General features: G+C 64.1%; 41 protein-coding genes and 1 pseudogene (2 of these 42 only partly in view). 8 read left to right on the top strand and 34 right to left on the bottom strand.

Annotated features, from left to right (window positions below):
• The 3 genes from ACDH77_RS05570 to ACDH77_RS05560 all read right to left on the bottom strand — a co-directional run.
• Positions 1-1,054: the 5' portion of a glycoside hydrolase family 30 beta sandwich domain-containing protein gene (locus ACDH77_RS05570; protein ID WP_372353889.1), read on the bottom strand. 425 nt of this gene lie to the left of the window's left edge; the window shows 1,054 of its 1,479 coding nt (coding positions 1-1,054); the start codon lies at positions 1,052-1,054; its stop codon lies beyond the left edge, outside the window.
• A gap of 322 nt (positions 1,055-1,376) precedes the next feature.
• Positions 1,377-2,246 carry an NAD(P)H-hydrate dehydratase gene (locus ACDH77_RS05565; RefSeq protein WP_122272187.1) on the bottom strand — a complete coding sequence of 290 codons (870 nt, stop codon included), beginning with the start codon at positions 2,244-2,246 and terminating at the stop codon, positions 1,377-1,379.
• Positions 2,246-3,034: a histidine phosphatase family protein gene (locus ACDH77_RS05560; RefSeq protein WP_372353758.1), complete on the bottom strand. Its 789-nt coding sequence runs from the start codon at positions 3,032-3,034 to the stop codon at positions 2,246-2,248. Before ACDH77_RS05560 ends, ACDH77_RS05565 begins: the two co-directional genes overlap by 1 nt.
• Positions 3,035-3,241: 207 nt before the next feature.
• Here ACDH77_RS05560 and ACDH77_RS05555 point away from each other — a divergent pair, with 207 nt between their 5' ends.
• Positions 3,242-3,871, top strand: coding sequence for a TetR/AcrR family transcriptional regulator (locus ACDH77_RS05555; RefSeq protein WP_008574141.1), 630 nt, complete (start codon positions 3,242-3,244; stop codon positions 3,869-3,871).
• Positions 3,872-3,934: 63 nt separating this feature from the next.
• Here ACDH77_RS05555 and xopAV read toward each other — a convergent pair whose 3' ends face one another.
• Positions 3,935-4,711, bottom strand: coding sequence for a type III secretion system effector XopAV (xopAV, locus tag ACDH77_RS05550; protein ID WP_031421504.1), 777 nt, complete (start codon positions 4,709-4,711; stop codon positions 3,935-3,937).
• A gap of 399 nt (positions 4,712-5,110) precedes the next feature.
• Between xopAV and xopAU the strand changes: the two genes are divergently transcribed.
• On the top strand, positions 5,111-6,685 hold the full coding sequence (gene xopAU, locus ACDH77_RS05545) for a serine/threonine-protein kinase (protein WP_031421503.1): 1,575 nt from the start codon (positions 5,111-5,113) through the stop codon (positions 6,683-6,685).
• Between the two features lie 309 nt (positions 6,686-6,994).
• Positions 6,995-8,103, top strand: a protein-coding gene (locus tag ACDH77_RS05540) for an IS3-like element ISXca2 family transposase (protein WP_087944180.1) whose coding sequence is annotated in 2 segments (ribosomal slippage) — positions 6,995-7,247 and positions 7,247-8,103 — 1,110 coding nt in all. Because the reading frame shifts where the segments join, the coding sequence is not laid out codon by codon here.
• A gap of 33 nt (positions 8,104-8,136) precedes the next feature.
• Here ACDH77_RS05540 and ACDH77_RS05535 read toward each other — a convergent pair.
• A complete protein-coding gene (locus ACDH77_RS05535; protein WP_031421501.1) occupies positions 8,137-8,403 on the bottom strand; it encodes an XAC0095 family protein in 267 nt (88 codons plus the stop codon).
• Positions 8,404-8,497: 94 nt separating this feature from the next.
• On the opposite strand from ACDH77_RS05535, the gene ACDH77_RS05530 reads away from it, so the two are divergent.
• Positions 8,498-9,600, top strand: a protein-coding gene (locus ACDH77_RS05530; RefSeq protein ID WP_094030629.1) for an IS3 family transposase whose coding sequence is annotated in 2 segments (ribosomal slippage) — positions 8,498-8,756 and positions 8,756-9,600 — 1,104 coding nt in all. Because the reading frame shifts where the segments join, the coding sequence is not laid out codon by codon here.
• Positions 9,601-9,849: 249 nt separating this feature from the next.
• Here the strand turns inward: ACDH77_RS05530 and ACDH77_RS05525 are convergent.
• From ACDH77_RS05525 to ACDH77_RS05465, 13 genes and pseudogenes are all read right to left on the bottom strand, one after another.
• Positions 9,850-10,530 (bottom strand): M48 family metallopeptidase, encoded by a 681-nt coding sequence (locus ACDH77_RS05525; protein WP_202903012.1) that lies wholly within the window; start codon positions 10,528-10,530, stop codon positions 9,850-9,852.
• A gap of 37 nt (positions 10,531-10,567) precedes the next feature.
• Positions 10,568-13,909, bottom strand: coding sequence for a type I restriction endonuclease subunit R (locus ACDH77_RS05520; protein ID WP_031421493.1), 3,342 nt, complete (start codon positions 13,907-13,909; stop codon positions 10,568-10,570).
• A gap of 174 nt (positions 13,910-14,083) precedes the next feature.
• Positions 14,084-15,745, bottom strand: a complete 1,662-nt coding sequence (locus tag ACDH77_RS05515) for an ATP-binding protein (protein WP_031421491.1) — start codon at positions 15,743-15,745, stop codon at positions 14,084-14,086.
• On the bottom strand, positions 15,742-17,031 hold the full coding sequence (locus ACDH77_RS05510) for a restriction endonuclease subunit S (RefSeq protein ID WP_031421489.1): 1,290 nt from the start codon (positions 17,029-17,031) through the stop codon (positions 15,742-15,744). The genes ACDH77_RS05515 and ACDH77_RS05510 overlap by 4 nt, the downstream gene beginning before the upstream one ends.
• Positions 17,024-19,531, bottom strand: coding sequence for an N-6 DNA methylase (locus ACDH77_RS05505; protein WP_372371853.1), 2,508 nt, complete (start codon positions 19,529-19,531; stop codon positions 17,024-17,026). Before ACDH77_RS05505 ends, ACDH77_RS05510 begins: the two co-directional genes overlap by 8 nt.
• 138 nt (positions 19,532-19,669) lie before the next feature.
• Entirely contained in the window at positions 19,670-20,560 is an 891-nt protein-coding gene (locus ACDH77_RS05500) for a restriction endonuclease (RefSeq protein ID WP_031421485.1), read from the bottom strand.
• Between the two features lie 40 nt (positions 20,561-20,600).
• Entirely contained in the window at positions 20,601-20,909 is a 309-nt protein-coding gene (locus tag ACDH77_RS05495) for a type II toxin-antitoxin system RelE/ParE family toxin (RefSeq protein ID WP_011346670.1), read from the bottom strand.
• A gap of 6 nt (positions 20,910-20,915) precedes the next feature.
• Positions 20,916-21,179, bottom strand: a complete 264-nt coding sequence (locus ACDH77_RS05490) for a YlcI/YnfO family protein (protein ID WP_031421482.1) — start codon at positions 21,177-21,179, stop codon at positions 20,916-20,918.
• 144 nt (positions 21,180-21,323) lie between these two features.
• Positions 21,324-21,470, bottom strand: a pseudogene (locus ACDH77_RS05485) (MarR family transcriptional regulator); the annotation flags it as partial.
• 127 nt (positions 21,471-21,597) lie between these two features.
• Positions 21,598-22,176, bottom strand: a complete 579-nt coding sequence (locus ACDH77_RS05480; protein ID WP_326687068.1) for an XVIPCD domain-containing protein — start codon at positions 22,174-22,176, stop codon at positions 21,598-21,600.
• Between the two features lie 20 nt (positions 22,177-22,196).
• Positions 22,197-22,817, bottom strand: coding sequence for a hypothetical protein (locus tag ACDH77_RS05475; RefSeq protein ID WP_228729048.1), 621 nt, complete (start codon positions 22,815-22,817; stop codon positions 22,197-22,199).
• Between the two features lie 464 nt (positions 22,818-23,281).
• On the bottom strand, positions 23,282-24,199 hold the full coding sequence (locus tag ACDH77_RS05470) for a hypothetical protein (protein WP_230201278.1): 918 nt from the start codon (positions 24,197-24,199) through the stop codon (positions 23,282-23,284).
• A gap of 508 nt (positions 24,200-24,707) precedes the next feature.
• Positions 24,708-25,298 (bottom strand): TetR/AcrR family transcriptional regulator, encoded by a 591-nt coding sequence (locus ACDH77_RS05465; protein ID WP_031421476.1) that lies wholly within the window; start codon positions 25,296-25,298, stop codon positions 24,708-24,710.
• Between the two features lie 71 nt (positions 25,299-25,369).
• Here ACDH77_RS05465 and bdcA point away from each other — a divergent pair, with 71 nt between their 5' ends.
• Together bdcA and ACDH77_RS05455 are read left to right on the top strand one after the other, a co-directional pair.
• Positions 25,370-26,083 carry an SDR family oxidoreductase gene (bdcA, locus tag ACDH77_RS05460; protein WP_014089566.1) on the top strand — a complete coding sequence of 238 codons (714 nt, stop codon included), beginning with the start codon at positions 25,370-25,372 and terminating at the stop codon, positions 26,081-26,083.
• Between the two features lie 250 nt (positions 26,084-26,333).
• On the top strand, positions 26,334-26,546 hold the full coding sequence (locus ACDH77_RS05455; protein ID WP_080721064.1) for a hypothetical protein: 213 nt from the start codon (positions 26,334-26,336) through the stop codon (positions 26,544-26,546).
• A 256-nt stretch (positions 26,547-26,802) separates the two neighbouring features.
• Here the strand turns inward: ACDH77_RS05455 and ACDH77_RS05450 are convergent, their stop codons facing one another.
• The 8 genes from ACDH77_RS05450 to ACDH77_RS05415 form a co-directional block, all read right to left on the bottom strand.
• Positions 26,803-29,475 carry a M1 family metallopeptidase gene (locus tag ACDH77_RS05450; RefSeq protein WP_031421471.1) on the bottom strand — a complete coding sequence of 891 codons (2,673 nt, stop codon included), beginning with the start codon at positions 29,473-29,475 and terminating at the stop codon, positions 26,803-26,805.
• A 375-nt stretch (positions 29,476-29,850) separates the two neighbouring features.
• On the bottom strand, positions 29,851-31,143 hold the full coding sequence (locus ACDH77_RS05445; protein WP_005913957.1) for an adenylosuccinate synthase: 1,293 nt from the start codon (positions 31,141-31,143) through the stop codon (positions 29,851-29,853).
• Between the two features lie 535 nt (positions 31,144-31,678).
• Complete coding sequence (locus ACDH77_RS05440) at positions 31,679-32,143, bottom strand: REP-associated tyrosine transposase (RefSeq protein ID WP_011346659.1); 465 nt, start codon at positions 32,141-32,143, stop codon at positions 31,679-31,681.
• A 250-nt stretch (positions 32,144-32,393) separates the two neighbouring features.
• Positions 32,394-33,257, bottom strand: coding sequence for a protease modulator HflC (gene hflC, locus ACDH77_RS05435; protein WP_008578171.1), 864 nt, complete (start codon positions 33,255-33,257; stop codon positions 32,394-32,396).
• Positions 33,257-34,384, bottom strand: a complete 1,128-nt coding sequence (hflK, locus tag ACDH77_RS05430) for an FtsH protease activity modulator HflK (RefSeq protein WP_011346658.1) — start codon at positions 34,382-34,384, stop codon at positions 33,257-33,259. Before hflK ends, hflC begins: the two co-directional genes overlap by 1 nt.
• A 686-nt stretch (positions 34,385-35,070) precedes the next feature.
• On the bottom strand, positions 35,071-35,457 hold the full coding sequence (gene pilH / locus ACDH77_RS05425; RefSeq protein ID WP_008578169.1) for a twitching motility response regulator PilH: 387 nt from the start codon (positions 35,455-35,457) through the stop codon (positions 35,071-35,073).
• A gap of 497 nt (positions 35,458-35,954) precedes the next feature.
• The gene (locus ACDH77_RS05420) at positions 35,955-36,860 is read right to left on the bottom strand and encodes a DnaJ C-terminal domain-containing protein (protein WP_014089562.1); all 906 of its coding nucleotides are present in this window, start codon (positions 36,858-36,860) and stop codon (positions 35,955-35,957) included.
• Between the two features lie 413 nt (positions 36,861-37,273).
• Complete coding sequence (locus ACDH77_RS05415) at positions 37,274-37,750, bottom strand: Hsp20/alpha crystallin family protein (RefSeq protein ID WP_008571577.1); 477 nt, start codon at positions 37,748-37,750, stop codon at positions 37,274-37,276.
• A 162-nt stretch (positions 37,751-37,912) separates the two neighbouring features.
• Between ACDH77_RS05415 and ACDH77_RS05410 the strand changes: the two genes are divergently transcribed.
• Together ACDH77_RS05410 and ACDH77_RS05405 are read left to right on the top strand one after the other, a co-directional pair.
• Positions 37,913-38,395 (top strand): peroxiredoxin, encoded by a 483-nt coding sequence (locus ACDH77_RS05410; RefSeq protein ID WP_031421467.1) that lies wholly within the window; start codon positions 37,913-37,915, stop codon positions 38,393-38,395.
• 40 nt (positions 38,396-38,435) lie between these two features.
• Positions 38,436-38,996 (top strand): bacterioferritin, encoded by a 561-nt coding sequence (locus ACDH77_RS05405; protein WP_008571580.1) that lies wholly within the window; start codon positions 38,436-38,438, stop codon positions 38,994-38,996.
• Positions 38,997-39,344: 348 nt separating this feature from the next.
• Here the strand turns inward: ACDH77_RS05405 and pbpC are convergent, their stop codons facing one another.
• The 8 genes from pbpC to ACDH77_RS05365 form a co-directional block, all read right to left on the bottom strand.
• On the bottom strand, positions 39,345-41,765 hold the full coding sequence (gene pbpC / locus ACDH77_RS05400) for a penicillin-binding protein 1C (RefSeq protein WP_372353756.1): 2,421 nt from the start codon (positions 41,763-41,765) through the stop codon (positions 39,345-39,347).
• Between the two features lie 391 nt (positions 41,766-42,156).
• Positions 42,157-43,104, bottom strand: a complete 948-nt coding sequence (locus ACDH77_RS05395; protein WP_029818840.1) for a glycerophosphodiester phosphodiesterase family protein — start codon at positions 43,102-43,104, stop codon at positions 42,157-42,159.
• Positions 43,105-43,246: 142 nt separating this feature from the next.
• On the bottom strand, positions 43,247-46,249 hold the full coding sequence (locus ACDH77_RS05390; protein ID WP_218488754.1) for a TonB-dependent receptor: 3,003 nt from the start codon (positions 46,247-46,249) through the stop codon (positions 43,247-43,249).
• Positions 46,250-46,574: 325 nt separating this feature from the next.
• Complete coding sequence (locus tag ACDH77_RS05385; protein ID WP_218488755.1) at positions 46,575-51,476, bottom strand: alpha-2-macroglobulin; 4,902 nt, start codon at positions 51,474-51,476, stop codon at positions 46,575-46,577.
• Positions 51,477-51,994: 518 nt separating this feature from the next.
• Positions 51,995-52,999, bottom strand: a complete 1,005-nt coding sequence (locus tag ACDH77_RS05380; RefSeq protein ID WP_042773818.1) for a nucleoside hydrolase — start codon at positions 52,997-52,999, stop codon at positions 51,995-51,997.
• Positions 53,000-53,076: 77 nt separating this feature from the next.
• Positions 53,077-55,293, bottom strand: coding sequence for a TonB-dependent receptor (locus ACDH77_RS05375; RefSeq protein ID WP_031421458.1), 2,217 nt, complete (start codon positions 55,291-55,293; stop codon positions 53,077-53,079).
• 512 nt (positions 55,294-55,805) lie between these two features.
• Positions 55,806-57,005 (bottom strand): 2-methylaconitate cis-trans isomerase PrpF, encoded by a 1,200-nt coding sequence (gene prpF / locus ACDH77_RS05370; RefSeq protein WP_031421456.1) that lies wholly within the window; start codon positions 57,003-57,005, stop codon positions 55,806-55,808.
• Between the two features lie 113 nt (positions 57,006-57,118).
• On the bottom strand, positions 57,119-57,671 hold the 3' portion of the coding sequence (locus tag ACDH77_RS05365) for a hypothetical protein (RefSeq protein WP_011346645.1). It continues 5 nt past the right edge of the window; the window shows 553 of its 558 coding nt (coding positions 6-558); its start codon lies off the right edge, out of view; it ends in the stop codon at positions 57,119-57,121.

Below are 57,671 nucleotides of genomic sequence, written 5' to 3'. Positions count from 1 at the left end.
ACTTGGCCGGGTCGAACTTTTCCACCGCCGCTTCGGTCAACAGCAAGTGCTTGTCCGGGTACGCCTGCGCCACTGCCGCCACGTTCTCCACCATCGGCTCGAATCCGGCCCAGGTTTCATACCAATGAAAGCCCATGCCCCACGCATATTTTGCCGCCTCCGGATCGTCGAAGATCACATGCGCGCGGTGCACCATCATGTCGCGGTTGTGGTCCCACACGATGATCTTGCGATCGCCGTAGCCGGCGCTGGCCATGGTGGGCCCGAGATGATGCTTCAAAAAGTCGCGTTCTTCCTCGGCCGAAAACAGCATCGACTCCCAGGTCTGCACCGCCATCGGCTCGTTCTGCAGGCTGACGCCCCAGATCGGGATGCCCGCTTTTTCGTATGCCGCGATAAAGCGCGTGTAGTAGCTTGCCCAGGCCTGCGCGTACTCGGGCAATAGCTTGCCGCCCTTGAGCATGGTCTTGCTGTCTTTCATGAAGGCCGGCGCGCTCCATGGGCTGGCAAACGTGGTGAGCTTGCCGCCGGCCGCCGCAATCGCCTGGCGCAACATCGGGATGCGGTATTTGGCATCGTGCTTGACCGAAAAGCTCTTCAGCGTCGCATCGCCCTCCTTGATGTAGGTGTAGCTGCCGCTACTGAAATCCGAGCTATGGATGGTGGTGCGCGCCAGCGTGTAGCCGATGCCCTGTTGCCGATCGTAGTAGGCCGTGAGCAACGCACGTTGCGTACGCTTGGGCAGCTTGGCAAAGGTCTCTGCGCTGGAATCGGTGATCGCGCCACCGATACCCAGCACCTGCTGAAACTGCCGCTGCGGATTGACGAAGATGGAGTTTTCTTTTTCGGTCAATGCATGGCCGGCGACAGGAGCGGCCGCCGTGCTGGCGCGCATCTGTTGCGTGGCGCCCTGAGAGCTGGTGTAGATACGCAACGCGCCATCGTTGTTCGTCGCTGGTGGGCTGGCATCCGATGCTGCCAGAGCTGCCGCGTGTGCCATGGCCGCCGTTGCGGCGCTCGCGCTGCTCGCCGTGCCCAGCCCCATCCCCAGCATTCCCACCACCGACCACGTCATCGCTCGCTTCACCGCGCACCTTCCCAGGTAGATCGCGCAAGCCTAACCGACCAACGCACCGCAACATCGCCTTCCAAACGAGCGCAAGCGCGAATCGAGCTTCCCTTCTCCCTCCGGGACATCGTTCCCCTTGATGGGGGAGAAGGTGGCGCGCAGGGCCGGATGAGGGGACGTGCACACGTGGCGATGCCGGCAGTTTGTGATGCATCACAACCTGCAGGAAATACAAAACTTCAATCTGCACCAATCCCAGCAACAGCACCCTCACCCCAGCCCCTCTCCCGCGGGGAGAGGGGCGTGATCACCTACGCGACAAACGATCCAGGATGCCTGGCACTTCCGGCGGGATCTCGCGCGCCAAGAAGCCCACCGTGCCGATGCGCTTTGCCAGTTGCTTGCCCGCCGCCGCATGCACGAACACGCCCCATAGCGCAGCGGTCAATGCATCGCTGCCCCGTGCAGCGAACCCTGCGATCAATCCGGCCAAGGTATCGCCAGAGCCCGACGTGCCCAACCCAGGCACGCCACCGCGATGCACCCACAACGCCCCGTCCGGCCCGGCGATAAAGCTGTCCGCGCCCTTGACGATCACCACGCTGCGCATTTTCTGCGCGAAGGTCAGCGCATACTCGCCGGGCGCCGCTTCCACTGCAGCCTTGTCGTCGCCGGCGAGCGTTGCCATTTCGCCGGCATGCGGCGTCAGGACAAATGGGCGCCCGGGCGGCGCACGCAGGCTGCGCGACAACGCACCGGCGTCCAGCACCAAGGTACAGACGGCCTTTGCAGCGGCCAGCCTGACCAGCGCCGTTGTCGTTGTGGTGGACGCCATGCCCGGCCCGATCACGGCGGCGTCGCAGGCTGCCAGCGCCGCATCCAACGCACGGTGCCCGCGCGTGATCTCGCCCTGCCCGTTCTGCCCCAGCCCCAGCACCAATGCCTCGGGCACCGCCAGGGCCATGGCCGGTGCCACGCTGGCAGCGGTGGCGATCTGCAATTTGCCGGCGCCCGCGCGCAATGCAGCTTCTCCGGCCAGCAATGCCGCACCGGGCACGCGCATCGAGCCACCCACCACCAACACGCGCCCCCGCTGCTCCTTGTCGCCGCCGGGCGATGGCAGCGGCATCGCACGCAATGCAGCAGCGCTCAGCGTGCGAAGGCGTGCGGCAGCCATCAGCGCGCTCCAGCCGGGCGGTCGGATTCGGTGGTCACCGGCTCATCGGCCAGCTCTGGCGGTACGAACTTGGTGCGCACCAACTGCAGCGATTGCCCATCGGCCGCGGCCGCATATTCGGTGACGCCACAATTGGGCACGTCGCCTTCGCGGTCGATGGCCAGGATGGTGGCCTCGTCCATCCGCTCGATCAGGTAACGGAAGCAATTGACGATCACCTGGTGCCCCACGATCAGCACGCGCGCACCTACATGATTGCGCTGCAGGTCGCCCACGATGCTGCGCAAGCGAAAGATCACATCGCACCAGCTCTCGCCACCAGGCGGGCGGAAATAGAACTTGCCCACCAGCTTGCGCTGCTCGGCCAGCTCCGGAAACGTCGCCAGGATGCCGGACGTGGTGTAGCGGTCGAGCACGCCGAATTCTTTCTCGCGCAGCCGCTCGTCCACGCTGACCGCATCGGCCGGCCGGCCGAGCGCACGCGCAACCGCAGCGGCGGTCTGCCGCGCGCGCACATAGGTCGAACTCAGGATCAAGGTCGGCCGCTCGTGTTCGGGGAGCCCAGCCATCCACGCGCCCAAGGCGTCGGCCTGGCGCTCGCCCAGCGCCGAGAGCGGCACGTCCGCATCGCGGTGCTCCAGGTCGATCAGCGTCGCGCCATTGGACTCGGCCACATCGCGCGCCACGTTGCCTGCGCTTTGCCCATGCCGCACCACCCACAGGCGCGCCGGCCACTGCGCCGACACCCCTGCAACCGCACTGTCCTCACTCACATCCGTCTCCTGCATCACGTCGGCACCACGTGTCGCACAGCCGCCGTGAACGGGTGGTCGACCATGCGTGCGGCCATGCGCCGCCGCGCCACCGGTGTCATGCATGAGCCCGCACACGGTGCATGCCGCAAGGAACATGCGCCATGGCACGGACCAGCGCCGCTCCAACGGATGCATAACCCTGGCTCGGTATACTGCAGGCCCCCGCCACGCCGCTCGCCCATGTCCAACGTCCTTCAGCTGCGCACCGCAAAACAGCGCGAAGAGCTCCTGCTAGACGACGTACTGGATGCCGCCGAACGCTGCATCGACGAGATCGGCCTTTCGGCCACCAGCTTCGAACTCATCGCCGAACGCACCCGTCTGTCATGCGGCAGCCTGCTGCAGCGCTTCGAAGACAAGGACGCGCTGGTGCGCGCATTGCTCGAACGCAACTACATGCGCGCCATCCGTCAGATGTGGCTGGTGGAACGCCCGGCCAACGTGCACGTGGTGGACTTCATCGCCGGCCTGCTCGAAGACTGGCTGCTGCAGGAAATCAACATCAAGCGCACCCGCATCGACCTGGAGCTGCACCTGGCCACCCTGCGCGACCCGGTGCTGGCCGCCTTCATGCGCCGGCAGAGCGCATCGCTGATCGAACACCTCAGCGCATTGCTCAAGCGCCTGCTCCGCGGCCACACCGACACCGCCAGCAGCGAACACGAATTCCAGGCCCGCGTCTTCGCCGTCGCTGCCATGTGCGGCGGCCTGCACAGCGTGATGACCAGCGGCATGGAACTCAACCGCATGCATCTGCAGCTGATCCTGCGGGAGAGTTTGTCGGGCATCCTCAAGTCGGCGCCGGTGTAATCCTCGAGCAGCACCGGCTCGCCGATTGCGGGCCGCATGCTCCCGCCATTTGCCAGCGCTCACTCAGTCTGCCGACGACGTCGACGCTTCATCCGCTGCACGGGCTCTGGCTGCCTGCAAAAGCTGGGTGACCAACCTGTGCGCATCGTCGCCAACACCGCTGGCCGCTTGCCACAATTCCGGCGGCAAGCGAGAACGCTCCACCGTCATGAGGTGCATCAGATCCCTGGCCAAGGCCAGCCGCTCGCCTTCGTCCATGCCAGGCCCAGGAGGATCGGCGTCCAATCTGGTCACCATGTCGACCGCCTGATCCAGGCAGGCCTCGGTGGCTCCCAACTCGCTTGCGCGCTGCGCCTTGGTCGGCACTTCGTACCACCGGGTTTGCGCCTCCACGTAGCGCGCGGCCAGCACGTCGGCCAGCCCCATTCCCAGGAATGCAGCCAGCGCTCCCACTGCCTGGTAGCCACTGACTACAGCAAGATTCTTGTAATACAGGTCATCGTTGAAATAGCCGTAGGCCGCCGCTGCAGGCGCCTGGATTGCCGAAAAACCGCCCCATACTGCGGCCCCGGCGGCGCCCACGTGGGCCATCGTTCGCCCTAGATTGGCAAGGGGAACACCGCGCGGGGAGCCTGGCGCCCTCAGTTGCGCCTCGCGCACCGGCCGCCGCGGCAGGCTCTGCGCCAATTGTGTGTTGGCGTGCGGGTCGCCGGCCGGTGCAGACGGGCCGGCGTCTGCCACGGTCGCATTCTCTGGCTGCTCGCGCCTGGCGCCTCGGCGCGTGACGGATGTCAATGCTGAAGGTCGCATCGTCACCTCTCCGCTATCGATGTGCACCATTGTTCCCCAGCATGATCGAGCATGACGCATCCGGCCGAAAAACCATTGCCGAACACGAAACAAGCGGCACGGAGCTTGCCAAAGTGCGCGAGCGGTGCATGCACGCGCCACCTATCGCTGCAGGCAAACGAGCAGGGCGGCTGGCGATCGTGTTGAAAGCGCGCGTTGGCCACCACCGCCGGCGCCGATCCTCCGCGCCAGCGGCCAAGACATGCAGCACCCGCGCAACTTCGCCCACGCCTGCACTGCTTCGTGCATTGCTCCCTCCGCATGCACCACTGCCTCAATGATGATGAAAGTGACGCAGCCGGCATCGCCGCTGAGTGGCCCCTGGTGCCAGCGGCTCACTCCAGCTGCCGCGTGTTGCAAGCGAACCGCCAGAGCCACCTCCCCTGATCGTTGACCACACTGTCCTCGACCATGAAACAGATCTCCGGCAACTTCACTCTCCCTTCCACGGCGCTGCGCGCAGACGCAGAGCGCGATGCGCCCGAAACTGCACAGGCGCCCGAACCACACACCCCGCCCCATCCTGTCGCAGACCATCCGCTCAACCTGCTGGAAAAAAGAAGAAGCATCACCGGCGTACTTGCCGACGAACGTAAGCGTCTGGAAGTCGTGGTGCCCCGCCTGCAGGCAGCGTTGGCACCGCACACCTGGTCCTCATCCAGTAGCGACTCGCCAACGACGCCTGTCACCGGCCGCAGCCCCCGTCTGGGCCCGCAACCCGGCTCACCGACCTGGGCCTGTCTGCTGGAGACGCCGGCGCGCCTGTCGGCCCTTGCGGGCGCCGACAGCAGTGACGCATTCCAGAACTTGCGCAACGCACGGCGGCTGGTCAGCGATACGCGTCATGCCCGGCAGCACGTCGTGCTGAGCCCGCGCCTGGTGAAATCGCTGACCAGCCGCTCCGAACGCCCGGACTTGATCCAGAAGCTCTCCGCGTTGAAGCCCGGCGCCCTGGATGTAGACAATGGATTTCTCCACGTAACCCTGGAAACCGGGCACGCAGGCACTGCAGGAACGCTGGACGCCATGCCCACCGTCGGCACCGGCGCATCCGCCTCGACCTACGCGGTGCGGCTGGCCGAAGATCTTTGGCAGGGCGAGCAAAATTGCGGACGCGACTTCATCTTCAAGGCCTTGTTGCGCACCGACCCGCAACGGCCGATCCCGCCGACATTGTGCGACCCTGCCACCGCTGCAGACGCACCGGCGCTGCAGCAACGGGTCGCTGAGCGCAAAGCCATGATCTTCCAGGAGTATCAAATGATCAGGTCGGTGGATGCAGTGCCGTATATCGTGCGCGCCCACGGCGTGGTGCAGATCGAACACACCTTCGGAATCCTGCTGGAAAAAATCGACGGCATCAGCGTACGCAGCATGATTGGCCGCGCACGCATCGCGCTGCGGCAAGGCGCCATCACCGCAATGGAGTATCTCGGCCTGGCCCGGCAGCTGATGGCCGACGTACTGGTGGGGATCGCCTGCTGCGAAGACGCCGGCATCGTGCATCAGGACATCTCGCACAACAACGTCATGTACGACCAACCCATGAAGATCTTCCGGCTGATCGACATGGGGCTCGGCGCAGAAGAAGGCGACCCTAACCGCGGCGGCACACCGGGCTTCTACGACTTGAGCACCCCTGCCAGGCATGCGCGCGACGTCTACAGCGTGGCGCAATTGCTGGTGCATGTGCTCAAGCGCCCCGACTACAACATGGGCATGATCGGGATCAATCGCGCCAAGACCGCAGACACCTTCCCCTTCATGGATGCGTTGCAGGCTCTCCCGGCCGACCACAAGCGCATTGTGGTCCGCTTCTTCAACAGCATGCTGGACGACGGAACCGGCGAGCGCACCAAGGCAGAGAGACTGCTGCGCGACCCATTTTTCACCGAACCACCGCTCCCGCCCCGTGATCGGATGCACCGCACCTACGAAAAACTGAAGCGGCTGCCTTCTTTTTAGCAGCAATTATTTTCAGCAGCGCCCCCGGTTATAGGTGAGCGCGAGCCGATGGACCACGTAGGGTGTAGTGGCCGGGCCTAGAAGTGCGGGATTGAAAGACAAGTGAGGCAAGTGTGCAGACACGCGCGCAGTTTGAGCGCTGATTCGGGCATTCAATCGGCACCGCTGCGTGCTGCCATACCCGTGCCGGTGATGCGCCCATTCGGCGGTGATCCAGACGTCAACAAAATCCAGGTGTCGACTCCCCGTAAACTTGATCCAGCCATAACTAGAGGTCTCCGGGCACACTAGCCATCAAGGAGACCACCAATGCGCAAGAGCAAGTTCACCGATAGCCAGATCGTCGCCACGCTGAAGCAGGTCGAGGGTGGCCGCCAAGTCAAGGATGTGTGTCGTGAGCTAGGGATTTCCGATGCGACGTACTACGTCTGGAAATCCAAGTACGGCGGCATGGAGGCCGCTGATGTGCAGCGCCTTCGCGACCTGGAGACCGAGCACAACAAGCTCAAACGCATGTACGCCGAGCTGGCGATGGAAAACCATGCATTGAAGGATGTCATCGCAAAAAAACTGTAGACCCGGCGCACAAGCGCCCGCTTCTGGCCTGGCTCATCGAGCAGCATGGCTGGAGCGAGCGCCGGGCCTGTTCGGTGGTTGGCGTGGCGCGCTCGACGATGCGCTATCAGCGTCGTCCCGATCGGGATGATGAGGTTATCGCGCTGTTGTCCGAGTTGGCCGAGCGTTTTCCTGAGCGTGGATTTGGAAAACTTTTTCAAATCATCCGCCGTCGCGGACATGTGTGGAACCACAAGAGGGTCTGGCGCGTGTATTGCCTGATGAAGCTCAATCAACGTCGTCGCAGCAGGCGCCGGGTACCGACGCGTCATCCACAGCCGCTGGCCTGCGGTGATCGACCCAATGCTGGATGGTCGATCGACTTCATGTCCGATGCGTTATGGGACGGTCGGCGTTTTCGCACGTTCAATGTCATCGACGATTTCAGTCGGGAAGCCTTGGCGATCGAAGTGGACCTGAATCTTCCGGCCGCCCGCGTCATCCGCACGTTGGAACGCATCGCAGCTTGGCGCGGCTATCCGAACAAGCTACGTTTGGACAACGGGCCGGAATTTGTCGCGCTGGCCTTGTCCGAGTGGGCCGAGCGTAAGGGCATCGCCTTGGACTTCATTGAACCGGGGCGTCCGATGCAGAACGGTTTTATCGAACGCTTCAACGGCAGCTACAGGCGCGGCGTGCTGGACATGCATCTCTTCCGCACGCTGAGCGAGGTCCGCGAACAGACCGAACACTGGCTTGCCGACTACAACCAACAGATCCCGCACGACAGCCTGGGCGGACTAACGCCCGCTGAGTTCCGTGATCAACATCAACCGCAGACCTCTAGTTTTAGCTGGCATTGAATTGCGGGGAGTCGACACAGGCGGCACACCACGTCATGGCAACGGATGCGCCCCTTCGACGACAGCGCACTCCACATCGTCCAGCACCCGGCCCACCTGCTCGGCCAGTAGCTCCAGACAAAACGCCAACTCGTCCATGCAGATGGCCGGCTGCCTAGCCTGCTCTTCGGCCTGCGTGCGTGGCTGCGCCAGACGCGCCAGAAACCGCATATGGTCGCGCAGTTGCTGCAAACGGTATTGCGCGCCTTCTGGCAGGTAGTAGCCAGTGTTCATACTCAGCTGTTGATCAGCCCCGGTCATTCGATCTCTCGCATTTGTCTAAGCGACGACGCCCCCCCGATTTTGAGTAGCACCTCAGTTTGGAGTCCAATTCCCTAACTCGAGGAGATTGGACGTGAAGAAGCGTTTTTCTGAAGAACAGATCATCGGCTTCCTGCGCGAAGCTGATGCCGGTGTGGCGATCAAGGACCTGTGCCGGCGGCATGGCTTCAGCGAGGCTTCCTATTATCTGTGGCGCAGCAAGTTCGGCGGGATGAGCGTGCCCGATGCCAAGCGGCTCAAGGACCTTGAGTCCGAGAACGCGCGGCTGAAGAAGTTGCTGGCCGAGCAGCTGTTCGAGAACGACCTGATCAAGGATGCACTGCGAAAAAAGTGGTGAGCGCACCGGCGCGTCGCATGCTGGTGCGCGAGTGGATCGGGCGTGGTGCCAGCGAGCGTCGTGCGTTGGCAGTGATCGGCATGAGCGCCAGTGCGCTGCGATATTGCCCGCGCGAAGATCGCAACGTCGAACTGCGCGAACGCATCTGTGCGTTGGCGCATCGCCATCGCCGTTATGGTGTGGGGATGATCTATCTCAAATTACGACAGGAAGGACGCATCGTGAACTACAAGCGTGTGGAGCGGTTGTACCGCGAGCAGCAGCTGCAGGTCCGGCGCCGCAAGCGCAAAAAGGTGCTGATAGGAGAGCGTCAGCCGCTGCTGCGGCCATCGCAGGCCAATCAGGTGTGGTCGATGGATTTCGTGTTCGACCGCAGCGCCGAAGGCCGAGTGATCAAGTGTCTGGTGATCGTGGACGATGCAACCCACGAAGCGATCGCCATCGAGGTGGAGCGCGCAATCTCGGGCCATGGCGTGACACGCGTGCTGGATCGGCTGGCGCACAGTCGCGGCTTGCCACAGGTGATCCGCACAGATAACGGCAAGGAGTTTTGCGGCAAAGCGATGGTGGCCTGGGCACATGCGCGTGGCGTGCAGTTACGGCTGATCCAGCCTGGCAAGCCAAACCAGAACGCCTACGTCGAATCGTTCAATGGCCGGCTGCGCGACGAATGCCTCAACGAGCACTGGTTCCCAACCCTGCTGCATGCGCGTACCGAGATCGAACGCTGGCGACGCGAATACAACGAGGAGCGACCCAAGAAGGCCATTGGCGGCATGACGCCATCTGCGTATGCCCAACAGCTGGCCAACACCGATATCATCAACCCCGGACTCTAAACCCGGCCGCTACTCAGAGCGGGGGGACGTCGGCGAACCACCGATGTCGGAGGTGGCGAACCGCTGTACGAGGAGTTCCGAGGCTCCGTGAGGTGATCGTGCTACTGGCAAGGCTTGGCGTCAAGGTTAGCCGGCAATAGCGTTAGTGACCTTACCTGTATGCCGACCAGAGCGCGTGGAATCCACCAGCTCGGCGGCACCGCCACAAGACCGGCCAAATCGCGCAATCGGCGCAACGCATCAGAGTTTTCAAATCCCTTCTACGTCCATCCCATGCTCGGCAAGCCACGCCTTGCGTTGCGCATAGTCTGGCATGGCACGCTCCAACCGTAGCCAGAACGCAGGAGTGTGATGCGCCTCATGCAGATGCGCCATCTCATGCACCAGCACGTACTCGGCGATGCGGGCAGGGAGCAGGATGGTCTTCCAATGGAAGTACAACCAGTCGCCCTTGCCACACGAACCCCAGCGGTAGCCCAGGTCCTGCACCTTGACGCCCGCCGGCGCGACTTCCATCCGGGCCGCATGCTCCAACATGCGCGTGGACAGCCAGGCTTTGGCACGCGCCCCATACCATCGGATGAAATGCTCCCTGGCCTCGGGCAAGGCCTCCGACGCCAGGCAGAAACGCCCGGCGGCCAGCTTCAGCGGCGTGGTCTGATCGGACATCATCTTCAGCCGGTAGCTCCGCCCCAGGTAAAGAAAGCCCTCGCCACCCACGAACTCCTTGCGCGGTGCATGGCGTTGCAGGCGATCCTTCTCCGCCAACCGGGTGTAGATCCAGAAGCGCTTTTCCTGCACAAAGGCACGTAACCTGGACTCTGCCACGTCTGGCGGTGCAGACAGCACCAACGCGCCATCACGCTCGACGGTGATCTCCATCGTCCGGCGGCGCGCACTGTGTCGCACCGTAAACAGCAGATCGTCCACCTGCAGACTGGAGGCTGTCATGGGTGCTCGCATGGCATCACACCTGCATCAACCGCGCGTGGCTGGCACGCGCCTGTTCCATCAGCTTGTCGGTGAGCAGCCCCGCCGCAGCTTCGTCCATCAGCGGGGGACGCAGCCGCATCAGACGGTCGAACAGCAAACCATTGAGCTGTTCCTGTGCCGCGCGCTTGTGCGGGCTCCAGATATTGCGGTTGCTCTGCAGCTCCTGCACCAACAGCTCGACCAGCTCCACGGTCACGTCCATCAACCGGAGCAGTTCCGTAAGGGGCGGCTCGCGCCCGGCACAGACCACGTCCATCACCGTGCGAAGAAACGGCGCGCAGTGCTCCGGCACACCCGCCGGCGCATCGGCAGCACCGGCGCTGCCGTTGCGCACGTCGTCCACCAGTGCCTGCAGCTGAGCAACCAGCTCGCTCCATTGCTCACCCAACGCCCGCAAGATCTCGTTCAATCGCTCGGAAAGCTTGCGGTACAGCACCGGGTCCTCGTCGGCGTGCTTGCGGATATGCGAGCGCACCGCGTGTTCCATTTCCGAAGCCTTGGCGCGGTCATTCGCGGCCCGGCTCACATGTGCATCGAACTGGGCATCTGTCAGCTGGATCGGCGCAATCTTCGGGTCGATGCCCAGCGAGATCACATGATCGTCGATCAGCTTGCGCACCTTGGCGCCCACGTCCTTCCCAAGCACCGGCGTGTCCTTGTAACGATTGCGGGCGCGCGCATGGATGTAGGCCAGGCGCTTGGCATCTGCCGAGAACGGCAAACCTTCCGGACGTGGCAACACCGTGTCCAGCGATCCAAGAAACGCCTTGAGCTTGACCACGAACTCCGCTCTGAGCTTCTCGTTACCGAGTGCATCCACACATGCCTCGGTGTCCGCCAGCGAGTCGATGCCCCGCTCGCGGAACAGATCAACCACCCGCGCATACCGGTCGCGCAGCACCGGTACTTCGTCCTTCAAACTCGCCAATGCGCCAACCACATCTTCATCGGCGTAGGCAGCCAGCGCTTCCTTCAGATGCTGGGCCACACCGTAGTAATCCACCACGATGCCGCGGCGCTTGCCAAAGCCGGTGCGATTGACGCGCGCAATGGCCTGCAGCAACTCGGCCTCGCGAATGGGCCGGTCCAGGTACATCACACCGGCAATCGGCGCATCGAATCCCGTCAGCAACATCGACTTAACCACAAGGAACGCCAGCGGATCCGCTTTGGTCGCATCCGGATGGAGCAGCGGCTTCTTGAAGCGTTTGATCAGCGACTCATGAGTGGCACTGTCGGTCCAGTGCTTCCAGCCGGGATCGTCGTTGTTGCTGCCGGAGATGATCGGCGCAAACTCGATACGCGCCAGCACCTCGCGATAGCGCCAGGCCTGTACCACTGCGCGCAGTTTCGGCGGCCGCAGGCACAGGCCTTCATCATCTATCGCCTGGTCCTGTGGGCTCAGCGCATCGGCCTCCTGCAGCAGCTCGTCGCGTGCGGCTTTCAAGGCGGTGAAATAGCGGATCGCAGCCAGCCGGCTGTAGGCCACCACCTGGGCCTTGTAGCCATTGGGCAGGATGTTGGCGACGTAATGGCGCAGGATATCGCGCGCCTTGTCGGCAATCAGCGCAGGCGCATCGAAAATATGACCCTTGGTGGCGTACTTTTGCTTGATCGCTTCTAGCTCTTCGGGCGTGTGCTGGCGGAACAGATCCTCGAACAGTTCATCCAGATTCGCGCCATCCTTGATGGCGCCATTGGCAGTACGTCCTTCGTAAAGCACCGGCACCGTCGCTCCATCGGCCTCGGCCTCCTTGATGGTGTAGCGGTCGATGAACTCGCCGAAGATCTCGTGAGTTCGCTTCTTCTCGCCCATGATGATCGGCGTGCCGGTAAAACCGATGCGCGCGCAGTTGGGCAATACGGCCAGCAGGTTGGCATGCAGGTCGCCGGCCTGGGTACGATGCGCCTCGTCCACCAGCACCAGGATGGCCTCATCATCGTTGAGCACCTCGAAGTGCTCCGCAGCCGCTTCGGCCTTGCCATACAGCGCCCGCGCCTCCTTGACCGCGTGTCCAGCAGCCGGCAGATCCTCGGCCTTCAGCGGGGCATCATTGGCCGTGTCGCCATCGCGATACTTCTGGATGGTGACGAATACCAATCCCGGCCCCTTGCGCCGCGCCAGGGCTTTCAGATCTGACGTGCTGTTGCCCACCTCAACGGTTTCGCCGGTGAGCGTGGCGGTCACGGACAGCTGGCCTTGCAGGTCCTTGCGGTCGGTGACCACCACCACCTTGAAGCGTCGCAGCGCCGGCTCGGCGCGCATCTTGCGCACCAAAAACACCATGGTCAGCGACTTTCCCGAGCCCTGGGTATGCCAGATGATGCCGCCACGCTGATCGCTTTCGCCATGCTGCAGCCGGGTCTGGCCGCGCTTGAGCCTTGCGATCGCACGGTTCACCGCACGGTACTGCTGATAGCGGCACACCGATTTGATGGTCTGCCCGCCCACCTGCATGAACAGCAGGAAATGCTTCACCACATCCAGCAGGTTCGCTGGCGCCAGCAGGCCGGCAATCAATCGCTCCTGGGCATTGAGCGCCTGCTTGCCGAAGCGTTGCGCCGCCTCTGCCTCTGATCCTTCGCCGTCCGGCCCCACCACGGTCTTCCACTGCGCGAAGTGCTCGAAGCCCGCACCGATACTTCCCACCCGCGCCTCATCCACGCAGCTGGCCACCAACAACTGGTTGGTGGCGAACAGCGCCTCGTTGCCCTCGTTCTCGTCCACTTCCAGCGCCGCCTTGCGCTGGTTGCTGTAGCGGCGCAACTGGTCCACGGCCTCGCTCAACGGCTCGGGGATGGACGGACTCTTGCACTCCACCACCACCAGCGGGATGCCATTCACCAGCAACACCAGGTCAGGCACGATGAAGGCCTTAGCGCTGTTGAAGCCGGGCGGGCAGTCCACGCGGTACTGGCTGACCACGGTAAAACGATTGTTGCTTGGCGTGTTCCAATCGATATAGCGGATCGTCTGCCCGCGCCCACCATCCCAGCCGGCCAGCCCGTCGACCGTCAGGCCCTTGATCAGCAGCTCGGTGGCTTGCTGGTTGGCCTCCATCAACTTGTGCGCGCCCAGGCGCGTGATCGCAGCCACTGCGTCAGCGAGGCGGGCGTCGTCCAGCCAGGGCTTGCCGTCCGGCCCCGGATTCAGGGCCAACAAGTGCTCGCGCAGCCGGACTTCCTGAACGACCTCGGCGAAGCCGCTCCGTTCTGTGGCGGCGGGGTCGTCCAGGCTGCCGGCCAGATGGGCCCAGCCCACCGCCTGCAGCTGCGCCACGAAAGGCTTCTCAACGTCTTCCAACTCCCAACCCATCAACGTCTCCCTGGCTGGATGCTGGCATCCATGAACATCCCAATATTCTCACGGACCTCCAAGGAACCCCAAAGCGATCCAAAGACATCCAAAGACCTCCAAAGATGTCCAAAGACCTCCAAAGAGTCCCAAAGACCTCCGAAGAAAGAACCCCGTTCTCCTGGCGACACCCTTTCAGTCGTCAGGTTCAAGGGTGTAGTAGGCCACCCGGCGTGTCCCATGTTGGGACAGCCGCCCTTGCTCTTTCAGCCGCCACAACAGCGCCTTGGCCTGCAAGGCACCCAATCGACACAGCTCCATCACCTCGGCACGGCGGATCTGCCCGTGCTGCTGCACGTAGTTCAGCACCAACTGCTCGTTCTGCAGGCTGGTGAAGCCGGCTTGCCGGGTATAGGCGGCCTTCTCGCCCTGGCGCTGATACACGGCCGCCGACAAGGTGTAGCTGCGCCCACGGGTCTGCCCGTGCGCTTCGATCAGGCCGGCCTCGGTCAGCGCCTCCAGCGTGCGCTTGGCGCTGGCCGGGTCTCGCTGGATGCGCGCCGCCAACTCGTCGGCGGTCACGCGCTTGAGCTCGCGCAACGCGGCCAGTGCGATCAGGCTATCGATCGGCAACTCGCCATGGCTGCGCCGCTCCTGCTCCACCACCATGCGGCCGAAGTCGAGATCCGCCGCGCCGGTATCCAGCCGCACCACCACGCTGTGGCTGTCGGTGCGCGTGTAGTCCGGCGCCGAGCGGCCGAAGCGCAGCAGGCCGCGATAGATCGTATCGACCCCGCGCCCCGAGCGTTCCACCACCCCGATGCGCTTCATCGCATCGGCCAATGCCCGGTTGCGTGGGCGCGGCTCGGTGGTCAGCAGGTTATCCAGCGTCACCCCGTCGACCAGGCCGCCGGGGTTGCTGACCACCAGCGCGTCGTTCTCCAGCCGCACGTGCACCGCGCCCATGCGGTGGTAATCGCGGTGGATCAGCGCATTGGCCACCGCCTCGCGGTAGGCCCCCATATCGACCTTGGGCACCGGCACGCGGAAAAGGCCGACCTGCAGTTCTTCCTCCGGGTTGTACGGGCGGAAGTTGGTTTCCAGCCACTCGATGGCCTGCAGCAGCGGCACGCGCCGGAACTCATTGAAGCGTACCGCCTGCTCGGCCAGCACCTGGAACGCAAACTCATGCGTGGCCACATGCTGACGCAGCGCTTCGACCCGACCGATCACCAACAGGCCACACAGCGTCGGCACGCGGAGGCCGTCGGATTGGCGCGTCGTGAAGCCCAGCGCGCCGTCCAGCGCCTCGTCGTCCAGCTCCAGTAGCACGCGGTCGCCGCCGTACTGCTGCACGGCTTGGCGCAGGCGCTCGCGCTCCAGCGGATCGAAATCGGACAACTGCGCGCCGGCCACCGGCTGCGCCGACGCATCGACCAGGCCGAGCTGACCGAGACGGCTGTCGCGCTCATGCGGCAGCATCGGCACGCATTCGGGCGTGCCATCGTGTTTAAGGCGGCGACGCAGGTAGACGCCAGCGGCGGTAGCCACCACCGAGGCGGCCTTGGGTACCACGATCCGTGCCACGGGCACACCGTCAATCTCCACCGCCTCCACCTGCACCGCGATAGCGGGCGAGGTGCGCGCCGCGATCAGGCCGGGCAAGCCGACCAACTGCCGGTGATCGGCATGCAAGCCGGTCGGCCTGCCATCGTCTTCCACGCCCAGCCACAGCTCGCCACCGTCCGCGTTGGCCAGACACACCACAGCCTCGGCCAGCTCGGTGTCGGACAGCTTCCTGCGGTCGCTCTTGAACTCGACCGTCAGCGATTCGGCAGGTGGCAGGGTGTGGGTCATGCGGTGGCGGCATCCAGCAGCGGGGTGACGCGGACGCGACCGGTGAGGAGGTCGTGCATAAGACCTAACTTGGCTTCATGTAGAGCGATCATATTCCTCTCAGTGAAAGCCCGGGATTTGTCATGCTCATCGATGATCCTGTGGATGGCGTTCTGCTCTTGGGTAGACGGCGCGGGCACCCTCAGACCCTTGAGATCCTTCCAGTAAATCGCCGCTACAGACGTAGTACCAGTAGCTAGTCGACGAACACGCCGACGGCCTACTTCACTTCCCAGATAGTGGGCAAAAAAATGACCGCTCCCGATATGGCTGGGTATCCTCGCCCTAAGAATATTATTATCGAAGACGTGCTCAGCCTCTACGTCGCGCCAAGAACAGGTCTTCCCGACCAGCTCTGGGGTGTTACGTGTATTGAATAGTAGATCTCCCTCAGAGAGCAGAAGCTTATCAGCGTGTAGGACACGCGATGCCGCAACCAGTTCCACTGAACGGAGATCGATTTCGTTATTTTCCCGGAGATTACCCATCTTCAGTAGACCGTAATTCGCGGCATCTTCGCTCGCACCGCGAACACCCACACCGAGCAATGGCTGGAATTGCAGAGCAGAGAAGCACGGAGTCTCCCAATCAGTAGGAATCCAACCCAGCAACGATGACTTGTAGAGATGAGGCGCCTCAGACTGCGGCAGGCGTAGTTCGCCATTGGCGTCGATGCCCCGCGTCAGCAGGTCGTGCAGCAGGCCCTGCTTGACGGCCTTGAGCTTGACGATCAGTGCCTCGGTTTCGTGGATGGCGGTGTCGAGGACCTTCAGGACACTCCCAATAACTTCTTGCTGAGGCAGCGGAGGCAACGCGAGCCAGCACAACTTCATATCGCTAGGCTTGATGAAAGGCTGTGCGGAGCCGGACCGAGGCCAGTAGTCATCGCGATTAACTCTGTAATGCAAGAATCTGGCGCTCGCCTGCTCGGCGCTCGGCACCACTGCTTGCACATTGGCGAGCGTTGTCCAGTCCCCACTTGCCAAGAAGCAGCGTCCGCAGTTGGCGCCGATAGCTGAAAGAATAACTGCGTCGGTGTCATGGAACTCCGGGACGTCAACAAACCCGTCCTGCCCCGCTGCGCTGAACGCAGGAAATCCGCTGCTTAGATAGTTCTGCTTTGTCAGCCCTTTGCGTCCGCCTTGGATGAAATCACAAAAGCTCTTCAGTTGCAGCGCCTGCCAACCCTCCGGTAGGTCCTCTGGATGAATCGGCAATGTTCCCGGACCAAGACGGACCTCAGACATACCCCAACCCCTTCAAGAACCCTTGCAACGCTCGCGCCGCCTCATCGCGCTTGCCTTCGATATCCGCCAGCGTCACCCGGTACTTGTCCCACCACGTCTCGAACGCGGCCACGACATCCTTGCGCTGCGCGGCGACATAGCGCTCGACAATGGCGCGCATGTCGTCGTGCAGGATGGTCAGCAGCAGCGCTGCGGCTGCCGCGTCGTCCAACGCATCGACCTTGCGGTCGAGCTCATTCGTGAAGCTGTCCTTCTGGACCTTGAGCTGCTTCTTGACTGCAGCCAGGTCTTTCTTCCAGGCCTTGAGCTGTGCCTCATCGAAGGTATCTTCGTTCTCGTCCGCATCGGCCGGTTCGGTATCGCCGTCCTCGCCATCGGCGTCTTTCGATGCTTTGGGGTCGGCCGCCTTGATCTGGCTGTCCAGCTCGGCCTTCTTCGCCTCCAGTTCGGCGATGGCTTCGACGAACTCGGCCATCAGGAAACGCACCAGCTTGTGGTCCAGCGGGTTGTCCTTGCTGGCCTTGTCCTCCAGCGCGGTGACGATGCTGGTGCGCCAGGCGTCGATGACGCCGCGGGCGCCGCGCGCCATCAGGGTCTGGAATTCGTAGCGGCTCTGTACCCAGAAGCCGGCGATGATGCCGCGCACCTGGAACGGATCGAGCAGGCCAACGGCTTCCAGCGCGTCGCTGAAGCTGGCCAACAATTCGTGGCGTAGCGCGACCAGCGCAGCGGCATCGTTCTGGCGCCCGGCCAGCGCGGTGATGCGGGTGCCGTGGGCCTGCCACCATGCCTCGAACACGTCGCGCAGCGCCGCCTCCTTCGCTTGCAGGCCGGGATTGCCTTCGACGGCGGGCTTGAGCTCGGCGCGGGCGGTCAGCATCGGCGCAAAATCGAAATACGCCGCGTCACGCACGACGAATAGCTCCTGCGGGTCGAGGCCATGCGCAGCGAACAGCGCGGCCTTGGCCTGCACCTCGGCTTTCGGCACGCCGCCAACCAGATGCGCGCGCACGTCGTGCGGTTCCGGTGCCGGGGCGTTGTCGGCATACCGGCGGATGTTGAGGTTGCAGCCGTTCTCCAGCAGCGTGGCGTTATCGACGATGGCGGAAAAGCCGTCGATGGCCCGGAATTCGTCGAACGTGGTGACGATCTTCTCGATGTGCTCGGGCAACAGGTAATTCTGCGCACGCCCCTCGAAATACTCTCGGTCGGCATTGATGAAGAGCACCTTGCCCTGGCGCTGCACCGGCTTGCCGCTGACGCGGTTGCCACCATGCTGCACCTGTTGACGCAGCACCAGGATGCAGGCGGGGATGCCGGTGCCGTAGAACAGATTGGGCGCCACGCCGATCACCGCTTCCAGCAGGTCGTCGGCAATCAGCCCGGCGCGGATGCGTGCCTCATCACCACCGCGAAACAGCACGCCATGCGGCATGACCGTGGCGATCATGCCGCCATCGCGGGTCACGGCCACCATGTGCTGCAGGAACATCAGGTCGGCCTTCTTCGCGCCCAGCGGCACCTGGCCGTAGCGGAAGCGTTCGGGGAACTTCGGTGCCCAGGCCGGCGTGCCATCGGCGTTCTTGTCGGCGGTGCCCCAGTTGATCGAGAACGGTGGGTTGGTCAGCACGCGGTCGAAGCGCTGCAGCTCGCCACCGGCGACATGCTGCGGCTCGGCCAGCGTATCCTCGTTGCGCAGATCGGCGGTGCTGATGCCATGCAGCAGCATGTTCATTTGGGAGATCGACCAGACCGTGCCATTGAACTCCTGCCCGAACAGATTGGCCTTGCGGCCGTCGCCGCCATGTTCGTCAATGTAGTCCTTGGACAGGATCAACATACCGCCCGATCCGCTGCAGGGATCATAGATGTCGTGATGCTGCTCGGGCTTGAGCAGCTGCACCATCATCCGAACCACCGAGCGGGGCGTGTAGAACTCGCCGCCTTTCTTGCCGGCGGAGTCGGCGAATTCGCCGATCAGGTATTCATAGGCCGCACCCAGCAGGTCGGGAAACTCGAAATCCTCGTTGCGCAGGCGATGCAGAGCGAAGTGGGTGATCAGCTGGCGCAGCTTGATGTCGGGGAGCTTGCTCTGGCCAACCTTGCGGGTGAAGTCGATGTGCTCCAGCACGCCTTCCAGGCTGTTGTTGGTGTCTTCGATCCCGGACAGCGCCTTGTTCAGCGCGTCGCCCACGTTCTGGTGGGCATCGTTGACCAGCGTCTGGTAGCGCGAGATCCGCGGAACCCAAAACGCACCCTCGACCTTGTACCAGCGCGGATTTTCGGCAGACGCCTTGGCTTGCGCATCGCTTTCGCCAGCGCGCTTGCGCTCGGCGATGACCTGCTCGCGGCGCTGCTCGAACACATCGGAGCAACGCTTGAGGAACAACATCCCGAAGATGTATTCCTTGAATTCGGACGCATCCATCTTACCGCGCAGGATGTCGGCGGCCTTGAACAGATGGCGTTCCAGCTGGGGAGGGTCAAGGGCATGAATCAAACGTCTCTTTAAGTAATGCTTAAATTCGAGTGAAAGATTGGCATCAGTTTCGCCTCTCAACGCGGATCGACGGCGCCAGATGATGGATTTTTTACAGACAGCTCACTGAGACCACCAGCTTTCTTCGCAGGGCTTTTGTCAGCTTTCTGAAGCAAGGAACCAAACCGGCTTCAATGGCAGCTGCGTGCGGGCAGTGTCACTGAGCTGTGCGTAATGCGTAGTCCATAGCTCAACCAACTTCCGCGAATCGATCAAGCTAACGCGCCGATGCGACTGCCGCGCCTCAAAATCGGCATCCTTGGTGAAGCCAGACAGCGCGACGTACAGACCGACATCGCCCTCTCCCAGAACCGCCATAAAGCTGCGCAGGCCCGTCACATCGATCCGCGGCGAGTTGGCATTGCGCTTGACCTGCACCTTGATGCGCGGCGGGCGGGTGCCAAGCGGGTCGTTGTAGGCGATGATGTCGGTGCCACCGTCCTTGCCCGGCGGTGCGACCCAGGCAACGTGATACCCCATCGCACGCAGTAGCGACGCTACTAGTTCCTGGAAGTCATACGGCGGCATCGCGGCGAGATAAGCCTCGATCTCGGCCCATGCCATTTCTTCGGCTTCTTCCAGCGTGATGCTGGCCGATTCCTCGGTAAGTTCGCCTTCGGGATCGTCGACCTCGTCGGCAACGGGCTGGGCACTCTTCCATTTCTTGTACAGCTGCCCAACCGCACGGATGAATTGCTCCGGATCCGGGTAGGCGTGCAACGCTGCTTCACCCTCTGGCGTGAGGGTCCAGATGCCTTTGTCCTTGACCAGCCAGCCGGCCTTGACCGGCGCCACAGTGCTGAAGCGCACGATCTTCTCGAAGCGACGGCCGCCGGTTTCGTAGTCGCCCGCTTCGTACTCGGTGAGCACGACCTGCTTTTCCAGTGCGCCCAGCGCGTCTGCGGCGCGCATGCCTTCCGGTTGGGCCTTGAGGATATGGAACAGCGCACGGGTCAGTTCCCCCGTGCGGCGCCTGCTGATATTGGCCATCTACTTCCTCTGTGGCGCGACGTTGGCGCTAACGCCGTGCTTAATGATAGTCGTCTTCACGCCGATGCCTGACTGCCAAAACGGTGACGACCTGATCGCTTTCAACCTCAAACAGCAGCACATAACCGCTTGCACCGAAGCCGATCACCAGCTCCCGCAAGAACGGGTCCGCCAACCCCGCCTTGCGGCAGCTCAAAGGGGCCAGTTCAAGCACGGTGACGCCGTCGCCGACGGCCTGCAGCGCGCGCTTGGCCAGGGTGAAGTCGCCTTCGGCACGCTGTAGCGGCCAGTCGTAAAGGCGCGCGAAATCGTCGCGCGCTTCCTGAGTGAAGCGGACAGAGAATCCCACGCTGGCTTAGCCCTTGCGCGCCTGGTCCAGTTGGGACTGCAGCCCGGCCAGCACATCCTTCGCGTCGATGTACTGGTTGGATGCCTTGGCGCTGTCACGCGAGGCCAGCCCGCGTGCGATGAAGGCTTCCTGCTGCTGGCGCTGCTGCACCTGGGCGCGGACGGAGTGCTCGACAAAGCTGGACAGCGTCTCGCCCTCCTGCAACACGGCTTCGGCCGCTTCGCGCAGCGCCGGGTCTACCCGGAGCGATGGAAGAGATGCGGATTTCATGGCAGGCCCAGTGCGTTGCAATTGCGATGCATCATCGCAAGCGAGCGCCGGTGCTTCAAGGTTTTCTTTGCAGACCTAAGCCGACGGTGTCGTAGCTACGCTGACGCGATGGACCGTGAACGCTGAAACTCAACGCTTGCACGTGCCAGATGCCACCGCGCGCTTGACGCTACGACGCACCTGAGAAGCGCTCATACACAGCACTTCTCCAAGGGATGCGCAAGTCGAGGCCCGGCCCGCCTGGGCGACCTGCCTGTGTGGCACCACGAGATCTTTGGGCTTCAATGCCACAGCCGAGTCTGCCTCATTCCATATTCCGGAATATGGAATGAGGCGAACGACGTGTTTGTGCAGGAAATCTCAGCTACACGATGCCTGGAGCGGTGCTCTACAGGTCAAAAGCAAAAGCCAAAAGCTCTCACCCAATGCTTTGCGGCTTGACAGCCTCTTCCTGTAGTACCCCTCTCTCCTGCGCCTGACTGTGCACTTGCGCCAACGTACGCGCATCAAGCTCTTGCAGCTTTGCCAGCGATTGCTCCACCGGCGTACTGACGGCCACGTCAGTGGGCATGCTGGCACGCAGATCGGCCGGGTTGCTGGGTTCGCCCTGCACCACGAAAACGGTGGCACCGGCCGCTGCACGCGGCGTCCGGTTGCTCAGTAGCACGTGATGGATCCACGCAAGCCTTTGCTCCTTGGCCAAATGGCCAGGCTGGCGCTCATCCGCTCGCTGTGTGCATCGCGGCGCCTTCCCATGCTGCCCATCAATTGGCCGACCAGGGGCGTGACTTGGCACCTGCGCGCGTGCTGCACTGGCGGCGATGCTGTGCTCGGCCTGGGTGCTGACATAGCGATCCATGCTTTCTTGCACGGCCTCTGGCTGCCCCTGCCGATGCCGTTCCAGCAATGCCACCGCATCTGCAGGACGGTTTGTATTGAACAGCGCAACCACCTCGTCTGCGCGCTCTTTGGTACTGACCTCTATGACCCGAGCCATCTGCGCTCTCCCTGCATCGATTAAGGAGTGACAAAACGATCGCCCCTGTTGTCCAGTGGATCCGAACAAGCAGCCCTTCCCTCGGCGACAGGTCTGCATGGCCATCGCGCGCGATCAACCTTGTCCATCAACTCAAAGCGTTGTCCGGTCCAGACCAGAAATCCAAAGTGCAGATATGCCCAGTCGTTGTAATAGCGCGGGTCATCGGCAAGCGGGGCATCCGGATCTGACTCGATGACCCAGCGCAACACGGGAACTTGCCACAGGCGCGATACATCCAGGAAGGGAATCGGCTCCGCATAGGCCTGATAGTGCCGGACCTCGTCTTCGGACAATGCGGGCGCAGGGGGCAACACCTCTCCACTCACATCCACCAGCTGGCCTTTCTCTTCATACCGAAATGCCCGCACGCCTCTTGAGTTCTTGCAGTCCAATGCCCGTTCGGTGCACCTCACCCCGCCGACCAGGTAGACGGTATGACGTGAATCGCGCGACTCGAACGAGCGCACCCAGAATGCATCTGCGGCCAACATGAAATCGGCGCGCGTGCCCAAACCCGGAGACGCAACATACGCGGCATGCTTCAAGGCCTCGCCGCGTGCTTCGGTGGCAACGCCCAGATCAGCGGATGGAAGCGACAAGATGAACTCAGCCAGGGGACGCGGCGCAGGGCCAATGCATTCGTCAGCGGGCAACAGGACGCTGCGGCCAGAGGAGGTTCGCTGCGACCGGGTTGAACAGGCTGCCCCCATGCCTTGCTCCAGCGCGAAGCGCTTCCAAGGCTTTGGAGAGAACGAGGGCACTGCGGGATAGACATTCTCGGTGGCGGGTGAGGTCGCAGGGGAGCGTGTTGCCGAGCGGGCGCTGTCTTGGGCGCATCCAGCTACGACGCTAAGCACGGCACCCACGACCAGTCCGTTTAATTGGCGATGATGCATGCTCTGCTCCGTCTGGATGGCCTAGCTCACGATCGGCCTGATTTTTTATCAGACTGCATCAGTACTGCTCCGCCCCACGGGCCACTGTTCAGGCCTGCTGCGACCCGTGCGCAAGCCGTTCACCTTAGGCCGCACGTCATCGCTTGGCAATCGGTTGCCATGCTGTATTAACTGGAAACGAAACGGTCCTCACCATCTGGATAATCCGCACATGCCGGTTCGCCTGTGCGCTGCTGGCGACACGGCCACTGCGCTCTAGCGACTCGTTCTACCAGCTCGAAGCGTTCGCCTGTCCACCGAAGAAAACTAAAATGGGCGTAAGACCCGACGCGCTTCGGGTCATCGGTGGCCAGCGGCTGGTCAGGGTCGAATTCCATCAACCATCGCATTGTCGGCGCCAAGGGCAGCTTGTCATCGAACAGAAAAAGCTCCGAGCCGCCGTGGTCGTTTTGCCGGGCAACATCTTCTGCAGTCAGGCTAGGCGCTGGCGGAAACACCGTTGCACTGACATCGCGTGCGATACCGTCCTTGGTGACGCGATACGCCTTTCGCCCTTTGCCTGACTGGCACGCAAGGCCTGCCTCGCCCGCGCCACATTTCACCGGCCAGACCAGGTACACCGTTTTGTCGGGATCTGCACTTTCAAACGAACGGATCGTCAGTTCACCCGCAACCACCGTGAAATCCGCGCGCCGTCCCAATCCGGGCGCGGCCACGTATACGGCATCGCGCAGGCGCGCTTCGCGCGCTTGCGGCGAGGCATCGACCGCATCTGCAGGCAGGGCAAGCAATGCAGCCGCCATATGCGCAGGTGCCGGGCCTTTGCAAAACCCGTCCCTTAGCAAAGGCGCAGGTGAGGAGCCCTGTGATTGCGTACGGTCCACGCAGACGGCGCCCATCTGCCGTTCCAGTTTGAAGGACACCCAAGGTGAAGGCGTGGCAGCAGGCGACTGAGGAAAGGACGATGCTTCGTGTGCACCGCTTGAGGGTTTTGCGGCTGCCTGTTCCATCGAAAGCCGTGCACACCCAAGCGTCATGATGGGCGCCAGCGCGGTCGCCACGATGCAATGCGTCAGCTTCTTCACGGGCATCCTTGAACGAAGAGGGCGAACGCCACGGACTGTGGCCGTATGAGCAGGCTCGGTCAAGTGATTGATCGCAGACGAAAACGGTTCAGCGACACTCTCATTTCGGGACCGAAATAGACGCTGCATCCCGCAAAGACGCCATCTGGCATGGACTCAGCGCGACTGTCCGGGGGTGAGCAGCAATTCGGATGGTTCGGAACGTTCAACCAACACGCTGCGTGCGGCTCCATGTGATCGCCAGCATTGCACAAGGAGGTTGAAGTGGCCTGTGTTAAAGCCAGCCTAGAGCATGGATGACCCATAGGCGCTGCCCCGTCCATTCTTGATTTACCGCACCGATCATCCGACAACGACTTCGCCTGAGCGACGGCCGGTCACGACCATCTCGTACCACCTGCCCATTGACCGTACTGGGTAGCGGCAAGCGCACCTCGATTAGCGACCAGGTGCGCGCACGCCATCGAAAGCCCTCTGCCCGCTCGCACCTTGCCTACCCGCGCCCTGCCTAGCCGCGCAGCGCCACCCGAACCCCCTCCCCCGCCAACCGCGCACTCGCCAGCAGACGCTCCAGGCTCTGCCCATGCCGGGCGCTGGCCGACAGGCCGGCCATGGTGGTGCTGACGAAATCCGCCAGCCGGTCTGCCTCGTGCGGGCACTGCTTGGCGATGTGGGAGCGGATCAACTCTTGGGCAGCGACATGGAACCCGCAGGCCGCCTCGCGTGCCTGCGGGTCGTTGCTGCGCGTGCCTTCCAGCACCAGGCAGCCGGTGGCGGCGGGGTCTGCGGCGTAGCAGCGGGCGGCCTGCTCCAGTAGGTCGGCCAGGGCGTCGGCCAGCGGACGGTTGGCGTCCAGAATCTGCGGCAGCGGGATGGCACCGGTCTGCGCGTAGCGGTCGAGGATGCGCGCATACAGGCCGGCCTTGCTGCCGAAGGCGGCGTAGAAACTGGGCGGGTTGATGCCCAGCGCCGCGGTGAGGTCGGCCACGCTCAGTGCGTCGTAGCCACGCGCATGGAACAGCTGCTGCGCGGTGGCGATCGCTTGATCCGGGTCGAACGCCCGCGGCCGGCCGCGCGACCGAGAGATTTCTGTAGTCATTGTTACAAAACCCTTGACGGCAGACGAGATCTATTATGTATTACCCGCTACATTAATAGCGAGGTGGGTGCATGTCAGCGTTCAAGGACAAGTCCGTGTTGGTGCTCGGCGGCAGCCGGGGAATTGGGGCCGCCATCGTGCGGCGCTTCGTGGCCGACGGCGCGCGAGTGGCGTTTACCTACGCCGGCTCCGCCGAGGCGGCGCAGCGCCTGGCCGGCGAAACCGGCAGCACCGCGGTGCTGGCCGACAGCGCCGATCGCGATGCGGTCATCGACACGGTGCGACGCAGTGGGCCGCTGGATGTGCTGGTAGTCAACTCCGGCATCGCCTTGTTCGGCGATGCGCTGGACCAGGATCCGGACGCGGTGGACCGGCTGTTCCGCATCAACGTGCACGCGCCCTACCACGCCGCCGTGGAGGCCGCGCGGCAGATGCCACCTGGCGGGCGGATCATCGTGATCGGCTCGGTCAACGGCGACCGCATGCCGCTGCCCGGCATGGCCTCTTACGCGCTGAGCAAATCCGCGCTGCAAGGGCTGGCGCGCGGCCTGGCGCGCGATTTCGGGCCGCGCGGCATCACCATCAACGTGGTGCAACCGGGCCCGATCGATACCGACGCCAATCCGGAAAACGGGCCGATGAAAGACCTGATGCACAGCTTCATGGCGATCAAGCGCCACGGTCGCGCCGAGGAAGTGGCCGGCATGGTGGCCTGGCTGGCGGGCCCGGAAGCGAGCTTTGTAACCGGCGCGATGCATACCATCGATGGTGCGTTCGGGGCGTGACGCGTCGTCGCTTGGATTGATGCCACTGCAGCTCGACATGTAACGCAACGGATGGCGGCAAGCGCCCTCCGTCGACGTGCAGGGCGAGCTGCTGCATCGCCAGCATCGTGATCCACATGCATGATGCTGTTGGCCGTGATGGATCGTCTTCGCATGTCTTGCGCCGTATTGCACATGCAATCGCTGGCTTGAGCTTGCATACCCTGTTGACCCTGCATTGCCTATCGTTCGCGACGAACCCAGCAATGGATTGACCAATGCGCATGATGTCATCCGGTCGGTGCTTAACCCTGCCCACTTGCGTGCTGCCATGTCCACCGATGTGGCGGTGCGCACACCGGTTGAGCAGTCGCTGCAACAACTGGAAACCGCCAGCGTGCAGCGGCAGCAGGCGCTGACGCAGAGCCAGCAGCAAGACATGGACAATCCGGTTCGCGAGAATATGTCGATGCGCATGACGTGATGCACGCAGCCAACCGCAGCCGGTCGGCCAGCGCGCCGGAGCCAGAAACAGCTCACAAAGATGCAGCACGCCGCACCGCGCGGAATCGCTAGACACCGAAATCGGTAGTCACCACGCGCGCGTGCATTTTTCAGGCACCCAGCCGCCGGATCCCTTCGCTACTGTTGCTGGCCAATGCGCTTCACCTGCACTGGCGGCCCCTGCACCAAACAAAAAGCCCGGAAAAACCGGGCTTTTTGTTGCTCCATGCAACGCGTCAGGCTTTGCGCTTTTTCAACCAGGCCGCAATCTGCGGCACGCGCCGCTCGCGCAACGTCACCCGCGTCTGGATGGTGCTGATGGCGGTTTCGGCATCGCGGCGTGAGGTGGGGGCCAGGTAGGTGTCGGCATACGCCTTGATCTTGTCGATGGTCTCCAGCTTGTTCGAGCCTGCAGCCAGGTGCGGGTAGTAGCGGGCGCGCGAGGTGGAGTCGATCAACGTGTCCACCTGGGTGCGATGGGCCAGTGCGAAGTCGAATGCCAGCTCCGGGTGCTCGCTGGCGACATCGCCGATCATGCTGGCGCCAGTGGTGGCGCCGGGTTCGTCGGTGAGTGCAAGTTCAAGGGCGCGCTGCGCCAGCCCCGGGTCCTTGGCGTAGGCGAGCAACGCATACGACTGGTCGCGCAGCATCGAGGAAGTTTCCTTCTTCGCCATGGCATGCAATGCGTCCCAGGTGGCGGAGTCGGCGTGGCGGGCGACGATACGCAGCACCGTGCTACGCAGTTCCGGCGACAGCGTGCCCGGGTCGGCCTGGAACGCAGCGAAACGACGCTGCGCTTCGGCAATCACCTGTGCATCGTCCAGCGCGCTCAGGCTGTTGAGCAGGCTGGCACGCAGCTGCTTGGTCTGTGCACTGTCGTCCTTGCGCTCGTCCCAGCCGAGCGTGGCGAACTCGGGAGCAAGCCGCGCACGCGCGAAGCGCCGCCAGCTGGCCTGCGCCTTGAGGTCGCCCGCGAACAGGCGATCGATGTTGGAATACGTTTCGGACACCACTTTCCACAGATCCGGCGAGCCACCGACCGGCACCTTGGCGGTGAGCTCAAGCAGGTCCGCTTCGGGCTGCAGCCCCACCGGTGCCAGCGCAGCGGTATCCATCAGCACACCCAACTGATCGACCACCGGCAAGGCGTCGAACCCCTTGGTGAGCGCGGTGAATTGCGCCGGTGCATACAGCGTGCGGAAGTAGCCCTTCTGCCCGGCATTGACCACGACAGGCGCATCGCAGCCGGGTAGCTGCACCTGCGCGCTGCCATCCACCAATACGCGCACCGGCGTGCCTCTGGCGCCGCGCACCGTGACGGGCACATGCCAGCGCAATGGCTGTTTGTCGGGTCGGTCGACAGTGTATTCGCCTTGTTTCAGCTGCACGGTCGTGGTGCCGGCCGTGCAGCTGGCGCTGACCTGGATCAACGGCACACCCGGCTGCAACGTGAAGTCGTGCGCCACCTGGGTGAACTGCTTGCCCGGTGCCACTGCATCGATCTGCTGCCACAGCGCATCGGTGATGGCGTTGCCGTACTGGTGCTGCTTGAGATAGCTGCGCACGCCGCTGCGCCAATTGTCCGCGCCCACATAGTCTTCGAGCATGGCGATCACCGCTTCGCCCTTGTCGTAGGTGATCTGGTCGAATGCCTGGCTGGCCTGCTCCACCGTGGCGACGTGCTGCACCACCGGATGGGTGGTGACATACGCATCGCGCTGCATCGCCGCCCGGCTTTTGAAGGCTGCGCCGGTGTTGTCGATATCCCACTCCGGGTGCAGCTTGTGCGTGGTGCGCGCCTCCATCCAGTTGGCGAACCCTTCGTTGAGCCACAGGTCGTCCCACCACGCCATGGTCACCAGGTTGCCGAACCACTGGTGCGCGATCTCGTGCGCGGCAACGGTGAAAACGTCCTGCTTGTCGTTGATGTTGGACGTGGCCGGGTCCAGCAGCAGCGAGTACTCGAAGGTGAAGATCGCCCCCCAGTTTTCCATCGCGCTGAAGAACTGGCTTTGCCCGGGTGCGGCGATGTTGTCCAGCTTCGGCAACGGATATGGAATGCCGAAATAGGCGTTGTATTCATGCAGCACGTCGCGCCCGGAATCCAGTGCGAACTGCGCCTGGTCCACCTTGCCCTTCTGCGCGATCACGCCGATCTCGGTGCCGTTGTCGGCCTTGCGCGTCGCCCGCTCGAAGTCGCCGACACTCAGGAACAACAGGTACGTGGACATCTTGGGCGTGGTCTGGAACGCCACGCGCTTCATGCCGCCAGCAGCATTGCTGGACGAGGCAACCGGCATGTTGCTCACCGCCATCTGCGCGGCCGGCGCATTGACTGCCAGGTCGAAGGTGGCCTTGAAATCAGGCTCGTCCCACGAGGGGATGAAGCGGCGCGCATCGGAGTTTTCGAACTGGGTGAACAACGCGCGGCGCTGGCCTTGCGGGGTGGCGTAATCCAGTGCGAACAGGCCGTTGGCCTGGGTATTGATCACACCGCTGTAGTCGATGGACAACACGTAGTTGCCCGGTGCCAGCGGTTTGTCGAAGGCGAAGGTGGCGGTCTGCGCCTGCTCATCGGTGCTGACCTTGGCCGTCTGCGACTTGCCCCCCTTGCGCTGCGCCAACGTACTGCGCGCGAAGCTGAGGTTGGCCGCCTGCAACACGATGCGGTCGGTGGCTTGTAGCACCACGATGTCGATGGCCACCTTGCCGTCGAAGGTCATCTTGTCGGCATGCGGGGTGATCTCCACCGCGTAGTGGGTGGGCTTGGCCGTGCGCGGCAACTGGCTGGTGACCTGCGCGGCCGATGCGCTGACCACCTCCGGTGCAGCCACAGCAGCGTGAGCCGGCGCAACGGCGCAGGTGCTGGCCAGCGCCAGCGCAATAGCAGTCACCAGGATCTGGCGCATGACATTCCTAAAAAGAGTAATGAAGTAAACGAAGTCGTACAGCGGCCAGCATCATGGCGCCGGCCCGCAAGACCACACACGGCCGAAAGTCATGCGCCTGCCTGACAGAGGCGAAGGCACACACGTCAAAGAGAAGCCACGGCAACGACAAGGCACGCACGCATCAAACCAGGGCAAGGCAATCCCGGCTGGCGCGAGCATGCTACACGGCCATGCTGAACCCGCCCCGCATCGATCAGGCGGGGGCGGCCAGCAACACCTCACCAGCGGCCGTCAGACAGGTGCCGGGCGCGTGGCCAGGCAACGCAATGGCATTGCGCAAACAAAAGCCCCGCTTTCGCAGGGCTTTCGTCGGTTCAATCACGCATCAGCCGATCAGGCGAACGGGTCCTGCAGCACCATGGTGTGGTCGCGGTCCGGGCCGGTGGAAACGATCGAGATGGGGCAGCCGGCCAGTTCCTCCAGCGCGCGCAGGTAGGCGCGGGCGGCCGGCGGCAGGTCATCCCACACGGTGATGCCGTGGGTGTTCTCGCTCCAGCCCGGGAACTCCAGGTACACAGGGGTGCACTCTTCCCAGCCCTGCGCGTCCAGCGGCGCGTACTCGGTGCGCTTGCCGTGATATTCATAGGCGATGCAGATCTTCAGCTTCTCCATGCCGTCGAGCACGTCGAGCTTGGTGATGCACAGGCCGGAAATGCCGTTGATGGCCACTGCACGCTTGAGCGCCACGATATCCATCCAGCCGCAGCGACGCGGGCGACCGGTGGAGGCGCCGTATTCGGCACCGCGGTCGCGGATGCCCTGGCCCACTTCGTCGTCCAGTTCGGTCGGGAACGGGCCGCCGCCGACGCGCGTGGCATACGCCTTGGCAATGCCGAGTACGTAGTCGATCGCATCGGCGCCAACGCCGGTACCGGCCAGTGCGCCGCCCACGGTGGTGTTGGAGCTGGTGACGTACGGATAGGTGCCGTGGTCGATGTCCAGCAACGCACCCTGCGCGCCCTCGAACAGCACGCGCTTACCCTGCTTGCGCAGGTCGTGCAGGATGCCGGCCACGTCCGACTTCATCGGCTGCACGTACTCGCCGAAGGCCAGCGCCTCGTCGTAGGTCTTCTGGAAATCGACCGCTTCCACGCCCAGGTACTTGGTAAGCACGAAGTTGTGGTAATCCAGCGCGGTGCGCAGCAGTTCTTCCAGCTGCGGCGGGTAATGCAGGTCGGCGATGCGGATGCCGCGACGCGCCACCTTGTCTTCGTACGCCGGGCCGATACCGCGACCGGTGGTCCCGATGGCCTTGCCGCCGGCCGCCTTCTCGCGCGCCTGATCCAGGGCGATGTGGTAGGGCATGATCAACGGCGCAGCCGGAGAGATCTTCAGGCGCGAACGCACTTCCACGCCGGCGTCTTCCAGCTCGCTGATTTCCTTGATCAAGGCAGCCGGGGAGATCACCACGCCATTGCCGATCAGGCACAGCGCGTCGTCGCGCAGGATGCCGGACGGAATCAGATGCAAGACGGTCTTCTTGCCGTTGATGACAAGCGTGTGGCCGGCGTTGTGGCCGCCCTGGAAGCGGACCACCGCACCGATTTCCTCGGTGAGCAGATCGACGATCTTGCCTTTGCCTTCATCGCCCCACTGGGCACCGAGCACGACAACTGACTGACCCATGACGGGTGAACTCCTAAGTTTTGCTGCGGCCATCGGGGCCGCGGGATGGGACCGCTGCAGGGCTGGCCGCGACACCCTGCGCGCGGCTCCATCGGGGAGCGTTGCAGTGGCGCGATAGCCCTGACACGGAAAAAGCCGAACCGAGTGCTCTGGTTGGAGCGTGCCCGGCCGGCTTTTGTGCATTATCCGGGTTTCCGCTGGCCTGCACTACCCCTGGCGGACGGCGGATCGGGGGGCGGGTCAGATTGCGGCTGGCAGTCGGTTGCGTGGTGCTCCGAGCGCTGCCGGCCACCAGGGTCCCTAAGGCCCCTAGCCTGCCGGGTCACCGTAGCGACAATCCCGATTGGGTCGTAGGGACGGCAACGTAGCGAGCCTTGGCAAACCTGCAGACCGCCCAAAGCGGCCATCGCCCGATCCACGACGGGCAGCCCTAACCACCACCCCGATAAAACCACCCCGTAGGAGCGCACCCGGGCGCGACAGGCATTACCGGTGAAGCCATCGCGCCCAGGTGCGCTCCTACGGCAGATGTGTCTCACAGCCAGACTGCGTCCCAGAACGGATAGTCCCCGGCCCGCGTCACCAGCCCGGCCCGTCGCGGATTGGCAATGATGTAGCGCGCCGCAGCGGGCAGATCATCGTCCGTGCGCAATGCATGGTCGTGATAGCTGCGGCTCCAGACCGGTGCACGAGACTGACGCTGCGCATTCACTGCGCGGGCTGAGCAAGCTTTCATGCGTGAAACCGCGTCGCTCAATGCGGTGTCGCTCCCAAGTTGCAACAACCAATGGACATGATCAGGCATCAACACCCAGGCCAGCAGCCTGGCATCGCAAGGCGTCGCTTTGGTGAATGCTCGACAGGCGGTTGCCGCAATCAGAAAATCTGCGAACACGGCGCGACGCTGCCATGTCGCGGTAGTCAGCAGGTAAGCGCTGTTGGGCGAAGACTGCCTACCGCGGCGCAGCGCGCGATGCCCGGGAGAGTCGATATTGGCCATACCGCAATGCTGATGGCCTTGGACCACGCGGGATATCGGCGGTTGCCGTGTTCTGCGCTAGGAATCCATGTGGCGACTGACTGTCAGAGGCCGTCAGCGGGGTCGACCGGTGAGGCCCGTCGCGCCCAGGTGCGCTCCTACGATGGGGCGCGCGCGTCTGTCTGCCCTGCGGTGACAGGCACATACAAGAACGCCCGCATGACGCGGGCGTTCTTGGTTCAAGGCAGAGCGATGTTTCAAGACAGAGCGATCAACGGTCGCTCTTGAGGTACTGCAGGAACGGGTCGTTCTTGTCCAGCACCACCACGCCGTTGCCGTCTGCCATGGAGCTGCGGTAAGCCTCCAGGCTGCGGTAGAACGCATAGAACGACGGGTCCTTGGAACCGGCCTGGCCGTAGATGCGGGCCGCTTCGGCATCGCCTTCACCACGCAGCTTCTGCGCGTCGCGCTCGGCGTCGGCCACGATCACGGTGGACTCGCGATCGGCTTGCGCGCGGATGGTCAGGGCCTGCTCTTCGCCTTCGGCGCGCAGCTTGCTGGCTTCCTGCTTGCGCTGGGCGCGCATGCGCTCGTAGACGTCGGTGATCACCTGGCTGTCGGTCGGCAGGTCGATCTGCTTGATGCGCAGGTCGGTGATCTGCATGCCTAAGCCCTTGATGGCGCCATTGATGCCCTTGAGCTGGTTGGCGATCAGTTCGCTGCGGTCGCCGGAAACCAGCTGTTGCAGGGTGCGCGAGTTGATCTGGTTGCGCAGCGAATCGGTGATGATCGGGGCCAGGCGCGAGTTGGCCACCGATTCCTCGCCACCGGTCGCACGATAGAACGCCCGCACATCGGAGATGTAGCCGATGGCGAAGAAGTCCACGCTCACGTCTTTCTGCTCGGCAGTGAAGTAACGCGCCGGCGCGGTGTCCAGTACCTGAAAGCGGCGGTCGAACACGCGCACCGATTCCACCACCGGAATCTTGAAGTGCAGGCCGGGCTTGAGGTCGGCACGCACGACGCGGCCCAGGTTGAGCACCATGGCGGTCTGGTCTTCGCGCACGACGAATACCGAGCCCATCAGGGTCAGCAAGACGGCGATGATCAGGCCGATGACTAGCGAATTCTTCATTATTCGGTTCCCTCACGGCCGGTCGGGCGCGGGCCGCGCTCCGGGTTGCGGATGGCCTCGCTACTGGCGCTTTGCGGCGGATTCAACAGCACGTCCTGGGGCACCATCGACGGCATGCCGGCATTGCCACCGGTCGTGGCCGGCTTGCTGGCGTCGGCCGGTAGCGGCACGTAGATGACCTGGCGGCCATCGCTACCGATGACCTTGCGGTTCTCCGACAGCACCTTCTGCACGGTTTCCAGCCACAGACGCTTGCGGGTGACTTCCGGCGCGCCGGCGTACTGCGCCTGCAACAGCGTGAAACGATCGGCGTCGCCCTCGGCCTTGGAAATGGTGGCCTGCTTGTAGCCCTCGGCGCCGGTACGGGTGCGCGCACCCTGGCCGCGCGCTTCCGGCACCACCTTGGCGGCATACGCCTGGGCTTCGTTGATCAGGCGCTCGCGCACCTGTTGGGCACCGTTGACCTCATCGAAGGCCGGCTTCACTTCTTCCGGCGGACGGGCGTCGGGCAGGGTCACGCCGGTGACGGCCAGGCCGGTGTTATAGGCATCCAGCGCCGCCTGCAGACGGTCCTTGGACGCGATCGCCAGCGGGCCGCGATTGTTGAGCACGGTATTGAGGTCCGAACGCCCCACCTGCTCGCGCACGGCACTTTGCGCGGCCTGCTCCAGCACCAGATCGGCGTTGCGCGAACCGAACAGGTATTTGCGCGGGTCGCTGATCTGGTACTGCACGTTGAGCGAGACGTTGACGATGTTCTCGTCGCGCGTCAGCACAGGCACCTGGTTGCTGAAGGTCTTGATCTCGGTGGCATTGACCTTGCGCACCGACTCGATCGGCCAGGGCAGCTTGAAGTTCGGGCCGGGCTGCAGGATGCGCGAGAACTGGCCGAAGCGCAGCACCACGCCACGCTGCTGCTCGCCGATGAGCTGGAAGCTGGAGAACAGCACCATCAGCACCACCGCGACCAGGATCCAGCGCCCCACGCCGCCATCGAACAGCTCCTTCAACGGAGCGGGCAGATTGCCCCAACCGCCACCGTTGCCACCACCGCGCGGGCCCCAGGACCTGCGACGGTTGGGATCCGGGCCGTCTCCGCCCTTGTTGCCGGGTGTGTTCCAGGCCATGCACGCTCCATGATCGAGGGGCTGTGCGGGCCAGTCCCGCAGTGCCGCCATGTTGTTTGATTCGCCGATTCTACTAGATGGGGCAGACCCACCGTTTTGAAAGGCCCGGTGCGATGCATTGTTGGTTTAGCCGGCGGGGCGGATCGGGCTGACTGGGGACACACGCAGCGGCCGACCGGCAGGGGCCTTTGCGCTGAAGACCTGGAGACAAGGTTGCACGTGGCGGCGCCGGGCACCGGGTGCGCCTGCCGAGCGCTGCGTGCGCGTCCATTGGATGCAGCCGGGTACCTGATTGGTCTTGGGCGGCTGAAGACCATTTACCGGGCGCATGCCTGCTGGCAGGGATCCGGGCACGGATGGTGATGGGAGGGACGTCGCACGCGTGCGGGCCAAGCGGCGATTGCGTCCTTGGCACCCATTCTTTCAACCACACCTTGTCCCAGGCAATGACGGCTGCACCGCCTCACCCCAACTGATCTCCCCTGGCCCGTTGGCAAAAGATGGAGCTCGGCGCAGGCTGAGGGGTCCAGTTGCCAAGCGATGGTGCACGACGAGGTCGAGTTGCGCATCGCCGGGCTGCCGACCCTCACCGGCTCCCCAGCGCGCAGCAGAGGGTTGGCCCGTCTCCCGCTACTCCCACCTCTGCATTGCCGAAATCCGACTGCGATCACGGCTGGCCGGTGCACTTACGCTTTCGGCGGCTCGTCTTTCTGGTTGAACACGCGCTCCATCACTTCCAGCAGTTCGTCTTCGGAGAACGGCTTGGTGATGTAGGCGCGGGCCCCCTGGCGCATGCCCCACATGCGGTCGGTGTCCTGATCCTTGGTGGTGACCAGGATGACCGGAATATGCTGGGTGGTGGGCTCGCGCTTGAGCGTGCGCGTGGCCTGGAACCCGTTGAGGTTGGGCATCACCACGTCCATCAGCACCAGATCCGGCAGCGATTCCTTGGCCGCTTCCACGCCGGCGGCCCCATCGGTGGCGGTGATGGTTTCGTGGCCCAGCTTCTCGACGATGCGCTGAATCCCCAGCAGCTGCGACGGCGAGTCGTCGACGATCAAAATACGTGCCATGTGTTTCCCCTAGTGTGCGCGGCGAGTGTAGTGCGCCGGCCGCGCTTTCGATAGCTGGGCCAGGTGAGTTGTGTGCTGGTTCGAGGTTTGCGAGCGAGGCCAGAGGTGATGGAGCGACGCGCTGTTTTTGCGAGCCGCTGGAGCCATTACGTCCAACAGCCCAGGCTGGATTCAATACAGGGCTTACCGAGCCACCGCGTTGATTCGCTGCCCCGCCTACTCCCCTTTCGGGGGCAGGGAAAGGGGCGCGTGGCGCTGGATGGGGCGGGATCCCGATGCGCCGGGGCAGATCGAGTTGATGATCACGTTGCGGGGCAACCGAATCCCCGCCCCGCCCCGCTCGCCCAAGGGAGAGGGGCTGGCTCGCCTCTCCGGGGCCGGCTGAGGGTGCGGCCAAGACTCGACGCTGTCGGGCGACATCAACGGCCGCATCGCTGGGCGACCCTAGCCTTCCTCATCCCTCGTGCGCGCAGCTGATCTAGCCCGCGTCGACCGGCTCAGCCCACGGTCTCGCCGAATGCCTTGGCCAGATTGCGGTATGCCTTCTTCTGCGCGTCGTCGGTCGGGGCCGGGGCGAGGATTTCCAGTTCCACGATCTGGTCGCCCGGGGTGGTGCCCGGCAGGCCGCGGCCGCGCAGGCGCAGCTTGCGCCCGGCATCGGAGTCGGCCGGCACCTTCAATTCGACCGAGCCGCCCAAGGTGGGCACGCTGATGGTGGTGCCCAGCGCCGCCTGCCAGGGCATGACCTGCAAGGTGTACAGGATGTTGCGCCCGTCCACTTCGAAATGCGGATGCGCCGCGTATTCGATCTCCAGCAACAGGTTGCCGCCGCCGTTGCCCTGCCCGCTCAGGCGGATCACCTGGCCGGGCTGCACGCCCTTGGGCACGCGCACGTCCAGTTGCTTGCCATTGATGGTGATGCGCACGCTGTCGCCCGAATGCACCGCTTCCAGCGGCACCGCAAGCTTGGCGCGGGTGTCGCCGCGCGCCTGCGGGCCGGCACCTGCACCTGCACCGGGCCCGGCGCCCGGGCCGCGCGGACGGCCACCGCGCTGGCCGGCGAACAGGCTTTCGAAGAAATCGCTGAAGCCGCCACCGGCGCCGCCGTTGCCGAACACCTCTTCGAAATCGAAGCCCTGCCCGCCACCGTAATTGGGCGGGGCCTGGAACTCGTCGCCCGGCCGGAATCCCTGCGCCTTCAACTGGTCGTAGGCCTTGCGCTTGGCCGGGTCGCGCAGCGCTTCGTAGGCTTCGTTGATCGCCTTGAACTTGTCTTCGGCGCCGGCTTCCTTGCTGACGTCGGGGTGATATTTGCGCGCGAGCCGGCGGTAGGCGGTCTTGATTTCCGCATCGCCTGCACTGGGCTCCACGCCGAGCGTTGCGTAGTAATCCTTGAATTCCATCTAATCACCTCTGGAAAAAAAAACGGCCCGCAGCCGAGGCCACGAGCCAGTTCGAACGGCCAGCGCTGCGGCGGACAGCGCGAGTGCGGCGCGGCAGGCACGCACCCTGCACCGTACGGACGTACGTGCCGGGTTCGCATACCAGCCGCGTCCACAAGCGGTCACGCCATGGAGCTGTTGGCCAATCTATTCGCAGCCGGGCGGGCAACCGCGCCTATTCTACGGCGCGACTGTCGCCGGAGAGCGAAGCTGCGGCCTCGCTCCAGGTCCAGCGTCGCGCGACGGCCAGTTCCGGCATGGCATGAGGTGCCATGCGAAACTGCCGGGCGCCTGGCCAGCCTGCACGCACAGTACAGGCCGGCCCAGCGGACACCGCGCGCCTGCACAGCGCGCCGCCGCGACGTTCCTTACGCTTACTGCACCGTGCTGCCGCTGGTGCTCTGACCGTTGCCCACCTGGATACGGCGCGGCGTGGCGGCCGGGCGCTTGGGAATGCGGATTTCCAGCACGCCGTTATGGCCCGCAGCCGTGATGCCATCGGCATCGGCGCTGTCTGGCAGCGCGAAGCGGCGATGGAAGCTGCCGTGACGGCGCTCAATGCGCGAAAAGCGCTCGGTTTCGGTGCTGGATTCGCTCTTGCGCTCGCCCTTGATCGACAGGATGCCCTTGTCCATCTGCACCTCGATCTGGCTCGGGTCGATGCCCGGCAAATCGGCGTACAGCACGAAGTGATTGGGCTCTTCCTTGATGTCAACGCGCGGCACCCACTGCGCGGTCACCACGGCCGATTCGTCGGTGTCGCCGTTCTGCTCGAAGAAGCGATCGAACACATGCTTGATCTCGTTCTGCAGCGCGTGGGTGGGAAATTGGGGATAACGAACGATGTTCATTGAAAGCCTCCAAACAGGTTGATGACGGGGCCGGCGACTGCGCGGTGCGCGGTTGCGCCGGCCATGTGCGTCAGATAGGCGTGGCCGCACGGATTTCAAGCGCGTTGACGCGCTTTTCCCCTACCCCTTTCTAGAATCCGTTCAGCCACAGGAGCTAGCCGCATGACCATCCACGTTGGTGACCGCATTCCCGAAGTCGTGCTCAAGCACCTGCGCGATGGCATCGAGGCCATCGACACCCACAGCCTGTTCGCAGGCCGCAAGGTGCTGCTGTTTGCGGTACCGGGGGCCTTTACCCCCACCTGTTCGGCCAAGCACCTGCCGGGCTACGTGGAACACTTCGAGCAATTCCGCAAGCGCGGTATCGAGGTGTTGTGCACCGCGGTCAACGACCCGTTCGTGATGCAGGCCTGGGGACGCAGCCAGCTGATTCCCGACGGCCTGCACCTGTTACCCGACGGCAACGCCGAACTGGCGCGCGCCCTGGGCCTTGAAATCGACGCCAGCGGCTCGGGCATGGGCCTGCGCTCACGCCGCTACGCGCTGTATGCAGACGACGCCGTGGTCAAGGCGTTGTTTGTTGAAGAACCCGGCGAATTCAAAGTCTCTGCAGCCGATTACGTGCTGCAGCATCTGCCGGATTGAGACCCCTTTCTCCCATCACTCAGAAGGAAAACGGCCAGCCATGTCTGATCAGCCAGCCACCAAAACTCCCGCCGGTATCACCGACACTGCCACCTTGCGCGCCCGCGCGCGCCAGAGCATCGAAGACGGCGCCATCACCGAGAGCTACCACGCCGATCGCGAGAAGGTGATCGAATTGCTCAATACCGCGCTTGCCACCGAATACGTGTGCACCTTGCGCTACTACCGCCACTATTTCATGGCCAAGGGCATGCTTGCCGACGCAGTGAAGGGCGAGTTCCTGGAGCATGCGCAACAGGAGCAAGAGCACGCGCACAAGCTGGCCGAGCGCATCGTGCAGCTGGGCGGCGAACCGGATCTCAATCCGGACACCCTGACCAAGCGCTCGCATGCCGAATACAAGGAAGGCACCGACCTGCGCGACATGGTCAAGGAAAATCTCATCGCCGAACGCATCGCCATCGATAGCTACCGGGAGATGATCGACTTCATCGGCGACAAGGACACCACCACCAAGCGCATTCTCGAAAGCATCCTGGCCCAGGAAGAAGAGCATGCCGATGAATTTGCCGACATGCTGGAAGGCTGGATTGGCGAGTGAGTTGAGTTCTGCGATGTAGCGATGCGTTGCGATGGAGATCGCAGCGAGTTGAAATTGAAATCGATTCAATGATGAGACAGACAGGGCAGCGCCTCGAGCGCCCTGTCTGTCTTTTTTTGTGCCGCCAGATTGCGCGTAAACGGTCGCGTCCCGAATGAGCAACGATCGCATGAGGCGGCCAGATCCGACACGCCGCCGCCTTCGTCAACGCCTCTGTAGGAGCGCACCTGGGCGCGATGACGCATTCCCGGTAAGACCTCTTCGCGCCCAGGTGCGCTCCTACACGTTTGTCGCGCACAGCCGGTCTGCCGCCACGCACGGGGCGGTCGCACTTGGTTGGCAACCCGGTCAGCGCAACACGCGAAAGCGCAACTGCGTCCATGCGCCATCGCTGGCCATTGCGGTGAGCGTGTGCAACCCCACTTCTTCGAAATCGCGCTGAAACCCTTGTCTTCCGCTGGTTTGCGCAATCCAGCGGCCATCCAGCAGCCAATCGATTCGCGCCTCGCTGCCCAGCGCTCGTAACTGCAACCGCACCGGGCGCGCGGCGTCGTTGGCCCGCGCAAGCGTGGCGCGGTCGCTCAAGCCGTCGATGCGTAGCACCCCGCCACCGGTCATGCGCCCGTCCGGCACGCAGTCGTCAGCCAAGGGCGGCAGTTGCGCGGCGGCGCGTTCGGATGTACTGAGCCAGGGCGAGACCAACGCTGGCCAACGCGCCACCGCGCGCGGTGCACGCGCATGCGGTTGGCTGCATTCCTGCGACAACCGCTGACCGCTGCGCGCATCGGCCTCGAAGCGCACCTGCCCGCTTTGCCAAAGGCGCGCATCGCGCTCGGCAAAGGTGGGTGGCACCGCACCGTCGAGTGCATATGCATCGGCACGACGTGCGCACAGAGCCGGTGGCGTCTGATCGGCAGCGCCGCCCAGCGGCCAGCAGATGTCGATTGCCTGCACCGAGGACGGCATCGGCAATGGCGCACTGTCGCCAGCACTGCGGGGCAAAGCATCGATGACTTCGAACATCAACGGCAATGCGGTGACCGCACCGTATTGGCCCGGCAACGGGGTGCCGTCCGGCCGTCCTACCCAGACGCCGACGGTGTAACGCCGCGTTCCGCCAATGGCCCATGCATCGCGGTAGCCGTAACTGGTGCCGGTCTTCCACGCCACGCCTGGGCGTGCAGTAGTGTCGAAAGTACCGCTGCCGTATCCGGGCCGCGGATTACTTTGCAAGATTTCGCGCACGATCCACGCTGCACCCGGCGACATCAGGCGCCGATCGATGCGCGCGTCATCCGGCGTATAGCGCACACGTCCGGCAATGCCGCCGCGATTGAGCGCGGCGAACGCGCCCACCAACTCCTGCAACTGTGCGCCGGTGCCGCCCAGTATCAAGGCCAGCGACGGCGTGCTGCCGGAGGGGAAATGCAGCGCAATCCCGGCATTGGACAGTCGCGCAGCAAAGCGCGCCGGGCCAATGCGATCAAGCAGATCCACCGCCGGTACGTTCAACGACAGCCGCAACGCCGTGGCCGCGCTCACCGGGCCGTTGAACGCCGCATCGAAGTTGCCGGGCCGGTAGTCGCCAAAGCTCTGCGGCGCATCCACCAGCAGGCTTTCGGAATGGATCAGGCCATCGTCCAGCGCCATGCCATACAGGAAGGGCTTGAGCGTGGAGCCGGGCGAGCGCCATGCCTGCACCATGTCGACATGACCCAGGCGCTTGCGGTCGCCGAAACTGGCCGAGCCCACATAGGCGCGCGCCTCCATCGTGGCGTTGTCCACCACCAGCAATGCCGCGGAAGTGCGCTCCGGCAGCTGCGAAAAATACGTGGACACGCGCTCTTCCAGCGTGCGCTGTAATTCCACATCCAGCGTGGTGACGATACGCGCCGCACGCGGCTGCGCACTGTGCAGGCGCTGCGCCAGCAACGCGGCATGCAACGGTGGTTTGAGCGAGCGGGTGACCACCGGTTCGATGCGCGCATCGTCCACCTGCGCGCGCGACCACACGCCCAGCTCGACCATGCGATCGAGCACCTTGTCGCGTGCGCGCTGCGCGGCTTCGGGATGACGGTCCGGGCGCAACCGGCTGGGCGACTGCGGCAATACCGCCAGCAACGCGGCCTCGGCGTGCGACAAGGCCCTGGCCGGCTTGCCCAGATACGCCCAGCTGGCCGCCTCCACCCCTTCGATGGTGCCGCCATAGGGCGCACGCTCCAGATACAGCATCAGAATCTCGTGCTTGCTCAGGTGCGCTTCCAGCTGCAACGCGCGCAACAATTGCTTGGCCTTGCCCCACGGTGTGCGCGTATGCGGGTCCAGGATGCGCGCCACCTGCATGGTCAGCGTGGAGCCACCGGACACGATGTGGCCCTGCCCGATCCACTGCCCACCGGCACGCAGCAGACCCCAGGGATTGACGCCCGGGTGACGCCAGAACCAGCGGTCTTCGTAGTTCAGCAGCGCCTGCAAATACAGCGGCGAGACGCTCTGCGGCGTGGCGGGATAGCGCCATACGCCATTGCGGTCGGCGAATGCACGCAACGGCGTGCCGTCGCGCGCAACCACCAAGGTGGAGGTGTCGCGGGACTTGGGCAACGGCAATGGGAAAGCCAGATCGAGCAACAGCATGACGCCCAGCAAGGCCGCCGCACTCAAGCGCAGCCACCGCAGCCAGCGACGTCGGTTGCGGGCCTGATGGTTCGGCGCTTGCGGGCGCGGCTGCGTGCGGTCCATCCCTGTTGGTGCCTGCGGCTGTTCATCCATCGCGCAAAGCATGCAGGGCAAAACGCGTTTCGGCCACTCCTACGCGGCTCGGGCCTGGCGTATCGGCAGCGCGATCAGCCGCACAGCCAGCCGGACAAGCGACGGGCGCAAGGCCAGGCACAGCCCGTGAGCCACATGCGGACCTGCCTGCGCGCAACCGTCTGATCCTACCTGTGGCCACCGCATGCAGGTGGCTGCGATGATCAGGCCACTCACACCGAAGGCGCGGCCGGCGGCCTTCGGCAGCAGCACGCATTGGCGGCAGCTGGTGGCGATGCCCACGTGCGCACTTCGGTAGACGTTATGTCTCGTCCGTCGATTTGTCTGGTGCACGGCGCGCCGTGCCAGACCTGGTTGCCGCCGCTTGGGAAGGCGGCATAGTCGCTTCCGCTCAGCGCTTTTCCAACGTGGCGCGGTAGCGCAACAAGGCTTCCGGTGCATCGGTCTGGATGATCGACACACCGTCGCGATACATCCGGCCCCAGACCCTGCCAGGGTCGCGCTCGGCGTCCGCATCGCCGCCATAGCCGGCAATGAAGCCTTCCCACAACGAATTGACCATCAGCCGCACGTTGTGCGCCTTGCTCACCGCTGCCAGGGCCGGCAATTGCGCGGCGGTCATCTTGGGCAACTCGAATGCCATCGGACGCGCATTGCGCGTCTGTGCCGTTGCAATGGCCGCAAGATCGGCATTGCCATGCGCGTTGATCAGGATCGGGAAGAAGTACACGGTGTTGAAGGGCGGCATCGCAGCCAGTGGCGCGGTAGAAATACCGGCTTCGGCCTTGACGATCACCTGATGCTGCATGCCGGCGCGTGCGACCGCCTCGATCACCTGCACGTAGATCGCGTCTTTGACATCCAGGTTGAGCAGGATGTGCCCCTTGGCCTTGGCCAGCATCTGCTCGAGCGTGACCACGCGCTGGTCGGTCAGCGGTGCCTGTGCACCGCCTTCGTCGCTGCGCAGGCGTAGCTTCTGCAGATCGGCCAGGGTCAACTCGGAGAGCTTGCCGGTGCCATCGGTGGTGCGGTCCACGGTGGCGTCATGCAGCATCACCAGGCTGCCGTCGGCGGCACGCCGCACATCGGTTTCCATCACATCGGCGCCGATGGCGATGCAGCGCTCCAACGCCGCCAGCGAATTTTCCGGCGCGGTCTCGGTGAAGCCATGCTGTGGCGCGGCGGCATGACATCCGCGGTGCGCCACCACGACGAGGCCGCCCTGCGGGTTGGTCAGGCGCGCCTGGATCGCGGCCACGCCTGTCGGTGCGGCACTTGCTGCAGTGGTCACGACTGTGCACAGCACGGCGGCGAGGACGGCAATAGGGCGTGATGTCATCGAACAACTCCAAGCAGATGTTTGCAAACGGTAGCGCGGCGGACCGGCGTTGCCGCGTCGCACACGCGGCTGAAATTAAGCGGGTGGACGGCAGGCATCGATTTCAGGATGGCAGGCTCCGCCACCTCTTGCCCGGCTGACCTCACAACGTGGGCGTGAACCGCAGACCCACCCAATAGGTGGTGGGCACCGAGTAACTGTCCTTGAGCAGATTCTGCCCGGGGCCGGTCACGCTGGTGATGCGACTGTGGGTGATATTGCTGACCTGGCCGATCAGGCTCAACTGCTTGCTCACCGCATAGGTGGCGGTGAAATCCAGTTGCGAACGCGGCGACCAATACAGGTCCTGCCAGGCGATATTGCTGACGACCGCGCGCAGCGCCTTGCCTTGTCGGTTGTAGGCCGCACGCAGTTCCAGCCCACCGGTGTTGTAGAACAGCGTCGCGTTGGCGGTGTAATCGGGCTGACCGACCAGATTGTCGAGCGTGCGCTCGCGCTGGGTCAGGCTGCTGCCGCTGCCGACGCTGTAAGGCACGTCCAGGCTGCCATCGAGCAATGCGAGGTTTGCGCTGAAACCGACGCCGCTCAACCACGGCGCGACCGGCCCTAACGTGTTGACGATGCCGTTGAACTCCACACCACGGATGCGCGCCTTGGCGGCATTGGCCGGTGTGCTGATCAACGCATTCGCATACGTGGTGCCGTCGAAGGTGAAGCTATCGGTGCGCGAGAGCGTGAAGATCTCGTCCTGGATATGTTTGTCGAAGACGGCAGCGGATGCGAACGCATCGAAATCGCCGGGAAGGCGCCATTCCAGCGACAGGTCCAGGTTGTTGGATACGCGCGGCTTGATGTCGGGGTTGCCGATGGTGACGGTGACGCCCTGCGCATTCGGGTTGCCGGCGTCTGTCGTATTGACAAAGCCGATGGAGGTGCGCGCCGCATAGGCGTCGTACGGCGGGCGGCCCAACGTGCGGCTTGCACCGGCACGCAGATCCAGCGCATCGGTCAGGTGATAGGTCATCACCGCCGAAGGCAGCAGATAGTCGTAATCCGCACTGGTCGGGTTATCGACGTACACGTAGTGATTGGTTGCCGCATCCAGCTGCCGCTGGCGGCCCACCGTGTCGAGCTTGGTGCTGTCGAAATGCACACCGGCCTGCGCGTTCAAGCGATCGCTGCGATAGCTGACCAAGCCATAGCTGCCGAAGATTTTTTCGGTATGCGTGAAATTATCCTGGTTGCTGAAGGCCTGCTGGTCGGTGCTGTTGAATGCGCTCAACGGCGTGGCCGCCAGCACGCGATTGGCCTTGTTCGGGTCGATGCTCAGCAGGTTCAAACCGGCATAGCGCATCGGCGCCCTGCCGGTGCCTACCACGTCGGCCAGGCCGAACGCCGGCGCCGTCGTATTGGGCTGATACTCGACGCGATAGATCTCATAGGACGGCTTGTCGGTGGTATACGACACGCCTGCCGCAAAACCGATGCCTTGATCGCTTTCGCCTTGGTTGAAACCGTAATCGAGCCGACCGGTGAGGATGCGGTCGGACGCGGTGCGTTTATAGTCCGGGCGCCAGTACGACAGGCTGTAATTGTCCAGGTCGCCATACGCCTGCGGCGACACGCCGAAGCGTTGATCCAGGCCGGAAGTGTCGTAATTGAACGCATAATTGGGCGTGGCATTGATGGTCACGCCACTGCCGGTCTGGCCCACCGGCACCGGTGCCGGACGCGTGATGCCGGTGGCGTACTTGATCATGCGAATCGGCTCGTCGTAGGTCGCATCCGACCACGCGCCACGCGCGGAAAGCTGTTGGCGATCGGTGGGCCGCCAGATCGTTCCCAGCTGCGCCACCTTGGTACGCGTGGTGACGATCTGGTTCGAATAGCCCACCTCGATGTCGCCACCGGGATAACTGCCGGAGGTTGCGGTTTGATTGAAGACCTGGCCACGGTTGCGCGGGTCGATGATGACCTCGTTGCGCTCCATGTCGTCCTTGAAATAGTAGTAGCCGGCCATGGCGTAGGCTTCGAGCGCCGCACTGGGCCGCATCTCGAACTTGCCAGTGAGGCCATAACGGTCGCGCTGATCTTGCACGTACCAGTATTTATCCTGCTGCGGCACCGCCCAGCCATTGCCGAGATTGTCGCCGGTCTGCAACACACCGCTGTTGTCGTAGAACCCGTAGTGCACCGTGTCGGTGGTCATATGGGTTTCGGTGTAGCTGCTCAGCGTTTGATAGTTGGCAGACACGGTGAGACCGTACTGCTGCTCGCTACCGAAGGTGCGGCTGCCGGTGGCGTTGACGCGATAGCCCGGATCGTCCTGATCGCGCGGCTTGCCCACATCGTTGGCGTGGCCTAGCGCCGCCTCGGCGCTGAAGAACGGCTTGCCGCCGTTTTCGAACGCGCTGCGGGTTTTCAGGTTGATCGCACCGCCGGTGGCGTTGGGGTCCAGGTCGGGCGTGAAGGTCTTGACCACCTGCAATTCGCTGACCATCGAGGCCGGCAACAGATCCAGGCGCACACCGCGGGTGATCGAACCGAGCGTGCCGTTCGGTGTACCGGGCGAGGCGATGGTGAGCCCGTCGATGGTGACGTTGTTGTATGACGGCCCCAGGCCACGCAATACCGGCGTGGCCGCTTCATCGCGCGGATGCTCGTTGTCGGTGGCAGGCAAGACGGACAAGCCCGGCACGCGCCGCAATGCCTCAACGATGGTGCTGTCGGGCAAGGCACGCACGTCGGTGGCGCTGATCACATCGGTGATATTGGTGGCCGCACGCTTGCTTTCCACCGCAGCCGCGTTGGCGCGGCGCACGCCGGTGACCTGCATGGCATCGAGGGTTTGTACGCCGGTTTTGGCCATGTCTGCGGCAGTTGCATCTCTGCTAGGTGCGTCGCTGTTGGGTGCGTCGCTCGGCGAGGCTGCGGTCGCGAGGCCAGAGAGTTTTTCAAAGGCTGACGCTGTCTCGACAGGTCGCTGGCTTTCGTTGGATGAAGCACCGGCTGGGCGCATCGATGACGCCAGGCGCGCGGAGTCGGATGAGGTAGCGACACTTTGAGCCTGCACGCCAGGCGAGCATGCTGCGATGGCCACAGCGAGAACGGACAGGTGCATACGGTACGGATCGAAGCGCTGCATGGAATCCCGTAAGTCGCGCAGCAATCATGCTGCGCTGATGAGAAAGCACGCCACCGTAGAGCGTAAAAATGACCTTTGCGTGTCGCTACCATCGCACCGAGAAGACAAGGCGCAGCGATATCGCTGCATGCGAAGCAAGCACTCAGCGGCTACCGGGAAACATCGCAAGCGCGCTGCAAAAGCCCCTCTACTTGCGGGAGAGGGGCTGGGGTGAGGGTACGGGCGAAGCCACTCATGCCATGCCAACGACACCAGGCTTCGCTCGTCCCCTCATCCGCCCCTGGCAGGGCCCCTTCTCCCGACGGAGAAGGGCGAACGCGTCACCTTACGGCTGCACCACCGTCATCGTGGCTGGCGTGCTGCGCCCCACACCACGCAACTCCGGCCGGTACATGTCTTCCACCAGCGAGGGCGGCACCGTGTAGGTCCCCGGGGTGACGGCACGCACCAGGTAGTACACCTGCGCCTTGCTGCCCGAAGACAGCGCCAGCGCGGCCACATAGCGGTCGTCGCGGAACTCTTCGTGCTTGACGTCGGCGGCGCTGGACCGCTCGCTGATGCCGATGCCGTCCACCACCACGTCGGCCCATTGCTTGGCATCGCCCAGATTGAAATTCTCGATTTCCAAACCGGCCGGCAACAGGTCGGTGAGCAAGGCGTCGGGCATGCTGCTGTTGGCAGTGATGCTGACGCGCACGATCAACGCTTCGCCTTCCTTGAGTGGACGCGGGGTCCACGGCTTGCCGTCGGTGGTGTACCAGCTGCGCTCCACGCTGAGATTGCGCGTGTCCGGTTCCGGTGCGCTGCGCGGAATGCCGGCCACTTCCAGGCTGGCGTACATCGGCGCCTCGCCTTGTGGCGCGAACTGCACGCCGCGCGCCAGGGCGGCACTGTCGAAACTGCGCCCGAACACGCGTGCCGGTGCGATCTGCTGTACCTGGTCGCCCACCGTCAAGCTGCCGGACACCTGTTTGCCCTGCCCGACCATCAACGCCTTGCCCAACCGCGCAAGCGCCACTTGCTCCTGCGTGCTCAGCCACAACCAACCGGTCGCGCGACGTGCATCCAGCGCGCGGCCCAGGGCCACCGCGCGGGTGTCGTACTCGGGCTTGGACAAACCGCGTTCGTGCAGCAACGCCATCATCAACGCGTCGTCGCGGATCGCGCTGCCGTAATCGCCGAAGTACGGCGGACGCTCGCTGCTGTCCTTGGCAAACCCGGCCTTGATCGCCGCATCGCCACGCTTGGTATCGCCCTGCAGCGACAAGGCGATGCCCAGATGCACCAGCGACAGGCCCGTCAGCGCCTTGTCGCGCTGGTTGTCGTACAGCGCGCGCAGCGTGCCCAGCGGCGCGCGGTTGACGCGTGCCAGTACGTAGCCGGACCAGGCCTGATTGGCGAACTTCAAGTTGTCGCGACGGTCCTGCCCATAGAACTCGTTGCCACCGGACAACAGATCTTCGCTCAGGCGATTGAGCGCCTTCTGCAGCACCGTGTCGGGCACCGCAAAACCGGCCTCCTTGGCGTCGAGCAGGAATTCGGCAATGTATGGGGTCAGGCCCGGATTGACGTGGCCATCGTCGCCCCACATCGAAAAATGCCCGCTGGCGATCTGCATCGACGCCAGACGCCCGAACGCGCCTTCCATGCGCTCGCGGCGCTTGGCCGCCTCCAGCCCCTTGGTGCCGAGCGTTCTGGCGGCGGCATCGTCGAGCAGCAGCGCCGCATAGCCCTTGCTGGTGGTCTGCTCGGCGCAGCCGTACGGATACTCCAACGCGCCCTGCAATGCGCTGGCGAACGGAATCGGCGGCAACGCGCTGACCACCATGCGCGCGGTCACCGAGCCGGCCATCAGGCCATCGGCAAAGCCGCTGTCCAGGGTGATCGGCGCCAGCGGGTCGAGCACGCGGGTCTGTGCCCGCAACACCTGTGGCCAGCCGGCGCGCACCGGCAGCTCGTAGCTGCGGTCGGCCTTGAAGCCATTGCCATCCACGCGCACGCGCACCTTGGCCACGCTATAGCCTTCGGTGGCGCTCAGCGGGAAGCTCAGCGTCTGCTTGGCGTCCACGCCGAGCTTGACGCTGCGCGACGCCTCGCCGATGGCGAGCGGGCCAATGCCCTCCACACGCACGTTGAATTCGCCCGGCTTGCCGGTGAAATTCTGCACGTCCAGCGTCACCGTGCTGCGGTCGCCCGGTGCCATCACGCGCGGCATGCTGGCTTCGGCCAGGATCGGCGCACGCACGATGGTTTCCATATCGCGGTTGCCGTAACGGGTATCCGAGTACACCAACGCCGACACGCGCAAGCTGCCATTGAAATCCGGCACCGGCAGTTGCACGCGCGCATTGCCCTTTGCGTCGAGTTTTACCGAGCCGGAAAACAGGTCAACCGTCTGCACGCGCGCGGTCGGGCGCTTGGCCTGCGGCAAGGCTTCCAGCGCCATGTCACCGCCGAACTTCAGCTTGCCGCTGGCGCCTTCGAAACTTTCGATCACCCGCCCATAGATGTCGTACGCATCGGTCCCCAGACGACGCTGCGCGAAGAACTGTGCGTTGGCATCGGGCACCGGGAAACGGGTGATGTTGAGGATGCCCACGTCCACTGCCGAAATGGTCACGTGCGCGGCCTTGCCCGCCAGTTCGGGCACGCTCACCGTCACCGGCAACGGCTGCTCGGGCCGCATCTGCTTGGGCGCGGACAAGCCCACCGCCACCCGCCGCGCCTTGCGGTCCATCGGCACATAGGCCACGCCCACCGCGCGTGCCGGGGTGATCTTGCTGGGCGCACTGCCGCCGCGGAAGACCAGTGCGGTGACATACACATCGTGGCGCTCCCACGCCTCGGTCACCGGAATCTCGAAGCTGCTGCCGGGCTTGACGTCGATGTCCTGCACGTACAACAGCTTGTCGCTTTCCACCAGCAGCACGCCCTTGCCGGCATGCGGCGGAGTCAGCGTGACCTTGAGCGTGTCGCCGGCACGGTAGCCGGTCTTGTCCAGCGCCAGCTTGACCTTGTCTGGGCGCGCATCCAGGCCACGGTTTTCATCGTTCCAGCTCCAGCCGGCGCGGAACGGGTAACGCGTGGTCAGCCCGCTCGCCGGGTCGAATACGTCCAGGCGGTACTCGCCCCATTCCACCGGGAAATCGATCTTGGCATTGACGCTACCCACATCCAGCGTGCGCGTGTCCTTGTTTTCGAAGCGACGGGTGAAGTCGTAATCCCAGTGGTTGTCGGTGTAGTTCCAGTGGTAATCGCGCAGCTCGCGCACCAGCGTGACCTTCAGGCCCTTGGCCGGCTGCGGCTTGCCGTCGGCATCCACGCGGGTCACTTCGAAGCGCGCCGTCCCATTGGCATCGGCGCCGTCGGCGTCGTCGAACAACGGGCGCACGCCGACCAGCGCCTTGGCCGGCCACAGCACGCGCTTGAGGGTGCGGGTGACCGTGCGCCCGCCGGTTTCGTACACGCTACCGGAGACGACCGCGGCAATCGTGCTGACCGGCTTGGCCTCGTCCGGCAATGCGATGTCTTCGTGCAGGATGCCGTCGCCGCCGAATTCGGTGTCGATCACGTCCCTGGCTTCGCGCGGCAGCTCCAGCGTGGGGTCGCCGAAGAACCAGCCGGGCAACGCTTCGAGCGGATGCTGCTCCACACTGACTGCCAGCTTGGCGGTGAAACGGTTGCCAGCGGCCGGTGCGCCGTACAGATACGCGGCATTGGCCACCAGCTTGAACGGCTGGCCGGCGCTCAGGGTCTTTTGCGTGCTGTCCAGGTCCAGCTTCATGCGCTCGGGCAGGAACTCTTCCACGCGCACGGTCATGCCCTGCACGGCGTCCTTGCTGGCCGGATCTGTGCGAAATTCCACCTGCCAACGGCCGGTCGGTGCATCGGCCGGAATCTGCTGGGCGAATTCGAAGTAGCCCTGCTCGCCCGGCAGCAGTTTGGTCTCGCGGAAGGTCTTGCCGTCCGGCTGCTTCAGGCGCAGGAACACCGGTTGCGGCTTGGTCGGTTTGCCGTCGTTGTCGCGCAGGATCGCCGAGACGCGCATGGTCTCGCCGGGGCGATACAGATCGCGACCGGCCCAGGCGAACACATCGAACCACGCGCCCTGGCGCCCGGCCACGGCGAACTCGCTCAGATCCAGTGCGGGCTGGTTGAACGGCAGCAGCGTAATGTCGGTCTTGCTGCGTGCGGTCAGCACATGGCCGGCGTCGAGCGTGTAGTTGAGCAGCGCATTGCCGTTACCGTCGGTCGCCCCTTTCAGGAACAACTCGCCCTTGGCATCGAGGATGCGCAGCTCCACGTTCTTGACCGGCTCGCCGCTCTGCAACGAGGCGGTGTGCACGAACAACTTGTCCTTGTAGGCGCGCGTATGCAGGCCGATGTCGCTGACGGTAAAGAACGCGGTGTCGAATTCGTTTTCGAAACTGCCGGCGCGCTTCATCACCGCGAAATACAAACCCGGTTCCTGCAGTTCCTTGATGTCCTGCGTCGGCAGGTAGGTCAGCACACGCTCGTTCTGCTTGCCGCCAAGGATGAAGCGATTGACGTAGACCGGGTCGGCCAGCTTGGACAACGGCTGATTGCCGCTGTATTCGCTCTCCAGATCCCAGCTGCCACGGCGCCCGCCACGCTGGAACTGCTGGAAGAACGCCGGCAGCGACTTCTCGCGCACGCGCAGGAACTCGACGTCCACTTCCGGCACGTTCACCGACACCACCGGCAGGCCACGGCTCTCGCGCGCCGGCAGTACGCTGCCCTGCGAAGCGAACCCGGCCACAGGCTTGAGTTCGCCGGTGTAGACCTTTTGCTTGAGCGGCTTGCCCAGGCGGCTGCCGTCGGCGGCCAGCAGGTTGGCGTCGACCAGGACGGTGTAGTCCTTGGCCGCTTCGACGTACGGGTAGCGCAGCGTCTTGCCGTCCTCGGACAGCGTCCAGCTACTGTCGCCCGTGCCGACCTTTTCTTCGAAGCGCACCAGCGCATCGAAATCCTGCGTGCCGACCAGTGGCCGCGAGAATTCCAGTGCCAGCGACAGGCCGTCGCTGGTCTGGTCGGGATAGGCACGCGCCAGCGCGAAACCGGTGATGGCCTGCTTTTCGGCCTTGATCGCCTCGCCACTGGCGGCGGGTAGCTGACCGCTTTCGTTGCGCTTGCACGCCACCGCGCCGATCGCCACGGCCAGCAACACCGCCCACAGCACAACCCGCCGCGTGCCCGACCGCATCATCCGTGATCCCTGGCTGTCCATTCGTGCTACTCGCAATGTGAGAACGCAAGTATAACGACGCTGCGCATCTGGCTGATGGCGCCGATGCGACGACGTGGCTGCTTGCCGATGGGCGGCAAGCGTGCGCTGCTGGCGAGCGATGCGATGGCAGACTGGCGGTGAGCGCAGTGGTCTGGTAACCGCGCTTGGAGCGACCGCCGAACCACGTCATGCCGCCTGGCGCAGGCAGCTGGACTGCGACTTGCCTGCAGGGCCTCGCTCGTCCTGTCTTCGCGTCCATCGAATGCCAAACAATCGATCCACGGCAGCACGCGAGCGAAGTGACCCGCTTTCAGTTGGTCAGCAGCCAACTGTCTAGCGCGGTGCCCTCACCGCCTGCGGGCCCGATGGACGGGTTCACGGCGTGTCCCGTGATCGGTGAGGGCACCGCGCTGTCGACCAACCCGGCTTTTGACTAGATCACAAAGAGCTGCAAAGAAGCACTCGCCGCGGGACTCAGGCATGACTCTTTGTGTTCCTCATTCTCCGTGCAACTCCAACAACGCACGCATGTACATCTCGATCAGCGCCGGCTTGTCCACGTGCAAACAGGCCTGCACATTGGGCGCACCAGCCCCTTCGCGGGTATAGCCTTGCGCATCCACGTCCAGATGCAAGGGCGTGGTCGGGCACAGCGCCGGGCGTAGCAACCAGGCCACCGGCACTACGTCGAACAACGTGGGCGTGGCACTGGCCCAGGGCTGGTCGGTGTTGCGCCACTGGTAGTACAGCTGCGTGAGCGCATCGGTCAGCCCGTCGCCATGCGCAAACAGTGCGATGCGCTCGGGTTCTTCCAGGCTGATCTGCGTGGCATCCAGTGGCAACAGCACGATTGGCACACCAGATGAGAACACGCGCTGCGCTGCAGGCACATCGGCCAGGATGTTGTACTCCGGCGCCGGTGCACTGGCCGGACGATACGCAGACTTGCCATAACCCACCCGCACCGATCCGCCCATCGCCACCACACGCTTGAGCTTGGCAAAGCCGACCGGGTCACGTTGCTGCGCCAGCGCCGCATCGGTCATCGGCCCCAGCACCAGCAAGGTGACCTCGCCCGGATGCTGGCGCGCCTGCTGCAGGATCATCGCGGCCGCATCCGGCAGTGCCGCCGGCAACTGCCCCTTGGCCGCCCAGCGCGCCTGGCTGAAGGCGATGGTGCTGGTGGTACGCGCGCCCGCTGCCAGCGGAATCTCGCTGCGCCCGGCCTGCTGCAACAACCGCTGCAGCAACTGCGCACGCAACGCGGTGTCGCCCCATGCCGATGCGATGCCCAGCACCTGCAACTGCGGGCGACGCAGCAATAGCCCTAAGGCGAAGGCATCGTCGATATCGTCGCCAACGTCGGTAGAGACCACCACTTTCTCGGCCTGCACCGATGCCAGCGTGGATTGCACGGCCGCGGCCGACTGCTGCGCCCCCGCGGTTGTCGCCACGCACCACATCGCCATCGCTACCCACGCGCGTTGCCAGGTCCGCTGCATCTGCCCACTCCTGCTGCCATAAAAAAAACCGCCGGCATGATCGCCGGCGGTTCGATAGTGCTCCACCAAAACGCCGATCAGAAGTTGGCGCGGAACTGCGCACCCACGATGCGCGGGTCGTTGATGAAGCCGGTGAGGTTGTTGAAGTCGATCGCACCGGTCACGCGGATCTGATTGGTGCAGTTGCGGCAGAACACCGACAACTCGTACGCACCCGCGCCCCAGTTGTAGCCGATCTTGGCGCCACCTTCGACCAGCGGCTGGCCGGTGAATTCCTTGGAGTCGTACAGGAAGAAGTTCACTTCACTGCGGTACGACCAGTCCGTGTAGAAGAACAGCTCGCCGTCGTTGCCCATCGGAATGCCGTAACGCAGGGTGGCGTTGGCCATCCACTTGGCTGCCTGCGGCAGGTCGTTGCCGTCGATCACCGCACGGCCGGCCGCGTTGATCGGGTCGGTGACCGTGCAGGTACGGCAGATGCCCACCGACAGGTTCGGGTCGTCGATGCGGGTCCAGTTGTAGGCGCCGCCGGCGGTGACGCGCAGGTTCTGGGTGAGCAAGGCTTCGAAATCGAACTCCGCGCCGCGGGCCTTGGTCTTGTCGGCATTGAGCAGGCGGATGTCGTTGGACGCGCCACCCACCGCCGTGAGCTGCTGGTTCTTCACGCGGAAATCGTAGATGTCAAAGCTCAGGCGCGCGCGGTTGTCGAACAGGTCCGACTTGATGCCGACCTCGAACGAATCCACCGTCTCCGGCTCGGCCACGGTCAGCGGCGCGGTGCCCGACGGCACGCCGAAGCTGGCGCCGCGGAAACCGCGTGCGGCACGTGCGTACACATTGACGGCGTCGTTGATGGAGAAGGTGGCCGCCAGATCGCCGGTGACCTTGGAGTTGTCGGTCTCGCCGCTGGACGGTTCGACCAGGGTGACGCGGTCCAGCGCCAGCACGTCGAAGGTCTTCTTGTCGTAGGTGTAGCGGATGCCGGCGCGCAGGTTCAAACGGTCGGTGGCCGCGTAGTTCAACGAGCCGAACGCCGCCCAGGAGGTATTGCGCTGGCGGGTCAGCTGATAGCTGGCCAGATCACCGCCGCTGAGGGTGTTGTAGGTGTAGTTTTCGCCTTCCACATCGTCGTGGAAGTAGTACAGGCCGGCCTGCCAGTTGAGCGGGCCGTCGTACTGCGATTCGGCGCGCACTTCCTGGCTGTACTGGTCCAGGCTCTTGATGCCGCCGGCGGTTTCCACCGGGAACGGAATCACGCCCGGGCCCGACGGCGGCGCAAACACCGCGCCGAAGCCACCGTCGATATCGCCACGGCTGTAGTACTTGCCGATCCCTTCGTAGGCGGTGATCGAGTGCAGCGCGATGTCGCCCAGGTCCCAGGTCAGGTTGGCGCTGCCGCCGTAGGTCTGCAGTTCCTGGCGGTTGGCACCGTCGATGAAGGATTTTTCCGCATCGAAGCCATCCACCAGCTGATTGGTACCGGGCTGGATGATGTTGGCGCGGAACAGGCGCGCGGTACCGTCCAGATGACGCGCATGCGCATTGAACAAGGCACTGAAATCGTCGCTGGCCTGGTACAGCAGCTGCAGGCGCACGGCCGAATCGGTATAGCCTTCCAGATCGCGGCCGTCGCGGTTTTCCACCCAATCGTCGCGGCGCTGGCCCAGCGTGGACAGACGCGCTGCCCAATGGTCGCCCATCGCGATGCTCAGGCCGCTTTCCAGGGTCATGGTGCCGTAGGTGCCGTACGACAGGCTGGCGTAGCCGTCATTGGCGCCGATGGTCGGCTTGACCGAATTGAACTTGACCACGCCTGCCGGCGTGTTGCGGCCGAACAGCGTGCCCTGCGGGCCGCGCAGCACTTCCAGGCCTTCCAGATCGAAGATCGGGAAGCCCTTCAGGAAGGCGTTTTCCTGCACCACGTCGTCATAGATCAACGACACCGGCTGCGAGGCGTAGGTGTTGAAGTCCGTATTGCCGTAGCCGCGGATGTACACGCGCGGGAACACACGGCCGTTGGACGATTCGATGTTCAGGCTGGGCGCCTTGCCGGCCAGCACGCGGATGTCCGAGCCGCTGGTGGAGATGGCATCCAGGAACTCCGGGCGCAATACCGAGGCGGAAACCGGCACATCCTTGGAGTCTTCCGAACGCCGCTCGACCGTGACCTTGACCGCATCCAGACGCACGACGCCGTCGTCGCCGGGCGTCTGCTGTGCAGCGGCATGGAGCGGAAGAAAGGAAGCGACGGCAACGGCAAGCGCGCTGATCTTGAGCGACCGGCTGGCGGACATGGGAAGAACTCCGGATTCTGGTGGCGGGGCGGCCCGGCCTGCGTGCCGCGGTGCAACAGAATTAACACGATTTACACAATTATGGCAGGGCGCGTGCGAAAAAGTTTCCAGAATTCGAAACAGCGTTCGAATTAATGCAACACAGCAGTGCGTTTTACACGATGGCGAAAAAGGAGGCTCGTTAGCGACGCTGGCCACGCTGCAATTTACTGCTGTGGTGGCCAGCGCCAATCGCTTGGGGCGCAACAACATCGATCAATGGCATCGGGAATGACCATCCAGGGTGGACACACGCCGGACTGAAACGCAGATGTTCTGGGTTCTACGCGCATGCCTGGAAGAGCCGATGCGGAGCAGATCCGGCTAATGCGGGCAGCGCGACGCCGGCTCCGCATCGCCACCAGGGGTGCCCGACCGACGCAATGCCGCTATCGCACACCAGCACCGATGAAGCGCCTCGCACGCCAGGCATGTGTCGCGTGCATCCACGCGCGCCAACACCCTGCGCCGGCCTATCCAACCTCGGCAACCGGCGACGGCACCCTGACCCACCCCTCCATCAACACCCGCGCACTGCGGCTCATCAGCGCCTTGGTCACCTGCCACTGGCCCTCGACCAGCTGCGCCTGCGCGCCGACCCGCAAGGTGCCGGATGGATGCCCGAAGCGCACCGCCGAGCGCGCCGCACCGCCGGCAGCCAGATTGACCAGCGTGCCCGGCACGGCTGCAGCGGTGCCGATCGCCACTGCTGCAGTGCCCATCATCGCGTGATGCAATTTGCCCATCGACATCGCACGCACCAACAGATCGATTTCGGCCGCGTGCACCGGCTTGCCGCTGGACGCGGTGTAGTCGGCCGGCGGTGCCACGAAGGCGACCTTGGGCGTGTGTTGCCGTGTCGCGGCGTCTTCCACCTTCGCAATCAAACCCATCCGCACCGCACCGTGCGCGCGCAATGTCTCGAACATGGTCAAGGCGCGCGGGTCGCCATTGATGGCGTCCTGCAGCTCGGTCCCGGTGTAGCCCAGGTCGCGCGCGTTGACGAAGATGGTGGGAATGCCCGCATTGATCAGCGTGGCATCGAGCGTGCCCAGCCCGGGAATTTCCAGTTGATCGATGACGTTGCCGGTGGGAAACATCTCCCCGCCCTCGCCTTCGGCATCGTCGGCCGGGTCGAGAAATTCCAGCTGCACTTCGGCTGCAGGAAAGGTCACGCCGTCCAGTTCGAAGTCGCCGGTTTCCTGCACCAGCCCATCGGCCATCGGCACATGCGCCACAATCGTCTTGCCGATATTGGCCTGCCAGATGCGCACCGTGGCCACGCCATCGCGTGGCACGCGTGCGGGATCGATCAAGCCGCCGGCGATGGCGAATGGTCCCACCGCCGCCGACAGATTGCCGCAGTTGCCGCTCCAATCCACGAACGCGCTATCGATGGACACCTGCCCGAACAGGTAGTCCACATCATGCCCATCGCGCGTGCTGGCCGACACGATCACGCTCTTGCTGGTGCTGGAAGTGGCACCGCCCATGCCATCGATCTGCTTGGCATACGGATCCGGACTGCCGATCACCCGCAACAACAGCGCATCGCGTGCAGCGCCCGGTTGCTGCGCGGCCGCGGGCAGATCCTGCAGACGGAAAAACACGCCTTTGCTGGTACCGCCGCGCATGTAGGTGGCGGGGATGCGGAGTTGGGGAGCGAATGCCATGCATGTTCCTTGGAAACGACGTGCGGACGTGATGTCAATGATTTTGCCTAATGCATCTGTACGGCCTGGTCAAGCGTCACCATGACAGTCGCAGGCACGCCTTGCTGCTCAGGTCATAGCGGCAGTTGCGTCTGCTCCGGCATGAGCCCCTCAGGTCGCAATGGCCAAGATCCGATGGGTCCATAGCGATACGGTCGCCCACCGCCTTCAACCAACAGCACCTCGGTGGCGTGCCAGATGATGGGCACGATTGGCTGGTTGAGCTTACCGGGCGCTGCATAGCTGATCGTTACGTGCGGCGTGTGTCCGCCCCCAACATGCAGGCCTTCCGCACGCAGGGCTGCTGCGATGGCAGCCTGCAATGCAACGAAGGCAAATGGCGTGCCCTCTGCCCGGAATGCCCAATGCACCGGGTCGGTTCCGCCACTGGTGATCCTGTTCAAGCAGAACGTCACTGCCTGAGCATCGAGACGATCGCCCGCGCGCAGCATTGCGGCACGCGCAGCCGACCCTTCAAACCGATCCGAAACCGACTGATGCCAGTTGCCTGGATCGAAGTACGCGTCCGCAAGCATTGCATCCAGGCGGTGTGCGGCCACGACACCGGCCATCGCTTCAAGCACCTGCGGTGGCGGCTTGAGCATGAAGATCAATCGCGAAGAATCG

The organism is Xanthomonas axonopodis pv. maculifoliigardeniae (assembly GCF_041519315.1).
Lineage (GTDB): Bacteria > Pseudomonadota > Gammaproteobacteria > Xanthomonadales > Xanthomonadaceae > Xanthomonas > Xanthomonas euvesicatoria.
The sequence above is the reverse complement of the archived record's forward strand: the minus strand, read 5'-3'. Positions and strand labels throughout refer to the sequence as shown.

Coding starts and splice junctions, on each gene's coding strand:
- hflK (WP_011346658.1), bottom strand. CDS start 34,384: ATGGCCTGGAACACACCCGGCAACAAGGGCGGAGACGGCCCGGATCCC.
- ACDH77_RS05490 (WP_031421482.1), bottom strand. CDS start 21,179: ATGAAATCCGCATCTCTTCCATCGCTCCGGGTAGACCCGGCGCTGCGC.
- hflC (WP_008578171.1), bottom strand. CDS start 33,257: ATGAAGAATTCGCTAGTCATCGGCCTGATCATCGCCGTCTTGCTGACC.
- pilH (WP_008578169.1), bottom strand. CDS start 35,457: ATGGCACGTATTTTGATCGTCGACGACTCGCCGTCGCAGCTGCTGGGG.
- ACDH77_RS05395 (WP_029818840.1), bottom strand. CDS start 43,104: ATGACATCACGCCCTATTGCCGTCCTCGCCGCCGTGCTGTGCACAGTC.
- ACDH77_RS05390 (WP_218488754.1), bottom strand. CDS start 46,249: ATGCAGCGCTTCGATCCGTACCGTATGCACCTGTCCGTTCTCGCTGTG.
- ACDH77_RS05565 (WP_122272187.1), bottom strand. CDS start 2,246: ATGGCTGCCGCACGCCTTCGCACGCTGAGCGCTGCTGCATTGCGTGCG.
- ACDH77_RS05520 (WP_031421493.1), bottom strand. CDS start 13,909: ATGGGTTGGGAGTTGGAAGACGTTGAGAAGCCTTTCGTGGCGCAGCTG.
- bdcA (WP_014089566.1), top strand. CDS start 25,370: ATGTCAGCGTTCAAGGACAAGTCCGTGTTGGTGCTCGGCGGCAGCCGG.
- ACDH77_RS05405 (WP_008571580.1), top strand. CDS start 38,436: ATGTCTGATCAGCCAGCCACCAAAACTCCCGCCGGTATCACCGACACT.
- ACDH77_RS05445 (WP_005913957.1), bottom strand. CDS start 31,143: ATGGGTCAGTCAGTTGTCGTGCTCGGTGCCCAGTGGGGCGATGAAGGC.
- ACDH77_RS05560 (WP_372353758.1), bottom strand. CDS start 3,034: ATGCAGGAGACGGATGTGAGTGAGGACAGTGCGGTTGCAGGGGTGTCG.
- xopAV (WP_031421504.1), bottom strand. CDS start 4,711: ATGGTGCACATCGATAGCGGAGAGGTGACGATGCGACCTTCAGCATTG.
- ACDH77_RS05480 (WP_326687068.1), bottom strand. CDS start 22,176: ATGGCTCGGGTCATAGAGGTCAGTACCAAAGAGCGCGCAGACGAGGTG.
- ACDH77_RS05450 (WP_031421471.1), bottom strand. CDS start 29,475: ATGCGCCAGATCCTGGTGACTGCTATTGCGCTGGCGCTGGCCAGCACC.
- ACDH77_RS05440 (WP_011346659.1), bottom strand. CDS start 32,143: ATGGCCAATATCGACTCTCCCGGGCATCGCGCGCTGCGCCGCGGTAGG.
- ACDH77_RS05380 (WP_042773818.1), bottom strand. CDS start 52,999: ATGCAGCGGACCTGGCAACGCGCGTGGGTAGCGATGGCGATGTGGTGC.
- ACDH77_RS05415 (WP_008571577.1), bottom strand. CDS start 37,750: ATGAACATCGTTCGTTATCCCCAATTTCCCACCCACGCGCTGCAGAAC.
- ACDH77_RS05465 (WP_031421476.1), bottom strand. CDS start 25,298: ATGACTACAGAAATCTCTCGGTCGCGCGGCCGGCCGCGGGCGTTCGAC.
- ACDH77_RS05555 (WP_008574141.1), top strand. CDS start 3,242: ATGTCCAACGTCCTTCAGCTGCGCACCGCAAAACAGCGCGAAGAGCTC.
- ACDH77_RS05535 (WP_031421501.1), bottom strand. CDS start 8,403: ATGACCGGGGCTGATCAACAGCTGAGTATGAACACTGGCTACTACCTG.
- ACDH77_RS05420 (WP_014089562.1), bottom strand. CDS start 36,860: ATGGAATTCAAGGATTACTACGCAACGCTCGGCGTGGAGCCCAGTGCA.
- pbpC (WP_372353756.1), bottom strand. CDS start 41,765: ATGGATGAACAGCCGCAGGCACCAACAGGGATGGACCGCACGCAGCCG.
- ACDH77_RS05410 (WP_031421467.1), top strand. CDS start 37,913: ATGACCATCCACGTTGGTGACCGCATTCCCGAAGTCGTGCTCAAGCAC.
- ACDH77_RS05510 (WP_031421489.1), bottom strand. CDS start 17,031: ATGTCTGAGGTCCGTCTTGGTCCGGGAACATTGCCGATTCATCCAGAG.
- ACDH77_RS05385 (WP_218488755.1), bottom strand. CDS start 51,476: ATGATGCGGTCGGGCACGCGGCGGGTTGTGCTGTGGGCGGTGTTGCTG.
- ACDH77_RS05375 (WP_031421458.1), bottom strand. CDS start 55,293: ATGTCCGCCAGCCGGTCGCTCAAGATCAGCGCGCTTGCCGTTGCCGTC.
- ACDH77_RS05500 (WP_031421485.1), bottom strand. CDS start 20,560: ATGGCCAATATCAGCAGGCGCCGCACGGGGGAACTGACCCGTGCGCTG.
- ACDH77_RS05515 (WP_031421491.1), bottom strand. CDS start 15,745: ATGACCCACACCCTGCCACCTGCCGAATCGCTGACGGTCGAGTTCAAG.
- prpF (WP_031421456.1), bottom strand. CDS start 57,005: ATGGCATTCGCTCCCCAACTCCGCATCCCCGCCACCTACATGCGCGGC.